The sequence below is a fragment of the Vibrio sp. V15_P4S5T153 genome, assembly GCF_963874485.1.
Classification (GTDB): domain Bacteria; phylum Pseudomonadota; class Gammaproteobacteria; order Enterobacterales; family Vibrionaceae; genus Vibrio; species Vibrio anguillarum.
The window spans coordinates 1,284,056-1,341,726 of sequence record NZ_CAWNHR010000011.1 but is presented as its reverse complement, the minus strand read 5'-3'; the positions used below and the strand labels follow the sequence as shown (position 1 = coordinate 1,341,726).

52 protein-coding genes and 2 tRNA genes (2 of these 54 running past the window's edge) are annotated in these 57,671 nt (G+C 44.6%); 38 read left to right on the top strand and 16 right to left on the bottom strand.

From position 1 onward, the window contains the following. Together AACT42_RS07945 and argS are read right to left on the bottom strand one after the other, a co-directional pair. Nucleotides 1–51 carry the 5' portion of an HIT family protein gene (locus AACT42_RS07945; protein ID WP_017042525.1) on the bottom strand. The gene continues 378 nt to the left of window position 1, outside the view, so only the first 51 of its 429 coding nucleotides appear in the window; its start codon is at nt 49–51; its stop codon lies off the left edge, out of view. An 83-nt stretch (nt 52–134) separates the two neighbouring features. Continuing rightward, nucleotides 135–1,871 carry an arginine--tRNA ligase gene (argS, locus tag AACT42_RS07940; protein WP_094123958.1) on the bottom strand — a complete coding sequence of 579 codons (1,737 nt, stop codon included), beginning with the start codon at nt 1,869–1,871 and terminating at the stop codon, nt 135–137. A gap of 205 nt (nt 1,872–2,076) precedes the next feature. Between argS and AACT42_RS07935 the strand changes: the two genes are divergently transcribed. Next, nucleotides 2,077–2,673: a VOC family protein gene (locus AACT42_RS07935; RefSeq protein ID WP_047687817.1), complete on the top strand. Its 597-nt coding sequence runs from the start codon at nt 2,077–2,079 to the stop codon at nt 2,671–2,673. A 26-nt stretch (nt 2,674–2,699) separates the two neighbouring features. Here the strand turns inward: AACT42_RS07935 and AACT42_RS07930 are convergent, their stop codons facing one another. Beyond that, a complete protein-coding gene (locus tag AACT42_RS07930; protein ID WP_094133622.1) occupies nt 2,700–5,477 on the bottom strand; it encodes an insulinase family protein in 2,778 nt (925 codons plus the stop codon). A gap of 214 nt (nt 5,478–5,691) precedes the next feature. Here AACT42_RS07930 and sixA point away from each other — a divergent pair, with 214 nt between their 5' ends. From sixA to AACT42_RS07815, 23 genes are all read left to right on the top strand, one after another. Continuing rightward, complete coding sequence (gene sixA, locus AACT42_RS07925; protein WP_094133621.1) at nt 5,692–6,156, top strand: phosphohistidine phosphatase SixA; 465 nt, start codon at nt 5,692–5,694, stop codon at nt 6,154–6,156. Nucleotides 6,157–6,337: 181 nt separating this feature from the next. Continuing rightward, nucleotides 6,338–8,431: a flagellar biosynthesis protein FlhA gene (flhA, locus tag AACT42_RS07920; protein ID WP_094133620.1), complete on the top strand. Its 2,094-nt coding sequence runs from the start codon at nt 6,338–6,340 to the stop codon at nt 8,429–8,431. Nucleotides 8,432–8,483: 52 nt separating this feature from the next. After that, nucleotides 8,484–9,971, top strand: coding sequence for a flagellar biosynthesis protein FlhF (gene flhF, locus AACT42_RS07915; RefSeq protein ID WP_094133619.1), 1,488 nt, complete (start codon nt 8,484–8,486; stop codon nt 9,969–9,971). 13 nt (nt 9,972–9,984) lie between these two features. Then, the gene (locus AACT42_RS07910) at nt 9,985–10,872 is read left to right on the top strand and encodes a MinD/ParA family protein (protein ID WP_010318888.1); all 888 of its coding nucleotides are present in this window, start codon (nt 9,985–9,987) and stop codon (nt 10,870–10,872) included. Next, nucleotides 10,865–11,599 (top strand): RNA polymerase sigma factor FliA, encoded by a 735-nt coding sequence (locus AACT42_RS07905; protein ID WP_010318887.1) that lies wholly within the window; start codon nt 10,865–10,867, stop codon nt 11,597–11,599. Before AACT42_RS07910 ends, AACT42_RS07905 begins: the two co-directional genes overlap by 8 nt. A gap of 44 nt (nt 11,600–11,643) precedes the next feature. Then, nucleotides 11,644–12,012 (top strand): chemotaxis response regulator CheY, encoded by a 369-nt coding sequence (gene cheY / locus AACT42_RS07900; protein ID WP_033197405.1) that lies wholly within the window; start codon nt 11,644–11,646, stop codon nt 12,010–12,012. A 57-nt stretch (nt 12,013–12,069) separates the two neighbouring features. Beyond that, a complete protein-coding gene (locus tag AACT42_RS07895; protein WP_017045236.1) occupies nt 12,070–12,786 on the top strand; it encodes a protein phosphatase CheZ in 717 nt (238 codons plus the stop codon). A gap of 9 nt (nt 12,787–12,795) precedes the next feature. Continuing rightward, nucleotides 12,796–15,090: a chemotaxis protein CheA gene (locus AACT42_RS07890; protein WP_094133618.1), complete on the top strand. Its 2,295-nt coding sequence runs from the start codon at nt 12,796–12,798 to the stop codon at nt 15,088–15,090. A 25-nt stretch (nt 15,091–15,115) separates the two neighbouring features. Beyond that, entirely contained in the window at nt 15,116–16,231 is a 1,116-nt protein-coding gene (locus tag AACT42_RS07885; RefSeq protein WP_013856369.1) for a protein-glutamate methylesterase/protein-glutamine glutaminase, read from the top strand. A gap of 10 nt (nt 16,232–16,241) precedes the next feature. Beyond that, nucleotides 16,242–17,018 (top strand): ParA family protein, encoded by a 777-nt coding sequence (locus AACT42_RS07880; RefSeq protein WP_026027244.1) that lies wholly within the window; start codon nt 16,242–16,244, stop codon nt 17,016–17,018. Next, nucleotides 17,008–17,997, top strand: coding sequence for a chemotaxis protein CheW (locus AACT42_RS07875; RefSeq protein WP_017048525.1), 990 nt, complete (start codon nt 17,008–17,010; stop codon nt 17,995–17,997). Before AACT42_RS07880 ends, AACT42_RS07875 begins: the two co-directional genes overlap by 11 nt. Nucleotides 17,998–18,037: 40 nt before the next feature. Further along, entirely contained in the window at nt 18,038–18,532 is a 495-nt protein-coding gene (locus AACT42_RS07870) for a chemotaxis protein CheW (RefSeq protein ID WP_013856372.1), read from the top strand. Then, on the top strand, nt 18,532–19,032 hold the full coding sequence (locus tag AACT42_RS07865; RefSeq protein ID WP_202598892.1) for a DUF2802 domain-containing protein: 501 nt from the start codon (nt 18,532–18,534) through the stop codon (nt 19,030–19,032). Before AACT42_RS07870 ends, AACT42_RS07865 begins: the two co-directional genes overlap by 1 nt. Before the next feature lie 211 nt (nt 19,033–19,243). Further along, nucleotides 19,244–19,867 (top strand): cytochrome c biogenesis heme-transporting ATPase CcmA, encoded by a 624-nt coding sequence (ccmA, locus tag AACT42_RS07860; RefSeq protein ID WP_094133617.1) that lies wholly within the window; start codon nt 19,244–19,246, stop codon nt 19,865–19,867. Further along, nucleotides 19,864–20,532 carry a heme exporter protein CcmB gene (gene ccmB, locus AACT42_RS07855; RefSeq protein ID WP_013856375.1) on the top strand — a complete coding sequence of 223 codons (669 nt, stop codon included), beginning with the start codon at nt 19,864–19,866 and terminating at the stop codon, nt 20,530–20,532. The genes ccmA and ccmB overlap by 4 nt, the downstream gene beginning before the upstream one ends. 111 nt (nt 20,533–20,643) lie before the next feature. Further along, the gene (locus tag AACT42_RS07850; RefSeq protein WP_019280903.1) at nt 20,644–21,396 is read left to right on the top strand and encodes a heme ABC transporter permease; all 753 of its coding nucleotides are present in this window, start codon (nt 20,644–20,646) and stop codon (nt 21,394–21,396) included. 2 nt (nt 21,397–21,398) lie between these two features. Further along, nucleotides 21,399–21,605, top strand: a complete 207-nt coding sequence (gene ccmD / locus AACT42_RS07845) for a heme exporter protein CcmD (RefSeq protein ID WP_013856377.1) — start codon at nt 21,399–21,401, stop codon at nt 21,603–21,605. After that, nucleotides 21,602–22,087 (top strand): cytochrome c maturation protein CcmE, encoded by a 486-nt coding sequence (ccmE, locus tag AACT42_RS07840; RefSeq protein ID WP_013856378.1) that lies wholly within the window; start codon nt 21,602–21,604, stop codon nt 22,085–22,087. The genes ccmD and ccmE overlap by 4 nt, the downstream gene beginning before the upstream one ends. Further along, nucleotides 22,084–24,039, top strand: coding sequence for a heme lyase CcmF/NrfE family subunit (locus AACT42_RS07835; protein WP_017045241.1), 1,956 nt, complete (start codon nt 22,084–22,086; stop codon nt 24,037–24,039). The genes ccmE and AACT42_RS07835 overlap by 4 nt, the downstream gene beginning before the upstream one ends. Further along, a complete protein-coding gene (locus AACT42_RS07830; RefSeq protein ID WP_013856380.1) occupies nt 24,040–24,591 on the top strand; it encodes a DsbE family thiol:disulfide interchange protein in 552 nt (183 codons plus the stop codon). Then, nucleotides 24,591–25,088, top strand: coding sequence for a cytochrome c-type biogenesis protein (locus AACT42_RS07825; RefSeq protein ID WP_094133616.1), 498 nt, complete (start codon nt 24,591–24,593; stop codon nt 25,086–25,088). The genes AACT42_RS07830 and AACT42_RS07825 overlap by 1 nt, the downstream gene beginning before the upstream one ends. Beyond that, the gene (gene ccmI, locus AACT42_RS07820; protein ID WP_094133615.1) at nt 25,088–26,305 is read left to right on the top strand and encodes a c-type cytochrome biogenesis protein CcmI; all 1,218 of its coding nucleotides are present in this window, start codon (nt 25,088–25,090) and stop codon (nt 26,303–26,305) included. The genes AACT42_RS07825 and ccmI overlap by 1 nt, the downstream gene beginning before the upstream one ends. Before the next feature lie 69 nt (nt 26,306–26,374). Next, nucleotides 26,375–27,139, top strand: a complete 765-nt coding sequence (locus AACT42_RS07815) for an MlaA family lipoprotein (RefSeq protein WP_013856383.1) — start codon at nt 26,375–26,377, stop codon at nt 27,137–27,139. 33 nt (nt 27,140–27,172) lie between these two features. On the opposite strand, the gene AACT42_RS07810 is transcribed toward AACT42_RS07815, so the two are convergent. The 3 genes from AACT42_RS07810 to sodB all read right to left on the bottom strand — a co-directional run bounded on the left by AACT42_RS07810 (nt 27,173) and on the right by sodB (nt 29,243). After that, nucleotides 27,173–27,799 carry an SDR family oxidoreductase gene (locus AACT42_RS07810; protein WP_370685854.1) on the bottom strand — a complete coding sequence of 209 codons (627 nt, stop codon included), beginning with the start codon at nt 27,797–27,799 and terminating at the stop codon, nt 27,173–27,175. 233 nt (nt 27,800–28,032) lie between these two features. Next, complete coding sequence (locus AACT42_RS07805) at nt 28,033–28,536, bottom strand: VC2046/SO_2500 family protein (RefSeq protein ID WP_176429108.1); 504 nt, start codon at nt 28,534–28,536, stop codon at nt 28,033–28,035. Between the two features lie 122 nt (nt 28,537–28,658). After that, entirely contained in the window at nt 28,659–29,243 is a 585-nt protein-coding gene (sodB, locus tag AACT42_RS07800) for a superoxide dismutase [Fe] (protein ID WP_094133613.1), read from the bottom strand. Between the two features lie 241 nt (nt 29,244–29,484). On the opposite strand from sodB, the gene AACT42_RS07795 reads away from it, so the two are divergent. Beyond that, complete coding sequence (locus tag AACT42_RS07795) at nt 29,485–29,817, top strand: Grx4 family monothiol glutaredoxin (RefSeq protein WP_094133612.1); 333 nt, start codon at nt 29,485–29,487, stop codon at nt 29,815–29,817. A gap of 84 nt (nt 29,818–29,901) precedes the next feature. Beyond that, entirely contained in the window at nt 29,902–31,854 is a 1,953-nt protein-coding gene (locus AACT42_RS07790; protein ID WP_094133611.1) for a DNA topoisomerase III, read from the top strand. A 74-nt stretch (nt 31,855–31,928) separates the two neighbouring features. Here the strand turns inward: AACT42_RS07790 and AACT42_RS07785 are convergent, their stop codons facing one another. Together AACT42_RS07785 and AACT42_RS07780 are read right to left on the bottom strand one after the other, a co-directional pair. Further along, on the bottom strand, nt 31,929–32,156 hold the full coding sequence (locus AACT42_RS07785) for a hypothetical protein (RefSeq protein WP_026028272.1): 228 nt from the start codon (nt 32,154–32,156) through the stop codon (nt 31,929–31,931). Nucleotides 32,157–32,381: 225 nt separating this feature from the next. Next, nucleotides 32,382–32,472: transfer RNA gene (locus AACT42_RS07780), tRNA-Ser, on the bottom strand. 585 nt (nt 32,473–33,057) lie between these two features. Here AACT42_RS07780 and AACT42_RS07775 point away from each other — a divergent pair. Next, entirely contained in the window at nt 33,058–33,948 is an 891-nt protein-coding gene (locus tag AACT42_RS07775) for a formate dehydrogenase accessory sulfurtransferase FdhD (protein ID WP_094133610.1), read from the top strand. Between the two features lie 10 nt (nt 33,949–33,958). Beyond that, nucleotides 33,959–36,268, top strand: a complete 2,310-nt coding sequence (locus tag AACT42_RS07770; protein ID WP_094167993.1) for an FdhF/YdeP family oxidoreductase — start codon at nt 33,959–33,961, stop codon at nt 36,266–36,268. Nucleotides 36,269–36,322: 54 nt separating this feature from the next. On the opposite strand, the gene AACT42_RS07765 is transcribed toward AACT42_RS07770, so the two are convergent. The 3 genes from AACT42_RS07765 to AACT42_RS07755 form a co-directional block, all read right to left on the bottom strand. Then, nucleotides 36,323–36,399, bottom strand: a tRNA-Pro gene (locus tag AACT42_RS07765). Between the two features lie 62 nt (nt 36,400–36,461). Then, nucleotides 36,462–38,267, bottom strand: coding sequence for a DUF3413 domain-containing protein (locus AACT42_RS07760; protein WP_017049110.1), 1,806 nt, complete (start codon nt 38,265–38,267; stop codon nt 36,462–36,464). 24 nt (nt 38,268–38,291) lie between these two features. Further along, a complete protein-coding gene (locus AACT42_RS07755; protein ID WP_013856392.1) occupies nt 38,292–38,516 on the bottom strand; it encodes a YejL family protein in 225 nt (74 codons plus the stop codon). Between the two features lie 84 nt (nt 38,517–38,600). On the opposite strand from AACT42_RS07755, the gene yejK reads away from it, so the two are divergent. Both yejK and AACT42_RS07745 read left to right on the top strand, forming a co-directional pair. Further along, complete coding sequence (gene yejK / locus AACT42_RS07750) at nt 38,601–39,602, top strand: nucleoid-associated protein YejK (protein WP_017042553.1); 1,002 nt, start codon at nt 38,601–38,603, stop codon at nt 39,600–39,602. Between the two features lie 173 nt (nt 39,603–39,775). Continuing rightward, nucleotides 39,776–40,972: an Hpt domain-containing protein gene (locus AACT42_RS07745; protein ID WP_094133166.1), complete on the top strand. Its 1,197-nt coding sequence runs from the start codon at nt 39,776–39,778 to the stop codon at nt 40,970–40,972. 110 nt (nt 40,973–41,082) lie between these two features. Here the strand turns inward: AACT42_RS07745 and nhaC are convergent, their stop codons facing one another. Beyond that, nucleotides 41,083–42,519, bottom strand: a complete 1,437-nt coding sequence (nhaC, locus tag AACT42_RS07740; protein WP_094133157.1) for a Na+/H+ antiporter NhaC — start codon at nt 42,517–42,519, stop codon at nt 41,083–41,085. Nucleotides 42,520–42,941: 422 nt separating this feature from the next. On the opposite strand from nhaC, the gene asd reads away from it, so the two are divergent. After that, nucleotides 42,942–44,072, top strand: coding sequence for an aspartate-semialdehyde dehydrogenase (asd, locus tag AACT42_RS07735; protein WP_026028273.1), 1,131 nt, complete (start codon nt 42,942–42,944; stop codon nt 44,070–44,072). 113 nt (nt 44,073–44,185) lie between these two features. Here the strand turns inward: asd and AACT42_RS07730 are convergent, their stop codons facing one another. Beyond that, entirely contained in the window at nt 44,186–44,824 is a 639-nt protein-coding gene (locus AACT42_RS07730; RefSeq protein WP_010318853.1) for a YchE family NAAT transporter, read from the bottom strand. A gap of 629 nt (nt 44,825–45,453) precedes the next feature. Between AACT42_RS07730 and adhE the strand changes: the two genes are divergently transcribed. Continuing rightward, nucleotides 45,454–48,126: a bifunctional acetaldehyde-CoA/alcohol dehydrogenase gene (gene adhE / locus AACT42_RS07725; RefSeq protein WP_094133158.1), complete on the top strand. Its 2,673-nt coding sequence runs from the start codon at nt 45,454–45,456 to the stop codon at nt 48,124–48,126. 129 nt (nt 48,127–48,255) lie between these two features. On the opposite strand, the gene AACT42_RS07720 is transcribed toward adhE, so the two are convergent. Further along, the gene (locus tag AACT42_RS07720) at nt 48,256–49,131 is read right to left on the bottom strand and encodes a DMT family transporter (RefSeq protein WP_064625727.1); all 876 of its coding nucleotides are present in this window, start codon (nt 49,129–49,131) and stop codon (nt 48,256–48,258) included. 122 nt (nt 49,132–49,253) lie between these two features. Beyond that, nucleotides 49,254–52,340 (bottom strand): ribonuclease E, encoded by a 3,087-nt coding sequence (gene rne, locus AACT42_RS07715; RefSeq protein WP_094133159.1) that lies wholly within the window; start codon nt 52,338–52,340, stop codon nt 49,254–49,256. 615 nt (nt 52,341–52,955) lie between these two features. Here rne and rluC point away from each other — a divergent pair. Next, on the top strand, nt 52,956–53,903 hold the full coding sequence (gene rluC / locus AACT42_RS07710; protein WP_094133167.1) for a 23S rRNA pseudouridine(955/2504/2580) synthase RluC: 948 nt from the start codon (nt 52,956–52,958) through the stop codon (nt 53,901–53,903). Between the two features lie 106 nt (nt 53,904–54,009). Here the strand turns inward: rluC and AACT42_RS07705 are convergent, their stop codons facing one another. Beyond that, on the bottom strand, nt 54,010–54,594 hold the full coding sequence (locus AACT42_RS07705; protein ID WP_094133160.1) for a Maf family protein: 585 nt from the start codon (nt 54,592–54,594) through the stop codon (nt 54,010–54,012). A 146-nt stretch (nt 54,595–54,740) separates the two neighbouring features. On the opposite strand from AACT42_RS07705, the gene yceD reads away from it, so the two are divergent. The 5 genes from yceD to fabD form a co-directional block, all read left to right on the top strand. Then, on the top strand, nt 54,741–55,265 hold the full coding sequence (gene yceD / locus AACT42_RS07700; RefSeq protein WP_010319120.1) for a 23S rRNA accumulation protein YceD: 525 nt from the start codon (nt 54,741–54,743) through the stop codon (nt 55,263–55,265). A 33-nt stretch (nt 55,266–55,298) separates the two neighbouring features. Next, nucleotides 55,299–55,469: a 50S ribosomal protein L32 gene (gene rpmF, locus AACT42_RS07695; protein ID WP_010319119.1), complete on the top strand. Its 171-nt coding sequence runs from the start codon at nt 55,299–55,301 to the stop codon at nt 55,467–55,469. A gap of 9 nt (nt 55,470–55,478) precedes the next feature. Further along, nucleotides 55,479–56,504 carry a phosphate acyltransferase PlsX gene (plsX, locus tag AACT42_RS07690; protein ID WP_094133161.1) on the top strand — a complete coding sequence of 342 codons (1,026 nt, stop codon included), beginning with the start codon at nt 55,479–55,481 and terminating at the stop codon, nt 56,502–56,504. A gap of 5 nt (nt 56,505–56,509) precedes the next feature. Further along, nucleotides 56,510–57,460, top strand: a complete 951-nt coding sequence (locus AACT42_RS07685; protein WP_010319117.1) for a beta-ketoacyl-ACP synthase III — start codon at nt 56,510–56,512, stop codon at nt 57,458–57,460. A gap of 63 nt (nt 57,461–57,523) precedes the next feature. Beyond that, nucleotides 57,524–57,671: the 5' end (the start) of an ACP S-malonyltransferase gene (fabD, locus tag AACT42_RS07680; RefSeq protein WP_094133162.1), read on the top strand. Its footprint extends 776 nt past the window's final position; the window shows 148 of its 924 coding nt (coding positions 1–148); its start codon is at nt 57,524–57,526; the stop codon falls past the right edge of the window.

Below are 57,671 nucleotides of genomic sequence, written 5' to 3'. Positions count from 1 at the left end.
ACCAATGACGGAAGTGTCTTTGGCCAGTTGCGGGTGGAGTTCAAAATTCATGTCAATCTCACTTGCACGGATGTTATCACCGATAAAAGAAAAGGCTGACCATGGTCAACCCTTTCATTCACTCATAGCTGTCGTTACATACGTTCTAATGTATCAATACCGAGTAGCGACAGACCTTGCTTGATGGTTTTTGCTGTCAACGCAGCCAGTTTTAGGCGGCTTTGTTTCACACTTTCATCTTCAGCGACTAAGATTGGGCATGCTTCATAGAAGCTAGAGAATTGGCCAGCTAATTCAAATAGGTAGCTACACATAATGTGAGGTTGGCCTTCGCGGGCAACAGCTTGTACCGCTTCTTCAAACTGCAGAAGTTTCGCAATCAAAGCTTTTTCTTTCTCTTGTGTGACTTTAATTTCACCCGTCAGGTTATCCATCGATACGCCTGCTTTAGCAAAAATTGACGCGACACGTGTGTAGGCATACTGCATGTAAGGTGCAGTGTTACCTTCAAATGCCAACATGTTGTCCCAGTCAAACACGTAATCGGTAGTGCGGTGCTTAGAAAGATCAGCGTATTTCACTGCAGCCATCGCGACAGTATTGGCAATGTTCGCTTTTTCTGCGGCGTCTAAATCAGGGTTTTTGGATTCAATTAATTTAGCGGCACGCTCTTGCGCTTCATCGAGAAGATCGGCCAAACGAACAGTACCGCCAGCACGAGTTTTGAACGGGCGGCCATCTTTGCCTAGCATCATACCAAAGGCGTGGTGTTCAAGAGTCACTTCTTCAGGTACATAGCCCGCTTTGCGGACAATCGTCCATGCTTGCATTAGGTGCTGATGTTGACGCGAGTCGATAAAGTACAACACACGGTCCGCACCCAAGGTTTCATAACGGTATTTTGCACACGCGATATCAGTTGTGGTGTATAAGAAGCCGCCATCACGTTTTTGGATGATAACGCCCATCGGCTCGCCATCTTTATTTTTGTATTCTTCAAGAAAAACGACTTGTGCGCCATCATCTTCCTGCGCCAAACCTTTTTCTTTTAAATCGGCTACGATGCCCGGCAACATGTCGTTGTACATGCTTTCGCCCATCACATCATCGCGCGTGAGCGAAACATTCAAACGATCATAGTTACGCTGGTTTTGGATCATGGTGATGTCCACCAATTTTTTCCACATTTGAGCGCAGAATTCGTCACCACTTTGTAGTTTGACCACATAATTTCGTGCTTTAGCGGCAAACACTTCATCTTCGTCGTAGAGTTTTTTTGACTCACGATAGAAAGCTTCAAGATCGGAAAGTTCCATTGAAACTTCGTTACCAGATTCTTGCTGCACACGTTCAAGGTTGGCTATCAACATACCAAATTGCGTGCCCCAGTCACCGATGTGGTTGGCGCGGATCACTTTATGGCCTAAAAATTCCAAGGTACGTACAACGGCGTCACCAATGATGGTTGAGCGTAAGTGGCCTACATGCATCTCTTTGGCAACGTTAGGCGCTGAGTAGTCTGCGACGATCGTCTTTTGCGCTTCTTTGGTTACACCAAGGTGCTCATCTGCTAGGGCGATATCCGCTTGTTTAGCAAGAAACGCTTCACTGAGGAAAATGTTGATGAAACCTGGGCCTGCAATTTCCGTTTTGCTCGCAATACCATCGAGGTCCAGAACATCCAATACTTTTTGAGCAAATTCTCGCGGGTTGGTACCCAGTTGCTTAGCTACGCCCATAATGCCATTGGCTTGATAGTCACCAAATTGCGCTTTGGCCGATTGGCGAACAGCAGCAGGACTGCCAGCTGGTGCGCCTGCGGCTTCAAGAGCCTGAGATACTTTGTCATTAATCAGTGCTTGGATATTCACACGCGTTTCCTTTAATTCTTGGAATTGCAAAGGTATGCATTTTATTCACCATTTAGTGCCAATACATATCTTAATTTTGTTCATCATTTGGCGCACATAATACCAATTTTATTGAGGCGCTTATAGGGACTAAATTAGGAAATTTTCTACTTTTCGAAGAGTTGTTGGTACTATTAGACGATAATCATCATTTTGGACCATTTAAATGCTTGAACCATTAAAGAATGCAGCGCTTCATCCTGAACAGCTTAAGCAGAATTTAGATAAATTTATGCATAAAATTCAAGAATTAACCAAAATTTTGCATATTGATTTATCCACAAATCAAGCTGACCACATTGCACTGCGCATTAATGATCGTAAATTAGCGTCATTAGCACATGCGGCATGGCTGGAGGAAGGACGAGAAATATCGAGTGCTCAGATAAATGGCCGTCCTATCATTGTGATTGAATTTGCGGTACCGCTATCGGCTAATGGTTGGTCAATAGAATGTTTGGAATTGCCTTACCCTGCCGAGGGGAAAATTTACCCAGAGCAGAGCTGGGAGCATGTGGAATTTGTGGTGCCATCTGAGGCACAAACCGCGCAAGCCTATTTGCAGGATATACTGTCGGTTTACCCACGATTAAAAGAATGCTGGACAACATTAGACACTCAAGGTGTTCAAGTTAAATTGTCCAGTCCAAAAGGGGAAGGAGAGCGATTACATAACCCGACGGTTGCATTTAAGTGGCAAGGCGTGTGTATTAAACTGCATCCCCACTCTTTAAAAGAGATCGTAAAATCAGAGCAAAGATAAATTGCTCTGATGGCGATGAAGTACTGTTACCCTAAGTTATAGCTTTTAGGCCGAAGCTGGAACGCTTCAATTGAGCCAATTTCTTGCCCTAAACTGAGTTTCTGAACCGTTTGATGTGCGTTTCCTTGGCTGTGCATGATCAGTCGATTGGCGGTCCTTGGTTTTAGCTCATTGACCACAAAGCGAATCATATCACTGCGGCTGAGTGATTTCAGTTCACTCAAAACCTGCTCTCTTTGAACAAAGCCCGCATCTTTATTGCCGATAGCAACCCAAAGTCTTTGCGCACGGCTGCGAAGGGTGGGGTCGGGGGTTGAAATTTGATTCCATAAACCACGTTTACTGCTGTGCCACTGGTATTCGTTGAGCTCCAGCAGCACCATGTAAAAAGCATTTAAAAATTCATCTACAGCGCTAATCAGCTCATAAGGCGCAGCATTCGGTGACTGGACGTAGAGTACGATGCCTGGGTGACGGTTTAATGGCATGTTGCCCGTTCCGACCATATAACCAAGTTGCTGCTTAGTACGAATTTCATGAAAAAATGTAGCGGACATCAAGTGATTAGCTAATGAATATAAGGCGATGCTGCGCGGTGCGGCATCATTGCACTGATAATAGACCACCACAGCAGAATCTTCTTGATCGCAGTGAACCTCTTTTTGAAAAGTCCCACTCTCTCCGAGCATGACGAGTGGTCTTAATGATTCCTCGTACTGTTGATCTTTGACTCGTAATGCATTTTTAAGCGTATCTGCCATCGCTTGTGCATCACTTCTTAACCAGTCGCCATAGACAAACATCTCAACATGAAGTTGCGCTAATATTTGTTCTACGAAATCACTGAGCTCATCGACTTCTATCTGTTTTAAGGCACCAAGTAGCGTTTCATAAGGAGGGTTGTTGGGTTGTAAAATACCCGTCATTGCATTGAAAAGCTGCGAAATTGGACGATCTTTAGTGGTGTTTTGCCAGTTACGAAGCAGTTGTTGCTTGATGGTGTTAAAGCGTTTTAGGCTAAAATCACGTTTAGCAAAGCGTGCGAGAATCATCTCCATTAACTGTGGTTGTTTTTCGCTAAAACCAGAAAGCATCAGGGTGACGCCGCCTTGATGAGCGTACATGTTGTAACTCATCCCAGCAATTTCTGCTTGATAAGTTTCCGTGGCCAGCGAGTCTAAAAACATTTCCACACAGAGACGTGTTTTAACAATATTTCGAGCAGTGGCTACCGAGATGGGGCTATCAATCGCGATGTAAATTACCCCTTTAGGCACTCTAAATTCATGGTCTTGTAGATGCCATAAACGAAAGCCTGGTAACTCTTCAATGATTTCCGGGTGTAAAGACGTTGAAGGCTCTAACGGTTTTGGGTCTAAGTAGTAACAGATAAAAGGATTGAGTGGCGGTAAGTTTGTTTCAATGTCGCAAGGGGTTGCGAATGCTGCAAGTTGTGACGCCGATAATGGAGTAATTGAATAAGGTGTAAAATACCATTTCGCTTTCTTATCGTAATACCCATCTTTAGCAATTAACGTGGCGCGTAGATTTGCAGGAGTCAAATAATGAAGTGCTTGCTTAAGTAGCGATTCGTTGTAGCCCGCCATCATATAATCGCCATAGATGGTGTCTTGCGGCTGATAGTGCTGCATATTAACCACTAAATGGCTGACCATGTCTAATGGCCTTGTCGTTTCTTGAAAGCGAAAAGCCGATTCAAGCACCGCTCTTTTCTCAAGGTAACGCCATTCGTTCAGGCCCTGCTCTGCGATTAATTTAATCTGAGTAAAGAGTGACTGGATGATGTTATCGACCTGTTTTACGCCTTCATGTGTCAGGCTAAAACTTATCGAAAACTCACGATAATTGCTGCCACTTGCGCCGCCTCCAGCCGATAAGGACGTGATCCAACCTTTCTCTTTTAATGCCAACATTAAACTGCCTTCACCTTCGTAACCGATGAGATGGGCGAAATAAGAGAGAGGTTTGACATGATAAAAGTCATCCATGCTTGGGGCTGGGAAGCTTAAAGTTAGTTTGCGGATCTCTTTTCGTGGCTCGATTTGAATCAAGACGCCGCGGTGCGCGTCTAAAACAAAAGGCACCTCGATTTTTTTCGGGCCGAGCTGTTTATTTGGGATGGAGGAAAATTCATCTCTTGCCCACTGCTCTAACTCATCAAGTGTCTGTGGGCCCGCTAGCGAGAGCGTCATCAAATCAGCCGAGTAATTTTCATGGTGAAAACGGACAATTTCTTCACGGATAGAGAGACCATTTCTATCACACAACGTTTCCAAATTACCCACTGAAAATTTAGCAAACGGGTGTTGCGGATTGATGGTTTCTTTTTGAACCTGGTAGAGCCTTCTCGAATCATCATTCTGTTTGAGTTTAAATTCAGAATCCACCGCTTGGCGTTCTTTATCCAGGGCTTCTTCATTAAACAAGGGGGCACAAAAGAATTGGCTGAATCGGTCCAAGGCTTTTTCAAAATGATTTGGGCTTACATCAAAGAAAAAACAGGTGTGCTCTGTACCAGTCCATGCGTTATTGCTGCCACCATGTTGATTAATAAAACTTTGAAACTCACCAATTTTCGGGTACTTTTCTGTGCCTAAAAACAGCATGTGTTCCAGATAGTGGGCAAGACCTTCTCTGTCTTCAGGGTCATCAAAATGCCCCACATTAATCGCTAAAGCAGCGGCTGACTTTTGTGCATCATCCGCTTGAATAAGTAATGTTCTCAGACCATTAGTTAACGTAATGTAGCGGTATTGGTTGGTGTCGTTAGGGCTTAAATGCACAGTGACTCTCCACAGAAAAGGCTTTTTTAATTATGGCGTTGAAACGGTTAGGTGCAAATTTCAAGCAATGATTTTATGAGCGAAGTGCCATTTTAGTCCTTCAGGAGACTTTTTAATAGACTGTTAACAGTGTCGAAGTCTTTGCTTGGTTGCCTGATATAATCGAGAATAAAGCCGCCTAGACGGCATAGATAATAACCACTAGGAATGAGTAATGAAGATTTTTATTATGCGTCACGGAGAAGCTGAACATTATGCAGCGAGTGATGCACAAAGGGCCTTAACCGAAAGAGGTCTTCGTGAGTCTGTTGCTGTGGCTCGTGCTTGTGAAAAGCAAGATCTTCGCCATGTAGATAAAGTATTGGTAAGCCCTTACTTACGGGCGCAGCAAACTTGGGCTGCGATAGCCTCTTATTTTAATGCCGATGATGTTGTGACCTGTGATGACATCACACCTTATGGGAAAGCGGAAGTGGTATTTGAGTATGTCTCTGTCTTGGCCGATGTAGAACAAATCGAATCAGTGCTGCTGGTGTCTCATTTACCGTTAGTTGGCTATCTCGCGGCTGAATTTGTTACCGATTTAGTCCCTCCAATGTTCCCCACATCCGGTCTGATTGGTATCGAATATGATAGAGAGTTGCGTAAAGGACAGCAGATCTGGAGTATTAATCCTTAAACCACCATTCAAAGTAAAAGAAGTTCACGTAATTTGAATAACTAGGCTACGTTAAGTGAAGGGTTATTGCCTTTACTAATGTAGCCATTATTTTGACTGTTTTACTGGACTAAAAATTGCATCGCCGAGTTAACGCATTGTCGCATTTATAGATATTTATCAACAGATTGCTTGCTAACCTATGAAATTTACTCTCCCATTTGCAGATAAATTGCCATCAATACCGCAGCGAAGTATGCCAGCAATCGGTGCGCCGGTTATGGTATTGGCCACGTTGGCTATGGTCGTTTTACCGATCCCAGCCTTCCTATTGGATCTGTTTTTCACTTTTAACATTGCCTTATCGATGGTGGTGTTACTCGTCACTGTCTATACCCGTAGACCGCTTGATTTTGCTGCTTTTCCTACGGTTTTACTTATTGCAACCTTACTTCGACTAGCCTTGAACGTCGCTTCAACCCGTGTGGTTTTATTGTATGGTCATGAAGGCCCCGGGGCGGCTGGTAACGTCATTGAAGCGTTTGGTAGTGTGGTGATCGGTGGTAACTACGCCGTTGGTTTAGTGGTGTTTTTGATCTTGATGATCATCAACTTCATGGTAGTAACCAAAGGTGCGGGACGTATTTCTGAGGTGAGTGCTCGCTTTACCCTAGATGCCTTGCCGGGTAAGCAAATGGCCATAGATGCGGACTTAAATGCGGGTTTAATCGATCAAGACCAAGCGCGGCTGAGACGCTTTGAAGTAACCAAAGAAGCGGATTTCTACGGTTCAATGGACGGTGCGTCAAAATTTGTTAAAGGGGATGCGATTGCTGGGATATTAATTTTGTTCATCAACATTATTGGCGGCTTATCGATTGGTATGGCGCAATATGGGTTGGGTTTTAAAGAAGCGATCCAAATCTACACACTGCTGACCATTGGTGACGGCTTAGTGGCTCAGATCCCCTCATTGCTGCTTTCGATTGGCGCTGCCATGATGGTTACCCGTCAAAATACCGATGAAGATATGGGAGAGCAAGTCGTCTTCCAACTGTTTGACAACCCTAAAGCATTGATGATTACCGCTTGTATTCTCGGCATCATGGGCATTGTACCGGGTATGCCTCACTTTGCTTTTTTACTGCTAGCCGCGTTAGCGGGTGGTTGCGCGTATTGGATGATACGCAAACAGAAAAAAACCGCCGATGAAAAGAAACTGCCTGCAAAAGTGGACAACGAAGCACCCGCTCAAAAAGAGCTCTCTTGGGATGATGTTCAACCCGTTGATGTGATTGGCTTAGAAGTGGGCTATCGATTGATACCGCTGGTGGACCGAGATCAAGGTGGAGAGCTGCTCGAACGCGTAAAAGGTGTTCGGAAAAAACTGTCGCAAGACTTTGGCTTTCTCATCCCCGCAGTGCATATTCGCGACAATTTAGAATTAACACCCAATAGTTATCGCATTACCTTAATGGGGGTTGCTGTTGGTGAAGCGGAGATCCGCCCAGATCAAGAACTGGCGATTAACCCTGGTCAAGTCTATGGTGTTATTGACGGTGAACGCACACTCGACCCTGCATTCGGCCTTGAAGCGGTTTGGATCCGTGAAGAACAACGTGAACACGCACAAGCTCTCGGTTACACAGTTGTGGACTCATCGACCGTACTCGCCACTCATTTGAGTCAGCTTCTCACTAATAACGCCTCGCAACTGATTGGTCATGAAGAGGTTCAAAACTTAATTGAAATGCTGGGTCGCTCAGCGCCAAGGCTAGTTGAAAACTTCGTTCCAGATCAACTGCCGTTGGGTACAGTCGTTAAGGTACTGCAAAACCTACTCAATGAAGCGATTCCAATCCGAGATATTCGAACCATAATACAAACCTTGGCGGAGTATTCTGGGCGGAGTCAAGAACCTGACATCCTAACGGCGGCCGTTCGAATCTCATTGAAGCGTTTAATCGTCCAAGAAATCAATGGTATAGAACCTGAACTACCAGTGATAACACTGATTCCTGAGCTGGAACAAATATTGCATCAAACCATGCAGGCGTCAGGAGGAGAATCGGCAGGTATTGAGCCAGGCTTAGCAGAGCGTTTACAAGCTGCACTGAGCCATGCAACGCAAGAACAAGAATTGAAAGGTGAGCCCGCCGTGTTACTCACGTCTGGTGTGCTTCGTTCCACTTTGGCGAAGTTTGTGAAAAACACGATACCTAATTTGCGTGTGCTCTCTTATCAAGAAATACCTGACGAGAAACAAATTCGGATTGTTCAAGCCGTTGGGAACTAACGAAACTGTTGTTACCTAATCGGGCTTTAGCCATTTAACACGGATATCTGCTTTGAAAATAAAACGATTTTTTGCCAAAGATATGCGAACAGCGCTGCTGCAAGTGAAAGAAGAGCTTGGTGCGGAAGCGGTGATCATGTCGAATAAAAAAGTCGCGGGTGGTGTGGAAATCGTTGCCGCTGTGGATGGTGAACAGCCCACCCAGCAAAACAGTGCCAAGCGCTATAATTCGCAGCCTAGACAACAAGGTTACACCCAAGTCACCCCGTCTTTGAACAAATCCTCTCGTGAGTTGGATGATGATCGAGTCAGCCTGCAAAACAGCGCAGACACTGGGCGTTCAATGACCAAACGTTTCGCAAATATGTTAAAGCAGTACAGCGCACCAAGTGGCTCAGATTCGGACTATCACGCCGAAAATGAAGATTCGCTCTCTGCATTATTGCAACGTCAATCAGGTTTATCTAACACCAACTCAGGACACGGTAGTGCAGAGTTACGAGCCGATTCGCCATTAGCGAAGTTAATTGCAGAGGATAGAAGAGCGTCCACCCGTCAAACGCCGAAGTTAGATCCATCGCGTTATGATCGTTACCCAACGCAAGAGGCGAGTGTTTCGAACCCAGAGCTGGAAAACATGCGTGAAGAGATGACCTCAATACGCCGCCTGTTAGAACATCAAGTTTCAGGATTAATGTGGCAAGAAGTTGAGCGTCGAGAGCCTTTGCGTGCCATGCTCATTAAAAGACTTGAGCGCATGGGGGTTTCACAAGAACTGGCTGACCAGCTCGCGTGCTATATCCCAGAAGATACTGCTCCAACTAAAGCTTGGAAGGCACTGCTTGGCTTAGTGGCGGATCAAGTCCCTGTTTCCAAACAAGATATTCTGAAACGTGGTGGTGTGGTTGCGCTATTAGGCCCAACAGGGGTTGGTAAAACCACCACCATCGCTAAACTAGCCGCTCGCGCCGCTATGGAGTATGGCGCTGATAACGTCGCTCTAGTCACCACAGATACCTACCGTATCGGTGCTCATGAACAGCTCTCTATTTATGGCCGAATCATGGGTTGTCCAGTAAGAGTTGCTAAAGATTCCAGTGAGTTAGCCGATGTAATATATCAGCTAAGAAATCGGCGTTTAATTTTAGTTGATACCGCGGGGATGGGGCAGCGTGATGTTCGGTTATCAGAGCAGCTCGATACCCTGATGCAAGAGAGTGGCGAAATCATCCACAGTTACCTTGTTCTGCCTGCAACGGCACAAAGAAAAGTATTACAAGAAACAATCGAGCACTTTAGAAGGATCCCTCTTTCAGGGTGCATTATGACTAAGCTTGATGAGTCACTGAGCTTAGGGGAATTTGTGAGTGTCGTGGTTCAAAACGCACTGCCCGTTGCTTACATCGCGAATGGCCAGCGTGTACCAGAAGATATTGTGATTGCCCAGCCGAAGTACATGGTTGCAAAGGCAAACGAATTGCTAGAGAAGTCGACAGAGAATGAACCTCACTATTGGAGCAGCGACTCCGAGAGATTCTAGGCGGCGGACAAATATGGCGAATAATATGATATATGACCAAGCGAGCGGTTTACGCCGCTTAACTCAACCGTCACTGACCAAAGTCATATCTGTGACTGGTGGTAAAGGTGGTGTGGGTAAATCTCACGTGACACTCGGCATGGCGATCTGCATGGCTCGTCAAGGCAAAAAAGTCATGGTGTTGGATGCAGACTTAGGTTTAGCTAACGTGGATGTTATGCTTGGCATACGCCCGAAGCGAAACTTAGGGCATGTACTGGCTGGCGAGTGTGAACTGAAAGATGCCATCGTCGAGGGACCTTTTGGGATACGAATAATTCCAGCGACCTCGGGCACACAGTCGATGACAGAGTTGTCACACGCCCAACATGTTGGTTTAATACGCGCCTTTGGCAGTTTAGAAGATGAGATGGATATTCTGCTCATCGATACAGCCGCAGGTATTTCTGATATGGTCGTGAGCTTCTGTCGCGCCGCACAAGATGTAGTGATCGTGGTATGTGACGAACCGACATCCATCACCGACGCTTACGCGCTGATCAAGCTCTTAAGTCGTGAACACCAAGTGCAACGTTTTAAAATTGTGGCCAATATGGTGAGAAGTTATCGTGAAGGACGGGAATTATTTGCTAAATTAACTTTAGTGACAGAAAGATTCCTAAATGTGAGCCTTGAACTTGTTGCTTGCATACCTTTGGATGATAAAGTGCGACAAGCAGTAAAAAAACAAAAAATAGTGGTCGATGCGTTTCCACGGTCACCTGCGGCACTGGCAATCAGCTCGTTGGCAAGTAAAGCGTTAACGTGGCCAATTCCAAGAACGCCGACAGGCCATCTGGAATTTTTTGTCGAGCGTTTGCTAAATAGAACAGAAAGTGTAGGGGAACCATTCGGTGAATAAAGCGCTTACTTATGACCAACACGGAAACCTAAAGAGCCAACAAGCATTTTTAGAAAAATACTCTGTATTGGTTAAGCGTATTGCACACCATTTAGCAGGTCGCCTGCCACCAAACGTATTAGTCGAAGATCTAATACAAGCCGGTATGATAGGCCTACTTGAAGCACAAAAAAATTATGATGGGAGTAAAGGTGCAAGCTTTGAAACCTACGCAGGAATTCGAATTCGTGGAGCTATGCTCGACGATATTCGGCGTGGTGATTGGGTTCCACGCTCGGTTCATAAACACAACCGAGAGATAACCCATGCAATTTCAGTTCTAGAAGGTGAGCTAAACCGAAACCCAACTGATACAGAAGTTGCGAAGTATTTAGGCATGTCGCTGGATCAGTACCATACTGTATTAACTGACATTAATTGCTCACGGATTGTCGGAATCGAAGATTTAGGTATTTCTGATGATGCAATTTCTCCTCTGGATGACGATGAAGACAACTCGCCATTTAAGGGAGTCGCCGATGAATCGTTTCGTAAAGCATTGGTTGAATCAATAAAATCACTTCCAGAACGTGAAGCTTTGGTACTTTCGCTCTATTATGATGAAGAGCTAAACTTAAAAGAAATTGGTGAAGTTCTAGGTGTTAGCGAATCCCGCGTTAGCCAGATACTAAGCCAATCTATGCAGCGACTAAGAACGAAGTTAAGTTCTTGGACGCAAAATGACTAATATCACTGATTTCGAGCTCAGTGGAGGCAATTTTGAATAAAAACATGAAGATCCTTATTGTTGACGACTTTTCAACAATGCGCCGTATTGTTAAGAATCTACTTCGTGATTTGGGCTTCAATAATACCCAAGAAGCAGATGATGGCCTGACAGCGTTGCCTATGCTAAAGAAAGGTGATTTTGAGTTTGTGGTTACAGACTGGAATATGCCGGGCATGCAAGGCATCGATTTGTTGAAAAATATTCGAGCAGACGCAGAACTTAAGCATCTGCCTGTTCTGATGATCACCGCAGAAGCAAAACGCGAACAAATCATCGAGGCTGCTCAAGCAGGTGTGAATGGTTATATCGTAAAACCTTTTACTGCTGCTACGCTTAAAGAAAAACTGGATAAAATTTTCGAGCGTTTATAAAGCGTGTGGTCACAGACAAAAGGTGCTCTATTCATTTATGCGCGAAAAGGCTAATCGATGATTTCATTAGAACAAGCAAAAGAACTCGTTCAGCTACTGGAAAATGGACAGCAAGATCAGGCGAATCAACTCTTTAAAGAGACCTACGACAAAGCAAGCAATCCAATGCTGCAAGAAATAGGCACTTTGACAAGGGAACTGCATGAATCGCTCAAACAGTTCAACCTTGATGAACGGATGGCTGAGATTGCAAATGACGAAATTCCAGATGCAAGGGATCGTCTTCAATACGTAATTGATAAAACGGAAGTGGCTGCGAATAAAACAATGGATGCAGTGGATCGATGTATGCCGATCGCTGACAGCCTTCACGAAGGTCTGTTAAAAGTGCGTCCACAATGGAATGAGTTGATGCATGGACGTATTGATCTCATTGAGTTTAAAGCACTTTGTCACCGTATTGATGATCTACTATCACAAGTTGAAGGCAACAGCAGCGAATTGCGAGGTCAGCTAACTGAGATATTGATGGCTCAAGACTTTCAAGATCTCACTGGCCAAATAATTCGGCGTGTTATTACGCTGGTTAATGAAGTTGAGAAACGCCTAGTTGAGATTCTCACTGCCTTTGGGGCTAACCAAATAGAACAAAAAACAGACAAGAAGAACCCATCTATCGAACCTGAAGGTCCTATTTTGAACCCTCATGAAAGAGCCGATGCGGTTTCATCTCAAGACGAAGTCGATGATTTATTATCGAGTCTTGGTTTTTAGGGGTAACGTATGAGCTACGAATTAGACGACGACATTCTTCAGGACTTTTTGGTTGAAGCAGGTGAAATTCTCGAATTGCTCTCAGAGCAATTGGTTGAACTTGAGAACAACCCCGAAGACAGGGAGTTATTAAATGCGATTTTCCGCGGTTTCCATACCGTTAAAGGTGGGGCCGGGTTTCTTGCCCTCACCGAGCTGGTTGAGACGTGCCACGGTGCCGAGAACGTATTTGATATCTTACGCAATGGCCAAAGAAGTGTAACATCGAGCTTGATGGATACGATGTTACGAGCTTTAGACACCGTTAACGCACAGTTTCGCGCTGTTCAAGATCAAGAACCCTTAGAGCCTGCAGATCCCGCTCTACTCGATGAACTTCATAAATTGTGTCGTCCTGCTTCTGAAGATGAAATTGACGAAGTGGAGCCTGTTATTGCTGAAGTTGAAGTCGAGGAAGAGGCCGCTATCGAAGCGCCTGAACCGGAAGTCATTCAACCAGTGGCCTCAAAGGCTGTCACGTCAAATTCTATCGATGAAATCACGCAAGATGAATTTGAAAAACTGTTAGACGAATTACATGGTAAGGGCACCGCGCCTAATGCTCATTCGGAAAATGCCGCACCGGCTGCCCCAGCGCCTAAAGCCCCAAGTGCATCAGTGGCTACTAGTGGCGATATTACGGATGATGAATTTGAAAAGCTGCTTGATGAACTGCACGGCGTAGGCAAAGCTCCAACCGTTGAACCCGCTCCTGAGGTTACAGCGAAAACAACTACTCCGCCTAAATCAACAGCGGCACCTAAAGCTTCTGCTGGTGGTGGCGATGATTTGATGACGGACGAGGAGTTTGAAAAGCTTCTTGACGAACTGCATGGTTCAGGAAAAGGACCATTGCCAGAAGAGTTGGAAATGGCAACCAGACCTGCTTCTGAAAATGTGAAGCCAGCAGAGCCTGTAAAACCAACAGAGACCGCAAAACCGAAAGCTGAAGCGGCGAAACCTACACCTGCTCCTCAGCCTAAAGTAACGGCTCCAGCCACCTCTTCCCCGGCGAAAGCTCCGGTTGCAGTGGCTGAGAAAAAAGAAGTATCAGCACCTGCTGTGGCTAAAAAAGCGCAAACTCAGCCGGAAACAACAGTCCGTGTTGATACATCAACGCTCGACATCATTATGAACATGATTGGCGAATTGGTGCTAGTGCGTAACCGCTTGCTGAGTTTAGGGCTTAATAGCAACGACGAAGAGATGGCAAAAGCGGTGGCTAACCTTGATGTAGTTACCGCGGATTTGCAAGGCGCTGTCATGAAAACGCGCATGCAACCGATTAAGAAAGTGTTCGGCCGCTTCCCTCGCGTGGTTCGAGACCTTGCACGTACCCTGAAAAAAGATATCGTGCTTGAAATGCGCGGCGAAGAAACAGACCTTGATAAAAACTTGGTCGAAGCGCTTGCAGACCCATTGATCCACTTAGTGCGTAACTCAGTTGACCACGGCATTGAAATGCCTGATGTGCGTAGCAAATCTGGAAAGCCAAGCACGGGTAAAATCATACTCTCAGCTTCGCAAGAAGGTGATCATATTGAGCTAGCTATCGTCGATGATGGCGGCGGTATGGACCCAGATAAGCTGCGTAGTATTGCGGTTAAACGAGGCATGATGGATGAAGATGCGGCGTCGCGTCTCTCCAATAAAGAGTGTTTTAACTTAATCTTTATGGCGGGATTCTCCAGTAAAGAGCAAATTTCAGACATTTCTGGTCGTGGTGTTGGGATGGATGTTGTAAAAACAGCCATCAATACACTCAATGGTTCAATTGACATCGATTCTGAGATGGGAAAAGGGACTAAGATTACGATCAAAGTGCCGCTAACACTCGCTATCTTACCGACATTGATGGTTGGGGTCGCAGGGCATCCATTTGCTCTACCGCTTGCGAGCGTGAATGAAATCTTCCATCTTGATCTTAGCCGGACGAACGTCGTTGATGGACAATTGACCATCATAGTACGTAAAAAATCGATACCACTCTTCTACTTACAGAATTGGCTAGCCCCTAAAGCAGGTAAAATAGAACTGCGTAAAGGTCATGGACATGTTGTTATTGTTCAGATTGGTAGCCAGCGAGTTGGTTTTGTGGTTGATACCTTAATTGGCCAAGAAGAAGTGGTAATCAAACCACTAGATAAGCTTCTTCAAAAAACACCGGGTATGGCTGGGGCAACGATTACCAGCGATGGACATATTGCACTAATACTAGATGTGCCAGATTTGCTTAAGCAGTATGCTGCTGCTTCCCGCATTTAAATGAGCACACAATATAAGGACACCCATGGCGATTAGAGTATTAGTCGTTGATGATTCGAGCTTTTTTAGACGGCGTGTGAGTGAAATTATTAACTCTGACACCCGTCTAGAAGTGATTGATGTTGCAACTAACGGTAAAGAAGCCGTAGAAAAAGCGAGAATCTTAAAGCCTGATGTCATCACAATGGATATTGAGATGCCAGTTATGGATGGCATTACTGCTGTCCGTGAAATTATGGCTGCGAACCCGATCCCGATCTTGATGTTCTCATCGCTGACTCATGATGGTGCCAAAGCAACGCTAGATGCTTTAGATGCTGGAGCGTTAGATTTCTTACCGAAAAAATTTGAAGATATTGCCCGTAACCGTGATGAGGCAGTCGCTTTATTACAACAACGGGTTATTCAAATCGCGTCGAAAAAAGGGATGCTGAGAAGACCTTTGGTTTCACGCCCAGCGCCGAGCACATCGTCGCCGTTTGCCAATAGAACAGCGGCTACAACGGCGAGTTCCCCTGCGCCGAAATCAATGGGCACATTGGCTCGCTTTAAAGCTACAGGTAAAAAATATCAGTTGACCGCTATCGGTACCTCTACAGGGGGCCCGGTTGCGTTACAAAAAATATTGACGAAGTTACCTGCGAATTATCCGCATCCGATCGTACTCATTCAACACATGCCTGCCACCTTCACTGCTGCATTTGCAAACCGGCTCAACTCACTGTGTAAAATTGAAGTGAAAGAAGCAGAAGATGGTGATGCATTGCGCCCAGGTGTTGCCTATTTGGCTCCGGGTGGTAAACAGATGATGATTGAGGGCCGTCCGGGTAGTGCTAAATTGCGCATTATCGATGGTGGCGAACGTATGAACTATAAGCCGTGTGTTGATATAACATTCGGTTCTGCGGCGAAGATCTATGCAGATAAAGTGCTATCAATGATATTGACTGGTATGGGAGCCGATGGTCGTGAAGGGGCTCGAATGTTACAAGCCGCAGGGGCAACCATTTGGGCTCAGGATGAAGAAAGTTGCGTGGTGTATGGCATGCCGCAAGCTGTCGCAAAAGCGGGGATCTCGTCTGAAGATTTACCGTTAGAGCGTATATCAGAACGAATGTTAGTTGAAGTTGGCCTCGCATAAAGGAAGTTCAATGATTGTATGGAGTATTGCAAACCAAAAAGGCGGTGTGGGTAAAACAACCACAACGATTACGCTTGCCGGTTTGCTAAGTCAGCAAGGCAAAAGAGTGCTGTTGGTCGATACTGACCCTCACGCCTCGCTTACTACATACTTAGGTTATGATTCTGATGGCGTGCCCGTCAGCCTGTTTGACCTATTTCAGCAACGTGAGTTAACAGAGCAAAGCGTTACCCCTCTTATCCTAAAAACCGATGTTGAAGGCATTGATCTCATCCCTGCCCATATGTCTCTAGCCACTTTAGATAGAGTCATGGGCAACCGCAGTGGAATGGGGCTGATTTTGAAACGTGCGCTTCTTGCATTGCGCCATAATTATGACTACGTATTGATCGACTGTCCTCCAATTTTAGGGGTAATGATGGTTAATGCATTGGCCGCCAGCGATCGTATCTTAATTCCAGTGCAGACTGAGTTTCTGGCTATGAAAGGGCTCGAAAGGATGATTCGCACCTTAGCCATCATGCAAAAATCTCGTAGTCGATCGTTTAAAGTGACTATCGTACCGACTATGTACGACAAGCGAACCCGGGCTTCTTTGCAAACGCTGAATCAACTTAAAAAAGATTACCCAGAGCAAGTTTGGAGCTCTGCTGTACCTATAGACACCAAGTTTCGTGATGCGAGTTTAAAGCGCTTGCCTGCTTCTCATTTTGCTGAAGGTAGCCGTGGTGTTTTTGCTTATAAACAGTTGCTGATTTATTTAGAGAGGCTAGCTATTGATGAGTAGTGGGCCATTTTTATCCAGTGAACAAGCACTCGATGACTACTTTACAGCGTTACTAGATGAAGAAGCGATTGAACTTGAGCTGAAAGCGGAAGAGCAAAAAGAATTGTCCCTTGCTGAACCTGAGTTAGCGCTTTCGACATCGGTGCAATCTGTACCGGAAAAAAGTTATTACCATGCTGAAGTGGTTGAGTTTGAGCTGCCGAATTTAGATGATGTGCAGCGCTTATTAAGCCAGCTAGAATCAAGTAATCCAGTGGCAGAGTTAGAGCTGGAAGAGATCATGGAGCAAAACACCGTTCAGATCGCTTTAAAAACTCAACCAGTGGCTGAAATTGTTGAAGAGATCCAAGAATGGGATATTCCCGCCGATACTTTGGAAACAGAACCTGAAGTTGAAATTCTGACTGCGGCAGACACTGTTGAAGAATTTGCTGTTGACGTGGAAGTGGTTGAGCAACCGACGGCTGAAGTCGAACTTGAAACGCAAGCGGGCTACTCTGGAATTGGTACATGGCAAAGCACTGCGAGAACACGAGATTTTCAAGTGCTCTATTTTGAAGTGAATGGCGTGACGTTTGCGGTGCCTCTTGATGAACTTGGGGGGATCCACCGTATGGCAACGCTCAATCATTTAATCGGTCGACCTGCTTGGTACCTTGGACTGCAAACGAATAAAGACAATCAGCTAGATGTTGTCGATACGGCAAAATGGGTAATGGCAGAAAAGCTCCATGATGATAGCTACAAAGAAGGTTATCAATACATCGTCATGCTTGGTGACAGTATGTGGGGGTTAGCAAGTACTCAGCTTATGGGTACAGAATTGCTAAGCTCAGAGAAGGTCCGCTGGCGAGAACAGGCAGGCAAAAGGCCGTGGCTTGCTGGAATGGTAAAAGAAAAAATGTGTGCTTTGATCCATGTTGAAGCATTGATAGCTATGCTTAATGCAGGGCTTGATGTAAAAGCACTAGAGAAATAATAATACATTGATGTCGGAATCGACTTAGAGAGGAAAAGGTATGTCTCAGACTAACGAAGTAGAAGTAAGAAAAGACAAGTCTAACGACGAAGTGCTTCAGTGGGTGACGTTCCAACTAGAAGAAGAAACATACGGAATTAATGTAATGCAGGTACGTGAAGTACTCCGCTATACAGAAATTGCACCGGTACCAGGTGCTCCTGATTATGTTCTTGGCATCATTAACCTACGTGGTAATGTTGTGACCGTCATTGATACACGATCTCGTTTTGGCTTAATGCAAGGTGAAATCACGGATAATACACGCATTATTGTGATTGAATCTGAGCGCCAAGTGATTGGTATTTTAGTCGATAGCGTTGCGGAAGTAGTTTACCTACGTTCTTCTGAAATCGATACTACACCAAGTGTTGGTACCGATGAGAGCGCTAAGTTTATCCAAGGCGTGAGCAACCGTGACGGTAAGCTATTGATCCTTGTTGACCTGAATAAACTGCTAACTGAAGACGAGTGGGACGAGATGGTCCACCTATAATGAGCGAAGCTATGTTGTTCAGTGCTCCTGTTATTCTTATAGGGAGCGCGGTTTTTGTTGTTGTATTTTTGTTGCTGGTGTTACTTCGTGTACGTCAGGGGCTTGCCCAACAGATTGATCACCAAAGACAACAAGCCCGATCGTTAGATAAGGAGTTGCAAAAGGCGAATAGACAGCTGTTGGAAATACGCTCAGTTGCTATTGGTCTTGGCCAAAAAGTGACGGATCAGCAGGATCTCATCCAGCATTTAAACGAGCGAATTACTGAATTGGAACATGTTGATACGGATGGGCGTTTATACAGCCGAGCGACAAAAATGGTCCAACTCGGTGCTGACATCAATGAGCTTATTAAAGAGTGTGAGCTACCTAAAGCTGAAGCTGAGTTGATGATGTCCTTGCAGAAGAAAATTGCAGGGCATGAAAGCATCCCGCCACTGAGTAGTCACCCGGAAGGTCGCGAGCCGGTGCAAAGTACGAGGCGACCTGCCAAAAAATAGTCGAAAGAGCAAAACTAGAGAGGGAAGCCAATGGCTTCCCTCTCTAGTTTTGGATGTGGCTAAATGTAGCCATAAAGTAGTAAATGAGACAGAAAATAATTAAAAATTAACAGTTTCTTACCTAGTTTCGTGACTGGTAATAGTCTTATTATGTTTTGTCTTAGGTGTGGTGTGCTAATATAGCGGCTCAAATTTCTCGATTTAGATGCACATGCTTGAAGTAAATAACCTGACCGCAATTCGTGATGAAAGAGTTCTGTTTGAAGCACTTAGCTTTGTGATTCATGCTGGCGAATTGGTGCAGATTGAAGGACGGAACGGCACAGGTAAAACGACCTTACTACGAATTATTGCCGGGTTAGGTGATAGAGAGGATGGTTCTATTTTGTGGAATGGCATGAATATTGAGTCTAATCGTGATGATTACCACCAAGATTTACTGTTTCTTGGTCATCAAACTGGGGTTAAGCGCGATTTGACGGCATTCGAGAATCTTCATTTTTATCAATCAGTGCATAATGCAGAATCGTCTTCTCAAGAGATATATCAAGCCTTGGCTAAAGTGGGTTTAGCTGGCCGGGAAGACGTGGCTGCAGGCCAGCTTTCTGCCGGACAACAGCGCCGAGTTGCGCTGGCTCGTTTGTGGCTCAGTCAACAAAAGTTGTGGATTTTAGATGAACCGTTAACTGCGATTGATAAGCAAGGTGTCAAAGTGTTGGAAGCCTTATTTCTAGCGCATGCGCAACAAGGTGGCATTGTTGTATTGACCACACACCAAGATATGTTTGCTCACTATCCGCAATTGCGAAAAATTAAATTAGGGCATGAGTCATGATCGTGACCATGGGGATGATCATCCGTCGTGAATTATTGATCGCCTTTCGACGTCAAGCCGATATTTTTAATCCACTGTGGTTTTTTATCATAGTGATCACCCTATTCCCGCTGAGTATCGGCCCAGAGCCTGCTTTGCTCGCCCGTATCGCCGCAGGTATTGTTTGGGTTGCGGCGTTACTGTCGGCGCTACTATCACTTGAGCGTCTGTTTCGCGATGATTTTCAAGACGGGTCGCTTGAACAAATGATGCTGATCCCAGTGCCATTACCCATAGTCGTTATTTCAAAAGTCGTGGCTCATTGGTTATTGACTGGACTGCCTTTAATTTTAATTAGCCCATTGTTAGCCGTATTATTGTCATTAGATTTTAATACGTGGCTTGCAGTTGTATTGACTTTGTTCATTGGTACGCCAACGTTGAGTTTTATCGGTGCTATTGGTGTTGCATTGACCGTAGGCTTGCAAAAAGGTGGCGTGTTGCTGAGCCTACTGGTCTTACCCTTGTATATCCCGATTTTAATCTTCGCTACATCAGCTATTGATGCAGCATCGCTTGGCATGCTCTACAACGGTCAATTGGCTGTTTTGGGGGCAATGTTTATGGGCGCGATAACATTAACTCCATTTGCTATTAGCGCAGCATTGAGAGTCAGCGTTAACTAAATTAAGTACGAACGATATTTTCAGCAATGCATTTGAGCGTTGCGTATCAACAACACAATAAACTGAGCAGACACATGCTCAGAAGCAATGAAGTAAGAGTGAGACAATACAATGTGGAAATGGCTCCATCCCTATGCAAAGCCTGAATCCGCCTATCGGCTATGTGGAAAGTTCCTGCCTTGGTTTGCAGGGCTCGCTATCTTATGCCTGGTAGTCGGTAATATCCTTGGTTTAGCTTATGCTCCGGCAGACTATCAACAAGGCGACAGCTTCAGAATCATTTACATTCATGTCCCTTCTGCCATTTGGTCAATGGGCATTTATATGTCGATGGCGATTGCGGCTTTCATTGGTCTAGTTTGGCAATTAAAACTGTCAGACATGGCCGCTGCTGCAATGGCGCCCATCGGTGCGGTATTTACGTTTATTGCGTTAATTACTGGAGCCATTTGGGGTAAACCGATGTGGGGAACTTGGTGGGTATGGGATGCTCGTCTGACGTCTGAGCTCATTTTACTGTTTCTCTATTTGGGAGTGATTGCGCTTTACCACGCTTTCGATGATCAAAAAACAGCCGCAAAAGCCGCAGGTCTGCTGGCCATCGTTGGTGTGATCAATCTACCTATCATTCATTTCTCCGTTGAGTGGTGGAATACCCTGCATCAAGGTGCCACGATTACTAAATTTGAAAAGCCTTCCATATCCAGTGACATGTTGTGGCCATTGCTGCTCAATATTTTTGGTTTTGCTTTCTTTTTTGCTGCGGTCACTATGGTCCGCTTACGCAATGAAATTATCAGTAAAGAGAGCCATCGCCCTTGGGTTATCGAATTGGCAACCCTTCAAACACAGAAAGGTAACTGATCATGCATTTTGACTCTTTGAGTGATTTCTTGGCGATGGGCGGTTACTCCGCCTATGTATGGAGTGCATTTGGCATTACCTTTTTATCCATGTTTATTTTACTGATGCTCAGCATCAAGCGTGGCAAAACCTTGTTGCAAGATGTGCAAGCAAAGGTTGAACGCCAAGCCAGAATTGATGCTGCAAAGCATATGGAGAACACCTTATGACCCCAAGACGTAAAAAAAGACTCACCATTATTTTGGCATTGATTATTGGGGCTGGTGCCACCATTGGTTTGATGTTGTATGCACTCAATCAAAATATGGACCTTTTCTATACGCCGACCGAGCTTGTACACGGTAAACCCGATGGGACAAAGCCAGAAGTTGGTCAACGACTACGCATTGGCGGCATGGTGGTGGTGGGCTCTGTGAAAAGAGATCCGGGTTCACTAAAAGTAAGATTTCAGCTCCACGATGTTGGTCCAAATGTGACGGTCGAATATGAAGGCATCTTACCCGACTTGTTTAGAGAAGGTCAGGGTATTGTTGCGCAAGGCGTATTGAAAGATGCCACCACAGTGGAAGCGTTTGAAGTGCTAGCCAAGCATGATGAAAACTATATGCCACCGGAAATTGCTGAAGCAATGAAGAAAACGCATGAGCCGTTAACCTATAGCTCGGAACAAAAACAAGGAAGTGCTCAATGATTGTTGAAATAGGACATTTTGCCCTTATTGTTTCACTTGGGCTTGCCATATTACTCAGCTTACTTCCACTTGTTGGTGCTTCTAAAAACAATACCATGCTGATGAATACTGCGCGACCATTAGCATGGGGAATGTTTTCATTGCTATTGGTCTCATTTAGCATTTTGCTATGGGCATTTTATGTCAATGACTTCACGGTACAATACGTGGCGAGTAATTCGAATAGTCAATTACCCTGGTATTACCGTCTAACAGCGGTGTGGGGGGCGCATGAAGGTTCATTATTGCTGTGGGTTTTAATTCAAGCGGGATGGACTGTGGCGGTGGCTACCTTTAGCCGTGGTATGCCTCAAGAATCTGTGGCGCGAGTCTTATCCGTTATGGGGCTGATCAGCGTTGGATTCTTGCTGTTTGTCATCGTGACTTCGAATCCATTTTTACGCACCTTACCCTATTTCCCAATTGATGGTCGTGACTTAAACCCGTTGCTACAAGATCCTGGGCTAATCATTCACCCACCCATGTTATACATGGGATATGTCGGTTTTTCAGTCGCATTCTCATTTGCAATAGCCTCTTTGATGACCGGGCGTTTGGATACTGCATGGGCCCGTTGGTCTCGTCCTTGGACAACTGCGGCGTGGTTATTTTTGACATTAGGCATCGCGCTAGGTTCGTGGTGGGCTTACTACGAACTTGGCTGGGGTGGCTGGTGGTTCTGGGATCCAGTAGAAAACGCGTCGTTTATGCCATGGCTTGCGGGAACGGCATTGATGCACTCACTGGCTGTGACAGAAAAACGTGGCACATTCAAAGCTTGGACAGTGTTACTGGCAATTTCAGCATTTTCGCTCAGTTTACTGGGCACATTCTTAGTGCGATCTGGTATTTTGGTTTCGGTACACGCATTTGCATCCGATCCCGCTCGTGGCCTGTTTATCCTTGGGTTTTTGGTGTTTGTCATCGGTGGCTCACTGCTATTGTTTGCCGTTAAAGGTGCGGCAGTGCGCGTCCGTGGCAATGCTGAATTGATCTCGCGTGAAAATGCGCTGCTCTCCAACAACATCTTATTAATCGCGGCATTGGTGGTGGTGTTGGTTGGCACCTTGTTACCTTTAATCCACAAGCAGATTGGCCTTGGTTCCGTATCAATAGGAGCGCCTTTCTTCAACATGCTGTTTGCATGGCTAATGGTGCCATTTGCATTTTTGCTGGGGATCGGTCCACTGATCCGTTGGAAGCGCGATAATTTTTCCAAGCTTTTGAAACCGATGTTGATTTGTGGCCTGATGGCGTTGATTCTTTCGGCGGTTATGGTGTACCTGCTAGCTGAACGCTTTAGCTTGATGGCATTTATCGGCTGGGTCATGGCGTTTTGGATCATCTTGCTACACGTTGTCGAGTTGCACCAACGTGCGACACATCGTCATAGCTTCATGATAGGGGTGACTAAACTACAACGTAGCCACTGGGCCATGATGTTAGGCCATGTTGGTCTTGCCGTTACTGTGATTGGTATTGCGATGGTGCAAAACTACAGTATCGAGCGTGATGTTCGTCTAGCACCTGGGGAATCTTTTGAAATCCAACAATATAACTTTTATTTCAAAGGGTTAAGAGATAAAGATGGCCCGAACTATGATGGTTATATTGCCGATTTTGAAATTACGCAGGATGGGCAATACGTGAATACACTCCATGCGGAAAAACGCTTTTATCGTACTGCCAAGTCAATGATGACTGAAGCGGCCATCGATCGTGGCATCACTCGCGATTTGTACATTGCAATGGGTGAGCGATTAGAAGATGGTCGTTCATGGGCGATCCGAATTTATTACAAACCATTTGTACGTTGGATCTGGGCTGGTGCTTTATTGATGTCATTAGGTGGTGCGTTAGCCATCAGTGACAAACGCTACCGCTTTAGAAAAAGCTCCCAACAGGAGGCGTAGATGAACAAGAAAATTCTATTTATTCCATTGGTGGCTTTTCTTGGTCTAGTTGCCGTGTTTGTTACTCAGTTGGTCAAAAATACCGAAGGTGATGATCCCACAAAATTGGAGTCGGTTCTGATTGGTAAGTCTGTGCCTGAATTTCGTTTGGAAGATTTAGCCGAACCCGGCAAGCTGTATGACCAAGCGATATTTAAAGGGGAGCCTTTGCTGCTGAACGTCTGGGCAACTTGGTGCCCGACCTGCTATGCCGAACATCAATATCTCAATCGGTTGGCGGGTGATGGTGTAAAAATTATAGGTTTAAATTATAAAGATCAACGAGATAAAGCGGTTCAATGGTTAAATGAGCTAGGTAATCCTTACTTGATCAGCCTGTTCGATGGTAATGGTATGCTAGGGTTAGATCTCGGCGTTTACGGTGCGCCGGAAACCTTTCTCATTGATGCCAACGGCGTTATTCGTTACCGCCATGTGGGGGATGTTAATCCAACCAATTGGCAAACAACTTTGCAACCTATGTATCAGAAACTTCTAGAGGAAGCGAAGTAATGAAGCGTTTTATATTATCGATCATTGCTAGCTTTGCTTTGGTATTTTCTGTGCAATCTGCAATTGAAGTGTACGAGTTTGATAATCCACAGCAAGAGCAGCAATTCAAAGAGTTGAGCAATACATTGCGTTGTCCAAAGTGTCAAAACAATACTATTGCCGACTCAAATGCAGCATTAGCACAGGACTTACGTAATAAAGTCTATGAAATGACCAAGCAAGGTAAGTCTGAACAAGACATTGTTGACTACATGATTGCACGTTACGGCAACTTTGTGACCTATAATCCACCGTTGACTTTGGCGACTTCTATCTTATGGCTAGGTCCTTTGAGTGTGGTGTTTCTGGGTTTTGGTTTTATTGTATTACGCAGCAAACGTCGTAAAGCATCAATCGCTCAAAGTGGTGAAGTTTGGGATGCCGAAAAGGAAGAGCGATTAAATCAGTTGCTCGCCGAAGACGCGGTTGATGATGAGAAGCATGGAGACAAACAATAATGACGTTTTTTTGGTTATCTACCCTCATTCTGACCTTCTTTGGTTGTGTCTTCATTGCACTGCCGATCCTCAAAAACAGAGCGAACAACGATGCAGCGCTGCGTGACGAATTGAACAAAGCGATCTTTAAAAACCGCCTTGCAGAGTTACACGAAGAGACGCAAGAAGGGTTGGTTGACAGCGAACAAGAGCTGATTGCTGATCTGAAACAGTCGCTATTGGATGATATTCCTGCGCAATCGGTGCAAGGAAATTCTTCACATGTGTCACCGATGGTTGTTTTGATCCCCTCGATTTTATTGGTCGTCATCTTAAGCTATGGCTTTTACCTAAAATTTGGCGCGGCTAGTCAAGTAGAGCAGTGGCAGCAAGTGAACGCTAACTTACCTGCACTCTCAAAAAAAATGATGTCACCAGAAGGTGCTGCCTTAAGTGATGATGAGATGAATGATCTCACACTGGCGCTGCGCACTCGTCTGCATTATCAGCCTCAAGATGCGACCGGGTGGTTGCTGCTTGGACGTATTGGACTTGCTAACAGAGATATAGAAACATCGATTGGCTCAATGAAGAAAGCGTATGCGTTAGATCCAAAAGATGCAGATGTGAAGTTGGGCTATGCGCAAGCATTAATGTTGTCACAAGATGAGCTTGACCAAAATCAAGCACGTGAAATTTTAATGGCATTAGTACAACAAGATTATGTTGATCTACGCGTGTTTTCACTACTTGCGTTTGATGCGTTTGAACGCCAGGATTACCCAGCGGCGATGAAGTATTGGCGATTAATGCAGCAGATGATTGGCCCTGAAGATAGCCGTTATGAGATGCTTTCGCGCAGTATTGAAAGAGCACAAAGCAAAATGCAGCCTAAAGCTATCGATGGGAAAATGGTTCCTGTCACCATCTCACTCGGTGATGGTGTGACTCTTGAACAAAATGCAGTACTCATAGTCTCTGTGCACAGTTCTGATGGTGCACCTATGCCTGTTGCCGCAGCGCGTTATCCACTGACTCAATTCCCTATTAAGGTTGTGTTAGATGATAGCAATAGCATGGTTCAGGGGCGGAAGTTATCCGACCTTGCACAGCTTATTGTTCGAGTACGCTTGGATACGGATGGCAATGTTTCAACCAAACAAGGTGATTGGTTTGGTGAAAGTGCTCCCATGAGCCTCGGTCAACCTGTTGAAGTTGTGATCAATAAGCAGTATTAATAGCACTTATATACAATTAACGTATTGATAGGCCGATGTCTCATCGGCCTTTATACATGGAAATAAATAATGATAAGCCGCCTATCCCGACTGATATGCCCTATGCTGTTCCTTTTCGTACTAGCAGGGTGTGCAAGCGCTCCGGATTCAACGTCAGCCGAATCAAATCAAACGCAGTCGGGCGATCCTTTTGAGGTTTTTAACCGATCAATGTGGACAATCAACTACGATTATATCGATCCATACTTGGTTCGCCCTGTTGCGATTGCCTACGTGGATTACATTCCACACCCCATTAGAAAAACGATCGCCAATGTTCTGTCAAACCTTGATGAACCTTCAAGCATTATCAACAACATATTGATGGGTAATGGTACGAAAGCCGTTGACCACTTTAACCGCTTTTGGATTAATAGCACCTTAGGCCTGTTTGGGATGATTGATATTGCGTCAGAAGCGGGCATCACCAAACACAATGAAAAAGCGTTTAGTGATGCGGTAGGCCATTATGGTGTTGGTAATGGTCCATATTTAATGATTCCTGGATACGGGCCCTACACGATTCGAGAAACCACAGATGTTGTGGATGGCTTGTATGTACCACTTTCTTATCTCAATGTCTGGGCTGGCCTAGGTAAATGGGCTCTGGAAGGATTGGAGACCCGAGCAAGGCTCGTTCCCCAAGAAGTGACGTTGGAAAACTCCCCAGATCCATATTCATTAACTCGCGATGTTTATTTACAACGCCAAGATTTTAAAGCAGAAATTGATACCCAAACGTACGATGAATCGGAAGAAGAGTATCTCGACGATTATCTGGAAGAAGGGTTTTAATCATACCCATGTAGGTCGGCCTTGTACTGCTAGCTAGGCCGACATCACACGTCCGCTAAAGTATTCGTTAGCGACGATGTATTCCGTATTGCGGATCAATTCATCTTGCAGCTCAGCCCAATGGGGCTTCTCATCTACATCACCTTTTGCGCTAGGCACTACGCCTCCGACCCTTATGTTGAAAGGGGTTAGTTCTTTTGCCCAACTCTGCGTGAAACCAGAAACCATAGAATTCGCATTTTCAATTCCCGCTAGGTCATACTCATCATTTTGAGAAATGACGTTCACAATCACACCTGGTTTGTTGTTAATACGCATTCGCTCAGCACTTGCTTGACCAAAAGTGAATAAAGTTGAGGCCATCATGGCGAGCTTCTGAAGAAAGACTTCAGCTCGTTGTTCACCTATCAAGGGGGGGAGGGATGCATTTGGCCAATTATTGACCAGCACATCCGGTGCCCCATGATAGGTTTGATCAATAAAATCGAACAGCCGATGGATCGTTTCTAAAGAGTAATCTGGTGTGTGGTAATAATGAACATCCTGAGAGATCGCTTTGCAACGAGCAAAGGTTTCCATTAATCCAAATTTGTCTTGGTCACACAAAATAATTTTTGCACCTAAATGTGCGAAATGAACGGCCAGCGTGCTACCAAGCATCGAACTTGCTGAAGTGATTAATATTATTGCACTTTTTATATCCATTGGGTGCCTCACCCTATTGTTTGTTTTATTGTTGTAGCGGGATTTAGTCTCAATAGGATGGTTGATTAACTGTGGGTAGGGTGTGAATAACATCAAATTACTCAGCCTAAGCGAGCGTGGTATGTGTTTTTTTTGGTCATACTCACATTCTGATCTAGAGAATGTCGTTTTGTGTTACATACAAGACATCAAACTTGGGTGCGGATCTGATCTCGCCGGTGGGCAACGGTGAGTTGAACCGACAGATCGGCAACTAAGAGCTCAACGTTTGAGGGGGAGGCAAGATGCCTTCGCTCATGTCCTGACAGATTAAGATATACCTCTTCGGGTAAATCATGCGTATCTTCAGGCAAATAGGCGAGTACTTCAGGAGTCAAGTAGTGGCTGAGTTTCGCACTGGCGAGCCCTCCGTGATGGAAAAGCTCGGCCTGTTTTGCTGAAACAACGTAAGAGCTTTGGTCGGAACGCAGTGCTTGAGGATCCGTAAGCTCAAATCGCTTACGTAACAATTCATCGCTAGTGGGTGGGTTTTCAATACGTTCAACAGGAGTGTTGTCGCGTACATCGTTAGAAAACATCGACAGTATGAGTGCAAAGTCCGCACGGCGTCCTTGCTGAACAGCATGGCTTAGCCCCGAGCCAAATTGAAGCTCGTTTATAATACTGGCTTTATCTAATGTATGTACTTGCATTTGCCTCTCCAACCGATGCACTTTTAGCGGCGAGAAAGCAGATAACTTTAGATAAAATAACAAAAAAGCCTGCGATAAAGCAGGCTTTTCATATGACTAAATACCAATCCAAGGGGAAAAGGTTATTTTGCTAGGTTTTCTGCAACGAATGCCCAGTTAACCAGTGCCCAGAAACCATTCATGTAGTCAGGGCGTAGGTTACGGTGATCGATGTAGTAAGCGTGTTCCCACAGATCAACCGTCAGTAGCGGAGTCACACCTTCGTGAGTCAGTGGTGTGGCTGCATTTGAAGTGTTGATGATCTCTAAAGAGCCATCCGCATTTTTCACCAACCAAGTCCAAGATGAACCAAAGTTATTGATCGCTGAGTCAGTGAATTTTGCTTTAAAAGCTTCAAAAGAACCAAATGCGGCGTTGATTGCGTCTGCAACGGCACCTGTTGGTTCGCCACCTGCATTTGGTGCAAGGCAGTGCCAATAGAAGGTGTGGTTCCAAATTTGAGCTGCGTTATTAAACACGCCACCAGTTGAAGTCTTGATGATCTCTTCGAGAGATTTACCTTCAAATTCAGTGCCAGGAATAAGGCCGTTAAGCTTCACAACGTAAGTGTTGTGGTGCTTACCGTGGTGGAAATCTAGTGTTTCGGCTGAAATGTGTGGTTCTAGAGCGTCTTTAGCGTAAGGCAAAGCTGGTAATTCGAATGACATTGCTCGATTCTCCGTTGTGTAGAAAGAGTGAAAGTCTCTTTCAGTAGCTTCCAGATATTATAATGATATTCGTCGATACGACTGACTTGAAGGTATTTTAGCAAGTTTTTACTTTATTAAAAGTCCTAATATTGAAAATTGTTGTATAGGCAGGATATCCATAAATAATATGTGCTTTTTATTCTCTATTAATGATTTAGAATGTCAGTAACAAACCGCACTATCCCATTAAGAGGAAGCAATGGAAACTATTGATAAAATTAAACAGCAACTTAAAGAAAATGCCATTCTGCTATACATGAAAGGCTCTCCTAAGCTACCAAGTTGCGGATTCTCTTCTCAAGCTGCGCAGGCTTTGATGGCTTGCGGTGAGAAATTTGCTTATGTGGATATTCTGCAAAACCCAGATATCCGCGCTGAGCTGCCTGTATACGCACAGTGGCCTACTTTTCCACAATTGTGGATTGAAGGTGAGTTGATTGGTGGTTGTGACATCATTATCGAAATGTTCCAAAAAGGCGAACTGCAACCTTTAGTGAAAGAAGCCGCTGCACGTGCAGGCAATGAAGAGTAATACTGTATAAAATAACAGTTTTTCTTGATTTATTAAGGTCACATTGGTTAATGTGGCCTTATTTTTTTGCGTTGATTTGAGTTTATGACCCGTTTATTCATTGCTGAAAAGCCCAGCTTAGGGCGCGCTATAGCCGATGCTCTGCCGAAACCACACAAGAAAGATCAAGGTTTCATTCGTTGTGCGAATGGTGACATCGTTACTTGGTGTATTGGGCATTTACTCGAGCAAGTTGAGCCGGATGTTTATGATGAACGCTATAAAAAGTGGAATTTACTCGACTTACCTATCATTCCTTCACAGTGGCAGCTTAGACCGCGCAAAACATCGAGCAAACAGTTGACTGTGATTCGTCAGCTTTTGAAAGAAGCATCGCAAATTATCCATGCAGGAGACCCGGATCGCGAAGGGCAACTATTAGTTGATGAAGTGATTGATTATTGCAAAGTAAGCCAAAGTAAAAAAGAGCAAGCATTGCGGCTACTGATCAGCGATTTAAACCTTCCAGCCGTGCAACGTGCACTGAAACAGATGCGCAGTAACCGCGAATTCATCCCTTTATCGGTTTCAGCGCTCGCGCGTTCAAGAGCCGATTGGTTGTATGGCATGAATATGTCACGGGCTTATACTTTGCTGGGGCAGAAAGCGGGCTATCAAGGTGTCTTGTCGGTTGGACGGGTACAAACTCCTATTCTAGGGCTTGTGGTACGTCGGGATGAGGAGATAGAAAACTTCATCCCGCGAGACTATTTTACATTACATGCGTTAATCCCTTATCAAACTGATCAAGTGGCGTTTGATATCCGTGCGCGCTGGAAACCCAGTGATGCTTGCCAGCCGTGGCAAGATGAAGAAGGGCGAGTCTTAAACCGCAAGTTGGTGGAAAATGTCGCACAGCGCATCGCAGGGCAACCCGCCACAGTGATTGAAGCCGAACAAAAGCAAACTAAGCAAGCCGCGCCGTTACCTTATTCCTTATCTGCACTGCAAATTGATGCAGCGAAGCGCTTTGCAATGAGCGCCCAACAAGTGTTAGATACTTGCCAATCTCTGTATGAGAAGCATAAATTAATCACCTATCCGCGCTCAGATTGTCGTTACTTACCACAAGAACATTACGCTCAAGCTTCGTCAGTAACCCAAGCTATCGCGTGCAACGCCAAAGAGTTGTTAACGGCGGTCAGTGGCGCAAACTTAGCTCTTAAATCCAAAGTATGGAACGATAAGAAAGTGGACGCACACCATGCCATTATTCCCACACCAAAGCAGGCATCCGTCAATGCCTTGTCGGGAAATGAGATGAAAATATACCAATTGATTGCGCGCCAATACTTGATGCAATTTTATCCCGCTGCCGTGTACGCGGAAGCCAAGCTGGTGTTTGATATTGCGGGTGGCTTTTTTGTTGCGTCAGGGCGACAACTGGTTGACACCGGTTGGAAGAGTTTGTTAGGCAAAGTCGATGAAGAAGAGAACGGAGTCGATGCCGTTCCACCACTGAGTAAAGGGACGGTGCTGACGTGTCGAGAAGGGGAGATTCACGATCGAAAAACCGAGCCTCCTCGTCATTTTACTGAAGCGACTTTGCTACAAGCGATGACGGGAATTGCTCGCTATGTTGAAGATAAAGAGCTGAAAAAAATCTTACGTGAAACCGATGGTTTAGGTACGGAAGCGACGCGAGCGGGGATCCTTGACACTTTATTCAAGCGGCAACTCTTAACACGTCAAGGTAAGCTGATTCTAAGCTCGCCAGCGGGAAGGGGTTTAATTCATGCGCTGCCAAATGAATCAACTTATCCTGATATGACCGCCCATTGGGAGCATCAATTGCAAGCGATGGCTGAACGTGGGCAAGCGTATCAACCCTTTATGCAAGTGCTGCAAGAGCGCATTATTCAGATCATGGAACAGGCGAAATCGGGCGCAGTGCCAGAGTCGCTTCGCTCATTGCCCAAAGTGGAGCGCCCTGCATTCAAACGAAAGACACGTAAATCCAGCAAAACCACGCGTTATCAACGTAATTCGGCTCAATAAAATGACATCAAAGAATCGGTCGCTAAGTAAGCAGAGGCCAGTGAATTAGGTAAGATGTTCACCGGCCTGACGAGCTAATTATCACATTTTCGATAAAAAAGGCTGGTATCCCAATCGGTTACATTGTCAGTCACTTTGCCGACAAGTGGCAGTAAACGCCACGCCTCGCGCTCTTGAAAAGGGTGGCTTGTTATCACGGCAAAACCAGCAATACAGCATCTTCCACCTTTAGAACGGATAAACTGGGCAATCGAGCTGACCGCTTCTTCACTGTAGGATTCAATCTTATAGAGATGGCTCATACACTTCTCCTCTCTAACCATGCCATTAATTACGACATAACCGTTGAATAATGGAAAGCATATTTGATGCCAGTTTATAAAAAATACACCTTTGGTATGTAATGAATGGAGAGGGTACTTATCTAATGAATGGCAACTGGTGCGTGGAATAAAAAATCAGTATGAGAAAATGATGTTAATCATATACGAAAAAGCCGCTGTAAAAACAGCGGCTTTTCTTAAAAGTGGCGGAGAGATAGGGATTTGAACCCTAGGATAGCTATTAACCATCGCCGGTTTTCAAGACCGGTGCTTTAAACCACTCAGCCATCTCTCCGTGTGGTGCGCATAATAGCGAGGCAATTTTACTTTGTAAAGTCTTGAGCTGATCGTTTGCTGGTTTTGTATACAATTGACGATGATTTTCCACTAATGGCTTGATTCTTAGCGCCTTGTTGGAGAAAAAATGTACATTAATGCGTACTTCGTTATGGCGCCTTTTTGATTTGGTTGCTGGCTTAACGGTGAATTCTTACGATGTTTATACAGAAAGTCGTATTGAAGCGGGATAATCGGTCATGTATTAGCAACGGTTTACCAAGAGCCTGATGCTCTCTTGTCGTATCAGGCTGCCGGAGTTTCATAAATGGAATGTTATTTCTTTTTTATGCTTTTATGCTCATATAATGCTCGAACCTCTGGGAATGACGGGTAACAAGCTAAAACTGGCAGGGAAATGGTACTAAATCTGAACCATAACCAAAAGATGGCTTTCTTGACCCTGCGCAAGGTGAGGAGTAATTTGCAGCTTCCTGTGTTTAAGGCACTACTCCCATTTCCAATCATTAAGTACAAAGTGTTTGCAGGAGTTTATCTTGCACTCACCTATGCTGATGATTGAAATCAGTCAATAAAAAGAACCATGCTAGAAGAAACGACAACCAATGACCCTCATGATGCTCAACCTGAGGGGACTGAACGCATTTATCGCCAACGTTTTGATTCCAAAATAGGGTTTCAAAATGAATACGATATTCTTGCTATTGAAGAGCCTTTACAAATCAGTTTGCAATGGAATGATACGGTTACTAACAAGCTGCATATCGAAGAGTGGAGCATGACAATGCGAACGCCCGGTGACGATGCTCATCTCATCGGTGGCTTACTTTACACGCAGCAAGTGATCGATTCATATGACCATATACTCAATATGGAATTGGTTGACGACGAATCACGCCATGGCCAGAATCACTGGTTGGTCACGCTCAATCATCCATGCACTGATGTGATTCAGCATCAGGCCCGTCGTTATATGAGCCAGTCGAGCTGTGGCATTTGCGGTATGACATCCATCCGAGCCTTGAGTTTGAGGCGAGAAATTCGTGTTGATGATAGCCCGAAATGGCTCTCTTCTGATGTTGTTATTGCGCTTCCTAATCTGCTTCTTGTTCATCAACCACTGTTTGCAAAAACGGGGGCGGTGCATGGTGCGGGTTACTTCGTGAATGGCGAGTTGATTGCCGTTGCCGAAGATGTGGGTCGCCATAACGCAGTGGATAAGTTGATTGGTCGAATTTTGAGTGAGCAACGTTGGCACCCGCAAGGGGTATTGATTCTTAGCGGCCGAGTGAGTTTTGAGTTAATGCAAAAAGCGGCCATTGCTGGCATTTCAGTGGTGGTGGCTGTTGGTGCGCCATCACGTTTAGCGCTCGATATGGCGCGTCAGTTTGATATGACACTGATTGGTTTTATCAAAAAAAATCAGTTCAATATATACCATGGTCATGCACGTTTGCAGTCAGTGAAAGAGTGAGAAGAAGAATATGAGTATTAAACAATATACCGGTTCGGCTGGTGGTTGGGGAGCGCTAAAAAGCACCGCGCATCATCTATTGAAAAGTCATAATGTTGCCAAAAATATTTCCAATCTTTTAAAAACCAACCAAGACCATGGTTTTGACTGTCCGGGCTGTGCTTGGGGTGAAAAACATGTCCCAGGGCGTTTTCGTTTTTGCGAAAATGGCGCTAAGGCCGTCAACTGGGAAGCCACTTCTCGACGCGTTGGGGCGGATTTCTTTAAGCAATATTCGGTCACTTGGCTCAATAAGCAGAGTGACTATTTTCTCGAATCTCAAGGGCGTTTAGCGGAACCAATGCGCTATAACGCTCAAACGGATCACTATGAGCCAATCAGCTGGGATGAGGCGTTTGCACTGGTTGCACAACACCTCAATCAACTCGCTAGTCCAAATCAGGCGGAATTTTATACATCAGGCCGCGCGAGTAATGAAGCTGCATTTCTATACCAGTTGTTTGCGCGCCGGTTTGGTACCAATAATTTTCCTGATTGCTCAAACATGTGCCATGAAGCGACGAGCGTCGCCTTGGTTCGCTCGATTGGCATTGGTAAGGGAACTGTGACTATTGAGGATTTTGAAGAATCCGATGCGATTCTTTTATTTGGACAAAACCCAGGAACGAATCACCCTCGTATGTTGGAAACACTGGCGTCAGCCTATAAGCGTGGCGCTCGGGTCGTTGCGTTTAATAATTTAAAAGAGCGAGGATTGGAGCGTTTTACTAACCCGCAAAATCCTTTTGAAATGTTAAGCAATGGTTCAACACCGACCACTAGCCATTATTTCACTCCTAAATTAGGCGGAGACATGGCGGCGGTTCGTGGCTTGGTGAAAATTCTTCTTGCTCGTCATCAGCAAGCACAGGCCTGCGGTGAATCGATATTCGATCTTGATTTCATTGCCCAGCACACCGAAGGGATGGAGTCTTATTTAGCCATGGTGCAGGCTACGTCGTGGTCAAGTATTATTGAACAATCTGGGCTCACGCAACAAGAGCTAGAGCTGGTGGCAGATATTTACCAAGGCGCTAAACGCGTGATCGTAACTTGGGCAATGGGGGTGACTCAGCATAAGCATTCAGTGGCAACCATACAAGAGTTGGTCAATCTACAATTACTGTTTGGCCAAATTGGTAAGGATGGTTCTGGGGTATGTCCTGTCCGTGGTCACTCAAATGTGCAAGGTGACCGCACGGTTGGAATTAATGAAAAACCGCCTGCATTTCTACTCGACAATATTGAAAAAGTACTGGGCTTTAGGCCACCAAAAGCGCATGGCCATAATGTAGTTAATGCAATTGAGGCGATGCTACGGGGTGAAAGTAGAGTCTTTATCGGTTTAGGAGGAAACCTCGTTGCTGCTGCGCCCGATACCGAGCGTGTCGCACAAGCAATGAAAAACTGTAATCTGACCGTAAACATTGCGACTAAACTGAATCGGAGCCATGTCAACCCGGGCAAGGATGCGTTGATCCTGCCTTGTTTAGGTCGGACAGATATTGATATTCAGGCTCAGGGGCCACAGAAAATTACCGTTGAAGACTCATTCTCCATGGTTCATGCCTCTTCTGGGCGAATTGATGTTACAGGAGAGATGATGCGCTCAGAGCCTGCCATTATCGCAGGAATGGCAAAAGCGACCTTAGGGGAGGGAAATCCAATCGATTGGCAATCCATGGCCGATAATTACGATAACATTCGAGATTTGATTGAAAAGATTATCCCAGGATTTGCCAATTTTAATCAGCGGCTCAAAGGGCCTGGCGGTTTTTATCTTGGTAATTCAGCGCGTGAATTTAATTGGAAAACGCCCACAGGAAAAGCGCAGATAAGCAGCAATGCACTTCCTGAATCTATCGTTCCGCTCAAAACTCAGCAGATGACCAAGAAACCGATTTTTGTGTTGCAGACGATGCGTTCGCACGATCAGTACAACACCACGGTTTACGGTTTGGATGATCGTTACCGAGGTGTATTTGGCGAACGTAATGTCATCTTCATGAATGAAAAAGATATTGAGCAGCTGCAATTAAAAGCGGGTGAACGAGTCGATATTGAGACACTGTGGGATGATGGTATTAAACGTGAAATTTTGGGCTTCAAAGTGGTCGCCTATGTAATTCCTCAAGGGAATGTAGCGGCCTATTTCCCTGAGGCAAATGCACTCATTCCATTGAGCAGCAAAGGCGACTTTAGTGATACCCCGACATCAAAATCTATTGCCGTTGTCATTCACCCAACCAAAGTTGCACCACTGTTAGTTCAAACAGACTAAAAAATCAGATACTAAAGCAAAAAAGAGAGCCGAAGCTCTCTTTTTTTAGGTGTATGGTCGGACTGAGAGGATTTGAACCTCCGACCCCCGACACCCCATGACGGTGCGCTACCAAGCTGCGCTACAGTCCGATTGGCGTAATCTAATCATTTATCCCTTTAGCGTCAAGAGATAATCTTGCTAACGACCTGATTTAATTATCTTTGGCGTAAAATCTCTGCAATTCAGTTAAGCCTTGCATCAGTACAGGTAACGCTGGGCTAGAGTCTTTCTGACGTTGATAGTTTTCATCAAACAGCTTGAAGTTGCCAAATTTATCAATGAGAGTCGTTTGGGTATCGGTAATCAAAGCTAATTCACGGGCATCACCGGCTAAAATCCACTTCCTTTTGTTTTCATCAAACAAGTTTCTACCACTGCTAAATTCAATAGGGTTGGATGAAGCACCTAACAGATCCTGTAAAAGCGTGACTGAAAAATCTAAGTGACTTGAACGGTGTGAGTATTCCCCTGCCATTTTTCCTGGCCAATGGATGATCATCGGCACTTGTAACTGGTATCGGCTGTAATTGCTGTTAGCTCCCCAGCTGTTAGTTTTTGTCTCGTTAAACTCCGCGCCATGATTTGAGGTGATCACAATCAGTGTATTGTCTTGCAATTGTAATTCGTCAATCTTAGTGAGCAGCAGGCCTATTTCTTGGTCGGCTGCATTGACCGAGTTATTGTAACCAGCACGCAGGCGATCGCTGGCACTACCTTTACTTGACCGAGGATCAAAGTCATTAAAGTTGTCAACGGTCGTCAATTCCAAATAGCTGAACCAGGGTTGTTCGGTTTGCTCGGATACCCATTTATGCCAGCGTTGTATAGTTTGGTTATCTGTGCTCGATTCTTGATCAAAAGGAGCTTTAGAGACCGTTAAAGTGCGGAAAATCGTCTCTTCGTATAAGGTGTCGTCAAAATTATCGCCACTAAAGAGGCCAAACTGATAATTCTGTTTTTTCAATACATCTATCAGTATCGGAGGGGTACCTTGTGAACGAATGGCGTTGGCATAACTGCTTGGCAACCCATAAAATAAGCCAAAGATCCCAAACATGTCATTACTCGAGCTGTAATGATTATTAAACTTCAAATTTTCTGTCGCAAATTGGTAAGTGTTGGGCATGATTTCAGCTGTCAGCACATCACTTCTTAAATTATTGACACTCACTAGCAAAATATTGAGATTATTTGCTCTGCGGCCAAATTGAAGAGGCTCAAGAGGATAACGAACAATGTTAAGGTTCTCTTCATTATCCTTCAAACGCTTTAAGTACACATCACGATCAAATAGACCGTGTTTTTCCATGAACGATTTTGCCGTCATTGGATAGGAGAGCGGGAAGTTTGATTTTTGGCTGGTCACTGATGTTTCTAAATACGCATCAGACCAAACGTAAATAAGGTGGCTGGTAATAAAACTAATGAAAAATACCGCCGCGATGGGCCGGCCAACGTGTTTATGCGATAGTTTTCGCTGCTTACGCCAAACCCACTCCGAAAGCCCAAGTTGTAAGAGGAAAATGAGCGGCATGACCACAAACAGATGCTGTAAGTCAGCGGTGATAGCGCTGGTCTCATCGCTAAAAAGCAGTTCCCATACAATCGGTGTTAAGTGCAGGTTGATTGCTTGATAAGCTTGGGTATCGATTAATAAGAGTGTGAGTCCTAACGTTGCAAAACAGACCGCCACGAAGCGAAATAGTTTGCGCGACGGAATGATGAATGTCAGAGGGAATAAAACCAGCAGATAGAGTGCAAAGACCAAAAATCCAAAATGGCCGACCCAAGACACAGCTAAATAAAACTGCCCCAACAAGGTTTCAGGCCATGGTGATTGTACGATATATCGAGTACCAATAAGCATTGCTGCAATGATATTGAAGAAAGCAAACCAATGCCCCCAACCAACCAACCGTGATACGCGTTCACCGTATGTATTTTCGCTATCTGCCATGTGATTTTCTATCTATGCATTCTATTAGTGAGTAGTAGTTTCTAAAGACGACATCAATGCCTGAGCAAATTTTTCCGCAATCGCCTTACGCTGTGAAGCGGCAACGTTTTGGTTTAAGACATTCGTTGCAATGTTTCCCGCAATCATGAGAGTAAGCTCAGGGGAAGCACTATGTTTAGCGAGGATGGCAGCAACTTCTGTCAGGATATTTTCAATTCTTTCGTCGCTGTATTTAGATGTAATAGGCATAAAGACTCTAATGATGATAGTAAAAGCGGCTTATGATAACCTACAATGCCTTACAACTGAAACCAGAACGATGATAATTTCACTATGAGTCTTCACCTTTCCAACGTGATTTTGCACCAATTAAGCAAAAACGAGCAAGATGAGTTGGTGGTTAAATACCGCTCTCAATCTTTAGATAATGATACGTCTGCCGAAAATTTAGTGGCTGAGTTGCATCGCGTGTTTAATTCGAAAGCGAGCAAAGGTTTTGGTTCGTTTAAGTCGGACAGTGATTTTCAAACTTGGTTGCAAGAACTTCGTCAAGGTGAGCGTGATTTTTACGATTTTTCACAAATCAGTGCTCAACGGCTGAAAGATGAATTATCAAAGTATCCGTTTGCTGATGAAGGGATCTTAGTGATGGCCGAATATCAGTCACTGGCTACTGATTACCTATTTATTGGGCTTTTACCTCTCAACCAAAGTTTGAAAGTAACAGAGGGGCTCGACATTAGCGCGACAGATTATCTTGATATCAACAAAATGGATATCGCGGCGCGTCTTGACCTCTCAAGTTTTGAAACGGACAAAAACTCAAACCGTTACCTTGCCTATATCAAAGGTCGCGTTGGTCGAAAAGTGTCGGATTTCTTTCTTGATTTTCTGCAAGCCGATGTCGGGTTAGATACCAAAGTGCAAAATCAAGTACTGATGCAAGCGGTACAGGATTTTTGCACGGATTCTAAGCTAGAAAAAGATGAAGCGATCGGTTACAAGAAGCAGGTTTACGATTACTGCAATGAGCAAATTAAAGCCGGTGAAGAGGTTCATATTCGTGAGTTGTCTGGTGAATTACCTGCTAGCCAAGACGGCACGGGTTTTTTCGAATATACGCAGGCACATGGCTATGAACTGGAAGAGAGCTTTCCTGGTGATCGTTCTACCGTGCGTAAACTGACCAAGTTTGTCGGTGCAGGGGGCGGTTTGAATGTGAGCTTTGATAGCTTGTTATTGGGGGAGCGTATTTTTTATGATCCTGAAAGCGACACGTTAACCATCAAAGGCACGCCACCGAATTTAAGAGAACAGTTAACGCGCCAGCGTTAATCGTTTACCACTAAGAGAGCTTGATATGGCTCTCTTTTTTGTCTTTTCTCCCGATGTACAACTCAGCACGGTCCAAACTTTAGGTTTATGCTTGTATTAATTACAAGTACAAATTGGTAATCACAGTGTTTGGGCAAAAGAAATCAAAACGATTCAGCGTGAGATCGTATGGAGTGATTCTGTTTGGTTGGTTAATCTCCGTTGGTCTTGTGTTTTGGCAAAGCCATTTAAGCTACCAAGCCATGCATGCGGTGAAAGAGTTACATTACAGTGTTGAAGAACTTAAAAGTTCACTCTATTTTAAAGAGCCTTATCGTTCGACGCGAGCGAATGATATCGCGCTGAATGTGCAGCTACTCTATTCACTTAGGTTACAGCTGGAAGTTGAGCACCGAGATTTTTCATGGCGACCAGATATTCAGCAATTGCTCCATGTGACTGATCGCTATATCACACTGACCAAATCGTATTTGTCGATTGAGCTTAACATTCAACCCTTGGTTGAACGCCTACAAGTGCTGCGCGATAATCCCACTAATTCAGAACAACTCAAGCAAATGTATGTGGTGTTAGGCGCTTATGTATTTGAAGCGATGTTCAGTGACACTGAGCAAAATCCGGGCATCTATCGAGCATTAGATAAACTCTATGTGGATGGGCAATCTTTACCAGCCATTCAGAAAAAAGAGTTAGAGCAGACATTAGCACAAGCGTCTGATTTACTGAATCAATACGCCCAAGGTGCACGTTTGGTCGACAATTTAATCAATCACTCTATTTACAATCAGCTTATCCATGTTGAAAACCAATACCATCGTCTTTTAAACATCTATGCTTATCTTGTCACGGGGTTAAGTGGTGGTGTTATGCTATTGCTGGGTTGGTTGATGTTTCGGTCATCAGTTTTAACTCGTTCTCATGTTAATAAAGTTCCCAGTGCTGCGAAAGAGGATGCGTCATCTGAGATAAATCCCAGTCGTGTTTTGTCCACAGAAGAACCACAGGTGGAAACATCGGATCTTTCTGATGATTTGGCCATCGATATTGAATCCATGCTCATAACTCTCAATGGCGATGTTGAGTCTGTCACTCTACTGTTGAGCGTATTTATACAAGATCATCAGCATGATGCCACTGAATTGAAAAGATTGGTGCATTCTGATTTGGAGGAGGCGCAGCGCCGAGCACACAGCCTGAAAGGCGTCGCGGGCAATCTTGGTTGCCGTTCACTCAAGCAGATAGCGTCAGAAATAGAGTTGCGACTTAGCCAGAAGCAACGACCTACGGAGAAGCAATTGGGGTTATTAACAACGCAATTAGCGGCCGCTATAGCCAGTGCGCAACACTACCTTGATCAAAGAAAACGATAAGCCAGTTCTATCGTGTCAGCTTTAAATGGTGATTCTGCTTGTAGTAAAAAAGAGCTCAGTTGAGCTCTTTTTTAATGGTTTTTTAGTTCAATGACTTTTGCAATACTCTGCTAGGCTGACTGTTGGTTGAGAACCGGTGCTTGTTCAGCACTGTCTGCTGGTGCAGTAGGTTCACATTTATCAACAAACCAACCCATGTAAGAGGTAAAAATGGTCACCAAAATACAGACAAAGCTTAGCCACATAAAGGGGGCATATGAGAGCGTTGCAACGCCTAGAATGCTCGCCATGTAGATGCCATTATCGCTCCATGGCACCATACCGGAGGTGAGTGTGCCACCAAATTCAGCGTTACGTGATAGGTTCTTACGCTGATAGCCTAAACGATCATAGTTCTTGGCACAGATTTTAGGGGTCAGGATGAGTGAAACATACATAGCTGAGCCAAAAACGTTGCCCATAAATGCAGTACCAATGGTACTGGTTGCCAGTGAACCTGCGCTTGTCACGCGGCGCTCAAACAGTTTTGCGATGGTTTCAAGCACACCCACTTTATCTAGCAATCCACCAAACCCGAGACCAAAGACAATCACGGCAACAGAACCAAGCATAGAGGACATGCCGCCTCGGTTTAAGATTGAGTCAATGAAGCCAACGCCAGATTCAATATTGTAAGGTGCCCATGCGGTATTGAAAGCTTGCAAGAAGTCTACGTCTTGGATCATCACAGCCCAAATGATGCCCAGCAAAGAACCAAAGCTAATTACAGGAAACGAAGGCATTCTCATCGCAAGCAAGCCAAGTACAATCAGCACTGGCACAAAAGAGTATGGGGTAATGTAAAACTGCTGTTCCATCGCCTCAATCACGCTTTGTACTTGAGACATGTCTACGTTACCCGCATAGTGGAAACCAAATAAGGTAAACATGATACCCGTGATCACGTAGCTGATAAGCGCTATCGGCAGCATACCTTTAATGTGCTCCATCACTTCAACGTTAGACATCGAAGACGCCAGAATAACGGAATCAGATAATGGCGACATTTTGTCACCAAAGTAACAACCTGAAAGTACTGCGCCAGCGGTGATTGGTGCTGGAACGCCAAGACCCTGACCAATCCCCATCATGGCAATCCCCGCGGTACCAGCTGCACCCCATGAGGTTCCAGTTGCTAAAGCAGTGAGAGAACAGATGATCATCGTTGCAAGAAGAAAAATAGAAGGATGGATTGCTTGAAGACCGTAGTAAATGATGGTCGGCACGATCCCGCCGGAGATCCAAGTACCAACTAATGCGCCAACAGCTAAAAGTATCAACACGGCACCTAAACCATTAGAAATACCATTCAGTGCTGCTTTTTCTAATTCTTTATATTGGTGACCTAAACGAACACCGAGCACAATAATGATGAACCAGCCAATGTATAAGGCCAGTTGGATAGGGAGTTCGAGTTGAGCTGTAAACGAAAACGCGAGTAACAAAAACAAGCCTAGAGCAATAATTACTTGAATTAAGCTAGGTAGGCGTTGAGGGGCTTGCGTCATAAAAGAGCCTCTTGTCAGATTTATGATCTAAGGACAGAACGGTGCCCTTATTGAGTTCGATCGCACTTTACAATAGTTAGCATAATATATCGACATCAAACACCTCGGATGTGATTTATGTCGTTCAAGTGGTTAATCTTCGATGTTAAATGTTGATAATAGTTAAATTTAATGGTTATAAATGTTTTGTAGTGTGGGCTTTTTGTGTAACAAGAACGTGATTATTTAGCGTTTCGTTGATTATTGAATGCTGAATCATAGTGCGGTTGAGTGATTTTTAGGCTTAAATGTGTTTTTTACAAAACTGGCTACGCAGAAAGAAAAAGTTACCACTTTTACTAAGAAAGTCTTGAGATTTTATGCTGAACCACTTATAGATGGAGCAATAAATTTTCATTTTAGATACATGGAGAGTGAGCGCGATGAGAGTAGGTTTAGTGGGTTGGCGTGGTATGGTCGGTTCTGTACTGATGCAGCGTATGGTTGAAGAAAATGACTTTGACTTGATCGAACCGGTTTTCTTTAGCACATCTCAAATTGGTATTCCTGCCCCAACGGTGCCTTCTAAGAAAGGCAATCATCATACAGGGTTACTGCAAGATGCTTACGATATTGATAGCCTCAAACAATTAGATGCCATCATCACCTGTCAAGGTGGTAGCTACACTGAAAAAGTGTACCCAGCTCTGCGTCAAGCGGGTTGGAAAGGTTACTGGATTGATGCTGCATCTACCTTACGGATGGATAAACAATCAATCATCACTTTAGATCCGGTCAACTTGACACAAATTCAGCACGGCATCCATTCAGGAACCAATACCTTTGTGGGCGGTAACTGCACAGTCAGTTTAATGCTTATGGCATTAGGCGGCCTTTATGAGAAAGGTTTGGTCGAGTGGATGAGCGCAATGACCTACCAAGCAGCTTCGGGTGCTGGCGCTCAAAATATGCGCGAGTTGATCTCGCAAATGGGAGTAATTAACGATGCAGTAAGCTCTGAATTGGCTAATCCATCGAGCTCAATTCTTGATATTGACAGAAAAGTGGCTGAAACCATGCGATCACCTTCTTTTCCTACCGAGCAGTTTGGTGCACCACTAGCGGGTTCATTAATCCCTTGGATTGACGTCAAACGCGACAATGGTCAAAGCAAAGAAGAGTGGAAAGCGGGCGTTGAAGCTAATAAAATTCTGGGACTTCAATCGTCACCGATTCCGATTGATGGAACCTGTGTTCGTATTGGCGCAATGCGCTGCCACTCACAAGCATTAACCATCAAGCTGAAGAAAAATGTTCCGCTTGATGAAATCGAAGAGATGATCGCTACGCACAATGATTGGGTGAAAGTTATTCCAAACGAGCGCGATATTACCGCACGTGAATTGAGCCCTGCCAAAGTCACTGGCACCTTGTCAGTTCCCGTAGGACGTTTGCGTAAAATGTCTATGGGTGATGATTTCTTAAATGCGTTTACGGTGGGTGACCAATTATTGTGGGGAGCTGCTGAGCCGCTTCGCCGTACTTTGCGGATCATTCTGGCTGAAAAACAGTAAAGATGGATCTCGGTTTAAAACTACCTGAGTAAAAATAAAAAAGGGGCGCTTTATGCAAAGCGCCCCTTTTTTTATGCTTTTTATCTGTAGTAACAGTGACGATGTTAACGCGGTTATGCAAGGCCAGGAAATAAATTTCTGAGCCCATTGGCAATAAACTCAATACCGAGTGCGCCTAGTATTAAACCCATGATCCGCGTAATCACGTTGATACCCGTTTGACCTAAGAAGCGGACAATATAGGGGGCTGAGCGAAACAGCAGCCAAGAGCTTAAACTAAATAACACCACAGTGATTATAATGCCCACGGTATCGAACATGCTTGGGTAGCGAGAGCCATACACTATGGTTGAACTGATGGCACCCGGTCCTGCCATTAAAGGCATGGCGAGTGGCACAACCCCAATTTGTTCACGGCTAATGTATTCAGATTTCTCTTGTTTGTTTTGTTTATCTTCACCCAATTTACCGCTCATCATCGAAAACGCGATGCTCAGCAGCAATAGGCCACCAGCTACTCGAAACGAATCTAAAGAGATACTAAACATATCCAGTAACATCTGCCCAGCAAGCAGTGCGGTAATCAAAATTATTGCCACAGCAATATTCGCTGTAGCCGCCGTTTTGTGTTTCTCTTCTTGCGTCATATGCCCAGTGAGAGAGACAAATATTGGCATAATCCCCACGGGGTTCACAGCGGCTACAAGGCCTAAGAAAAACTGCAGGAAAATGGCTAACTCAAAGGTTTGCATGGCATTTATCTCTAATGGATCATTTCGATGAAATATTACGTGGCTAATGTAAGCGAAAGCAAAGGATAGCACGAATGAAAAAAACTAAAGCGATTGGGGTTTTATTGCTGAGAAAAACTAATTCAATGAAGAAAACGTTTTACAATTGTTTTTCTAATGTATGTGAGTGGTGTTGTTTTTTGCTCAACTGTTAACATCTGCACATTTTTAATAAAATTAGTGCTCCTAGCTGGTGGTAAAAGTGAGAGTCGATATACTCTCAGTAGCACGTAAAATGAGGTGTGTTCATTCATCTATCGCTCAAAAATGAAACTTTTTTACAGATTGTTGTAGTTTTTATAGTTTTCGTTGTTTAAGTAAATGTTTTTTATTCATTTAATTATCTATATGTTTTTTGTTTGTTTTCAGTGTCTTGTAGGCGATTTTGTAGGGTGGTTACCCCTAATTGGGTAATTAGTTTTTGAGAACTGATCTGAGTCAATTTTTTTCACACTCTGAAATATTATACTCAGTCCTGAAAGCAATTTACTAAGTCTGTCATTGTTTAAGCTGTTGAGAAAAAACAAAAACACAAAGCTGCAAACTTAATAAAGAGTTTTTAACATTTTTCTATTTTTAGGAGATCCATTATGCCTGTAACTAATTTAGCTGAACTTGATGCTCTAGTAGCGCGCGTTAAAGCGGCTCAAGCAGAATTCTCTACTTACTCTCAAGAGCAAGTAGATAAAATTTTCCGCGCAGCATCATTAGCAGCTAACCAAGCTCGTATCCCTCTAGCGCAACAAGCGGTAGCGGAATCAGGCATGGGTATTGTTGAGGATAAAGTAATCAAGAACCACTTTGCGTCTGAGTTCATCTACAACAAATACAAAGACGAAAAAACGTGTGGCATTCTTGAAGAAGATAAAAACCTAGGCACGATGACTATCGCTGAGCCTGTAGGCATCATCTGCGGTATCGTTCCAACCACTAACCCTACTTCTACTGCAATCTTCAAATCTCTCATCTCTTTAAAGACTCGTAACGGTATCATCTTCTCGCCACACCCACGTGCGAAAAATTCAACTAACGATGCAGCTAAACTCGTGTTAGATGCAGCAGTTGCAGCTGGCGCGCCAAAAGATATCATCGGCTGGATTGATCAACCTTCAGTTGAGCTATCTAACGCGCTAATGAAGCACGAAGGTATTGCACTTATCCTTGCAACAGGTGGTCCTGGCATGGTGAAAGCGGCTTACTCGTCAGGTAAACCAGCAATCGGTGTAGGTGCAGGTAACGTTCCAGTTGTAATCGACGAAACGGCAGACATCAAACGTGCAGTTGCTTCTGTTCTTATGTCTAAAACATTCGATAACGGTGTGGTATGTGCTTCTGAGCAAGCGGTTATCGTTATGGACGAAGTGTATGACGAAGTAAAAGAACGTTTCGCGAGCCATAAAGCGCATGTTTTAAGTAAAGCAGACGCAGACAAAGTACGTAAGGTACTGCTTATCGATGGCGCACTAAACGCGAAAATCGTAGGCCAACCAGCAACAGCCATCGCTGAAATGGCGGGCGTTAAAGTTCCAGCAGATACTAAAATCCTTGTCGGTGAAGGTATTGGCGAAGTTTCTTATGACGATGAATTCGCACATGAAAAACTTTCTCCAACACTTGGCATGTTCCGCGCGACTTCTTTCGAGAACGCGGTAGAACAAGCAGTAAGAATGGTAGAAATCGGCGGTATCGGCCACACTTCTGGTCTATACACTAACCAAGACGTTAATGCAGACCGTATCCGTTACTTTGGTGACAAAATGAAGACGGCGCGTATTCTTGTAAACATCCCAACCACTCATGGTGGTATCGGTGACCTTTACAACTTTAACGTTGCACCATCTCTAACGCTAGGTTGTGGTTCTTGGGGTGGTAACTCAATTTCTGAGAACGTAGGTCCTAAGCACCTAATCAACAAGAAAACTGTTGCGAAGCGAGCTGAAAACATGTTGTGGCATAAACTACCTAAGTCAATTTACTTCCGTCGTGGTAGCCTTCCAATCGCTATGAGCGATCTTGAAGGCAAAAAACGCGCATTCCTAGTTACTGACCGTTTCCTATTCAACAACGGTTATGCAGACGACGTAGTGACTCTGCTAAAGTCAAACGGTATAGAAGTTCAAACATTCTTTGATGTAGAAGCTGATCCAACTCTATCTGTCGTAGAGAAAGGCGCTGAAGCAATGAAGAGTTTCCAACCAGACGTGATTCTAGCACTTGGTGGTGGTTCACCAATGGATGCGGCGAAGATCATGTGGGTTATGTATGAGCACCCAGAAACTCACTTTGAAGAGCTTGCAATGCGCTTTATGGATATCCGTAAACGTATCTACAAGTTCCCTAAAATGGGTCAAAAAGCAGAATTGGTTTGTATCACGACTACTTCAGGTACAGGTTCAGAAGTCACACCATTTGCCGTTGTAACAGACGACAAAACAGGTGCTAAATACCCACTAGCGGATTATGAGCTAACACCTAACATGGCTATCGTTGATGCGAACCTTGTGATGAATATGCCTAAGTCTCTAACGGCATTTGGTGGTTACGATGCTGTGACTCACGCTCTTGAAGCCTATGTATCTGTTCTTGCGAACGAATACTCTGATGGTCAAGCTCTACAAGCACTTAAGATGCTGAAAGAGTATTTACCATCAAGCTACAAAAATGGCGCAGCAGACCCAATTGCTCGTGAAAAAGTGCACAATGCAGCGACTATCGCAGGTATTGCTTTTGCTAACGCGTTCCTAGGTGTATGTCACTCTATGGCGCACAAGATCGGTGCTGAGTTCCATATCCCGCACGGTCTTGCTAACGCATTGCTTATCTCTAACGTTGTGCGCTACAACGCGAATGATAACCCAACCAAACAAACTGCGTTCTCTCAATACGACCGTCCACAAGCACGCCGTCGTTACGCTGAAGTGGCTGACCACTTGGGCTTGAGCCAAGCGGGCGACCGTACTGCTCAGAAGATTGAACGTCTACTGACTTGGTTGGAAGAGCTGAAGAAAGATCTCGACATCCCGCTATCTATCCAAGCGGCTGGCGTGAATGAAGCGGATTTCCTCGCAAAAGTTGACGTGCTATCAGTTGAAGCGTTTGATGACCAATGTACTGGTGCAAACCCACGCTACCCACTGATTTCTGAGCTAAAAGAAGTACTTCTTGCGGCTTACTATGGTACAGCGTTTGTTGAAGGTGAAACTTTCGAAGGCACTACCGTTATCAAGAAGAAAGATGACCAAAAACCAGCAAAGAAAAAGTAAGCTGAGTTATTGAGGGATTTTCGCTAGCACGAAACAATCTCTATCGGGAAAAGATAAAGCCTCACCATCTGGTGAGGCTTTTTTTGCTTTTTTGCTCGAGTAACTTAATCATCAAAGCGTGGATGGGATTTATCCCCACATGACTAAAATAGCGGCAATTGCGATTAGAACAAGCCCCAGCCCATCTTTAATTTTCACCGATTGTTTTAGCCAAAAAATAGAAATTAACATCGTAAAAAAGATCTCAATTTGGCCTAAAGTTTTTACATAAGGTACGGTTTGAAGAGACATTGCACTGAACCAACCAATAGAACCAAGACAGCTACTTGTGCTGGTTAATAGCGTTAGCTTAGGTCTTACCCATAATTGTTTTAATGAGTTGTTGTCGGTCACCATTAGGTAAATTAGCAGTAATAAAGTCTGCAGTGAAATGACCAACAATAATACCCAAGCAGCACTGTGTGGAAAGGGTAAGCCAAGTGCTAAGCTGGCTTCACGTACCCACAATGAAGTGAGTGCAAAGGCACTACCACAACTTAATCCCAGTAAAACAGTTGGCATTGAAAGCTGCTTAATATTGCCGTGCGTGCTCATCAAAAATACACCAATGCCACCAACGATGACGCCAATCCAGCCCAAGCCTGTCAAATGAGTCCCGAAAAAAATCATCCCTAAAATAGCGGCAACTAAGGCTTCGCTTTTGGCTAGCCCAGCACCTACGGCATAGTTATTTAATTTAAAAAGCTTAACCATGAGCGCTGTCGCGACGATTTGCATCAATGACGCGCCGATAATGAAAGCGATAAAGGTCAATGACAATGTAGGTAATTTCGCGGGTATGAAATGATACAAAGTGATGAGATAGAGAGCCGCGATAGGGCCAGCCCAAAGAAAGCGGGCAAGGGTAACACCAGTAGTACTGACCTCAGTTGCTAAGCGACTTTGGAATGCATTGCGCCAAGATTGCATGAATGCGGCCAGAAGGGTGAATAAGATCCAAGTCATGGAAGTCCATTTTGAGTGACAAGAAAGAGGCAATGCTATGAGATGCAGAGATATTGGGCAAGCGGAATATAAAAAGGGCTGCGAATGCAGCCCTTTAATGGTATTTAAACTCGGTTCAGAGATTAATACTGTGGTTTAGTCATTGCCGCACCAGCTTGACTTTGCGCTGACTGGCTGCCTGCTGCACGAGTTGCAATTCGTTCAGCATGGAAAGGTGCTGATACGATTTCAATCTCTTTGAGCAACAAAGAGCCTGAGGCTTTGGTCATCGGAGAGAATGCATGCGCTTTGATTGTTTTAGGTAATACGGCTTCAGGTGCCTTAGTTACTGCTTCAACCTTCAATGCAGGTACTTTCTCTGTCGTGGCTTTTTCTTCGACAACGAGCTCAATAGCGGTAGTCTTTTCAATAACAACTTCAGCGATCACTGGCTCTGAAATAACGGCTTCTATAGTGACCGATTCTGTGACTGAAACCGATTCTGTTACCACTGCCGATGGTACATGAGGTTCAATAGTGTCCTGCAAAGAGACTGTAACAGGTTCTTCAACGACGCTCTGGCTCTCTTCGTGGCGAATAATGACCTTACCCATTGCCATTTCAGGGAAAGCAAAACCACCTAACGTTATCTCAGTATTGTTATCCACGACATCTGCCACTTGTTGAACAGGTTCAACCGCTGCGACTTGCTCTGCTACCGGTGCTTGATACACTGGTTTAGAGAGGTCATAACGAGGCATCACTTTACCCATTGCCATCTCAGGAGAGGCAACCCCACCTTTGCGTAAACGGAATGGGTTAGGGCGACGATCACGACCACGGCGTCGACGCTGACCACTGGCTCGTAAATGACGAGGGGAGCGGCGATTGCGACGTTGATTTTGATCGTCATTCTCATTGTCGTCGTTTGGTGTAACAACCGATGGCTCAACAGATTGTGCTATTTCAGCTTTTACGGCTTCAATAACCTCTGCTGCCGGGGTTGTATTAATCAACATTTCAGCTTCTGGTTGTTCTTGAGCTATTGTCTGATCTTTTACACGAACTTGTTTGTTTAACTTACGGCGTTGGCGGCGCTCTTTTACTTTTGTCGTTTTCTCTTCCGTTTTATCTTCATTCGCTGTCAAGGTAACGGCTTGCGCTTCAGCCGCAAGTTGTAGCCCTTGTTCCGCTAACTTTTCAGATTTGCTGTCATCACGCTTGTTGCGGCGCTCTTGTTTTGGCTTGCGAGCTTGTGTCTTACGAGGCTCGTTGGTAGCAACAATTTCTTTGTCTTGTGTTTCTTCAACAAGAGCAGAGGTATTTACGGGTTTACGTTTGTTTCTGTCACGGTTTGCGTTGTCGCGATTAACATTTTCACCGCGTCCGTTACGACGACGTTGGTCATTTCGATCACGACGCTGGCGTGGTGCTTGGCTACGTTCGTTTTCTTGTTTTTGTTGCTCTTCCTCAGTTTTCACCTCTTCCGTGGTGGTTGAGAAGATGCTACCAAGAGCTTTAACGATGCGGCCAAATAGACCTGGTTTGCCTGGTTCAACAGCGATCTCTTTGACTGGAACCGCTACCTCTGCTTTAGGTGTTGGAGCTGGAATAGTCTGTGCTGGAGCAGCAAATCCTTTCAACGCTGGTTCTTCAATGCGTTTTGGTTTGAAATCGATATCTGAGCTTTCTTTACCTTCTGCTTCTTTCAGTGCTTCTAGTTTCATTGGCACTAAGTAAGAGAGTATTTCTTGCTCTTCCCCTTCACGGACACGGATCACTTCAAAATGAGGCGTTTCCATTTCAGAGTTAGGGACAATGGTGATCTCGACTTCTTGAATGCGTTCAATATGATTGATTGAGCGACGTTTTTCATTGAGTAGATAAGATGCAATAGGAACGGGAACCACCGCCATAACTTGAGCGGTATTATCTTTTAGTGCTTCTTCTTCAATGAGACGTAAAACAGAGAGCGCAAGAGATTCATTATCACGAACCACTCCGGTACCAGAGCAGCGTGGGCAGATATGGTGACTTGCTTCGGCAAGTGATGGGCTCAAGCGCTGACGCGACATTTCTAACAAGCCAAAACGTGAAATTCGGCCAATTTGTACGCGAGCACGATCTAGGCGTACGGCATCGCGTAAACGGTTTTCTACTTCACGTTGGTGACGAACAGGAGTCATATCGATGAAATCGATAACCACTAATCCGCCCAAATCGCGCAGACGTAATTGGCGAGCAATTTCATCGGCTGCTTCTAAGTTGGTGTTAAGCGCCGTCTCTTCAATATCGCCGCCTTTTGTTGCACGAGCAGAGTTGATATCAATTGAGGTCAATGCTTCGGTTGGGTCGATAACAATAGAGCCACCAGAAGGCAAACGCACTTCACGCTGGAAAGCTGATTCGATTTGGCTTTCAATTTGGTAATGGCTAAATAGGGGTACTTCACCGTCGTATTTTTTTACACGACTCACGAAATCAGGACGCACCAAACGAATGTGCTCAAGGGCACGTTCATAAATTGTGTTGCTATCAATTAGAATTTCACCAATGTCACGACGCAGATAATCACGAATTGCGCGTACAATGACGTTGCTCTCTTGGTGAATAAGTAGCGGTGCAGGACGCAAATCGGAAGCCTGTTTGATTGCGCTCCAGTGATTGAGCAAAACGTTTAAGTCCCACTCTAGCTCTTCCGCACTTTTGCCCACACCTGCAGTGCGAACGATAAGGCCCATGCCTTGAGGAAGCTCTAAACTGCTCAATGCGGTTTTTAATTCGGTACGCTCATCGCCTTCGATACGGCGTGAAATACCACCGGCACGAGGATTGTTTGGCATAAGAACTAGGTAGCTACCAGCAAGAGAAATGAAAGTGGTCAACGCAGCGCCTTTGCTGCCTCGTTCTTCCTTTTCAACTTGGACAATAACTTCTTGGCCTTCTTTAAGCGCTTCTTTGATGTTTGGACGGCCTTGGTAAGTGTAGCCATCAGGGAAGTATTCGCGGGCAATTTCTTTGAGAGGAAGGAAACCGTGACGTTCAGCGCCGTAATCAACAAATGCAGCTTCTAAACTCGGTTCAACACGGGTGATACGTCCTTTATAGATGTTCGCCTTTTTAGATTCATGCCCTGGACTTTCGATGTCTAGATCAAAAAGTCGTTGGCCATCAACCAGCGCGACACGCAACTCTTCTTTTTGAGTTGCGTTAATTAGCATTCTTTTCATTTAAAAATCTCGTTATCTTTCTTTAGTTTTGATTATTGGACTTGTTGCTGGGTTTCGTTTTCACGGTGCCAGATCCCATGACTAAAAGGTGCAGCCTCCCGGCTGGAGGGGATGCTCTAGGGCACTTCAGTTATCGCACGCACACGATTGCCTGCGATCCGCGTATTGGCGGAAAATACTCAACATGAAATGACGATGAGTAGAGCAACAAGATAGCTTCGCTCAATAGTGTCTTACGCCATGTGCAGCACATTGACGCTTAGCAGTCTACTCACTATTTTGCTCAAAAATGGACGGTAAAGAATAAAAAATCACCGAATCATTCATTGCAGCTGTGAACTATAGCAGTGACAGGTAAACACAGCAATCTGCTTTGTTATGAACAGGTCAAAAAAATGAGAATAGGTCTAAAAGTTAGATGGCTAATTTAATGTTTATCAAAGAGTTTTAGTTGTTAAAGTAAGAATTGTAATGGGTAATATTTAATTTTATCCACAGTCACATTTCAATTGGTGTAATTCTCGCCAATTTGCCATTAAACAGCAGATGAAAATATTCTTTTTTGGGGCGAAGAAAATGTGAATTTAAACAATTTACAGTGGTACAATGGCGCCCATGAGTGAAATTAGAACCCAAGTCCAGCTCATCGATATCGATGAAGATATGGCTGGTCAACGCATTGACAATTTTTTGCGTAACCAATTAAAAAACGTTCCCAAAAGTATGGTTTACCGAATCCTGCGCAAAGGAGAGGTTCGTGTAAATAAAAAACGCATCAAAGCAGAATATAAGTTATCGGCTGGTGATGTGGTGAGAATACCACCAGTGACTCTCGAACAGTCGGATCAAGAGAGCAACACACCCAATACCAAATTGAGTAAAGTCGCCGAGCTAGAACACTGCATTATTTTTGAGGATGAGCACTTACTTATTCTGAATAAACCTTCCGGTACGGCTGTTCATGGTGGGAGTGGTTTGAAATTTGGCGCAATTGAAGCGCTACGTGCATTGCGCCCAGAAGCTCGCTTTTTGGAATTGGTGCACCGTATCGATCGCGATACGTCGGGCATTTTATTAGTGGCTAAAAAACGTTCCGCGTTACGCCATCTCCAAGCCCAGTTTAGAGAAAAAACGATTCAAAAATATTACTTTGCTTTAGTTATGGGGCAATGGAAAAGCAGCTGTAAAGTCGTGAATGCGCCACTATTGAAAAATGAAGTGAACAGCATTGTGCGAGTCAATCCAAACGGTAAAGCATCGGAAACGCGCTTTAAGATCCTTGAACAGTTTGCACAAGCAACTTTGGTGCAAGCCAGTCCGATCACTGGCCGTACTCATCAGATCCGCGTTCATACTCAGTATACAGGGCACCCGATTGCGTGGGATGATCGTTATGGTGACCGCCGTTTTGACGCATATACCGCACAGTTTGGCATTGACCGATTATTCTTACACGCGGCCAATATTCGTTTTATTCACCCTTCGACAGAGGCGTTAATGGACATTAATGCACCACTCGGTACTCAACTAGAGCAAGCATTAGTCAAATTGAGAAACGCTTAAGGCCAGCTTTCATTCGCTAACGAGTAGCAACATAGTAGAAACATAAAGTAATGGTCGAAGTCATGGTATAAAAGTGAGCGCAGATCAAGGCGCTCACTGTTAATCATTATCCTAAAACGGTAATGCCTTGAGACTCAAGCATTGAGACTAGCTTAATTAATGGTAGCCCAACCAAACTATTAGGGTCATCACCTTCTAAACGTTCAAAAAGTGCAATGCCCAGGCCCTCACACATAAAGCTGCCTGCGCACTGTAGTGGCTGTTCTTTTGCCACGTAAGCCGTCACCATCTCGCTAGATAAAGAGCGAAAATGAACCGTGAAGGGTTCTACGGTGACCATGCATTGACCAGAGACTGAGTTGTAAACCGCAAGCCCAGTATAAAAAGTGATGGCTTTTCCACTTTGTCTGAGTAACTGCTTAATGGCTTGTTCTTGAGTATGAGGTTTGCCAATAATCTCACCGTCAATCACGCAAACTTGATCAGAACCGATGACTAAACTGGGTTGGTTTGGATGGCAAGATCTTGCTTTCGTTTCCGCTAAACGAGTCACCAGATCTTGTGCGGGCTCACCAGGCAACGGAGTTTCGTCGCAATTAGGCGAGCAGGTAACAAAAGGTAAATCCAGCTTTTTAAGTAATTGCTGCCGAAACGGCGAAGTAGATGCTAAAACTAGTTGGTAATTTTGCATTTTGATTTAGAATTGCTGCGAATTTTACCGCAGCATATATCAATCAGACATGCTGTACATAATTCTCTCAGTGGAAAGGGGAAAAAACGAACTTTTTTGCCTTTTTCTTTGACTAAAACCGATTTGGAAGATAATATTCGCGCCCTATGCAAAAGGTAAAAATACCGCGATCGATTGATCCGGCTAAAGCAGCTCAAAAACGACTTGATTGTGATGGTATCATCCAACTCAGTCTTTTTAAGCGTTTAGAAGAATCAGTCGCAGGCGTTAAACGCGACGCACAAGTCTCATTGTCATTTGGGCTTGATGAACAGCGACTAGTTGTTATCTCTGGTAAAGCTAACATCTCTGTCGATTTAGAGTGTCAACGCTGTAACAAGGTTTTCGCACATGAGTGCGAAGTCCAATTCAAGTATACTCCTTACTTGGGGAGTAAAACGGATGAAGACGCACCGGAAGAGTACGATTTGGTAGATCCGAATGAGTACGGTGAGATCGACCTTGTACAATTAGTTGAAGACGAGTTCATCATTAATCTGCCACAAGTAGCAATGCACGATAGAGCGGAATGTAGCGTTAATTCAGACAATTTAGTATTTGGTGAACTTCCAGAAGAACTAGCGGAAGAAAAGCCGAATCCATTTGATGTTTTAAAAAACTTAAAACGATAATTCGTTATAGGTTAAGACAAAGGAGTAGGGTCAATGGCCGTACAAAAGAGCAAAAAATCACGCGCACGTCGTGGCATGCGTCGTTCACATGATGCGCTAACTACATCTGCACTATCTGTAGATGCGACTTCAGGTGAAACTCACCTACGTCACAACATGACTGCTGACGGTTATTACCGTGGCAAAAAGGTTATCAGCAAGTAAGGTTGACCTTTGCAATATTTAACCGTTGCACTTGATGCAATGGGCGGGGATTTCGGTCCTCGCGTAACAGTGCCTGCCGCCGTGCAGGCACTGTCGCATTTCCCAGAGCTCAAAGTGATCCTCGTTGGTGATCAAGTTTTGATCACACATCAATTATCTCAATTAGGTTATGAACTTAATACTCGCTTGAGTATTTTGCACAGTGACCGCGTTATTTCTAACTCCGAAAAACCTTCTCTGGCCTTACGCAATAGTGCTGGAAGTTCAATGGGCATCGTAATTGACCTAGTTTCTGATGGCCGTGCTGATGCTTGTGTCAGTGGTGGTAATACAGGTGCGCTCATGGCGTTATCTCGTTTTCGTCTGAAATTGCTGCCCGGCATTGATCGTCCTGCATTAGTTTCAGCGTTGCCGACGGCTTCAGGTCAACGCACTTGGATGCTGGATTTGGGTGCGAACGTATCAAGTGATGCCGATTCTCTGTTTCAATTTGCTGTCATGGGGAGTGCGCTGGCCGAACAGCATTTAGGCCGCTCTGCAAAAGTTGCCATCCTTAATATTGGTGCGGAAGAGATTAAAGGGAATGATTTAGTGAAGCGTTGCGCTGAAATGCTGAATCAAACTCAGGCCGTCAACTATATCGGCTATATCGAAGGTAATCAGTTGTTGGATGATGTCGCTGATGTGATTGTTTGCGATGGTTTCGTCGGCAATGTTTGCCTGAAAGCATGTGAAGGCACAGCACAACTCTTTATTGATAAGTTAAAAAGCCAACTTTTGGGCTCATCCATAAAGGGTTGGATTGCACGAAAACTGTTTTCTTCATTATTTACTGAACTAAAAACATTGAACCCCGACCAGTATAACGGCGCAAGTTTGTTAGGATTGCGCGGCATTGTCATAAAAAGTCATGGAAGTGCTGATGTACTCGCCGTCGTGAATGCGATTTCCGAAGCGGTACACGAGGTCAAACGACAAGTCCCCAGCCGTATAAGCGATCGTTTGGAAGCGGTTTTACTCGAGAGGCATTATTAGTCTTCATGTATAGCAAAATTTTAGGTACTGGCAGCTACTTGCCATCTCAGGTGCGTACCAACGCAGATTTAGAGAAAATGGTAGAGACAAGCGATGAGTGGATTATTGCCCGTACGGGTATTCGTGAGCGCCGCATTTGCGCGGAGAATGAAACCGTTGCGGATATGGCTTTCTATGCAGCGCAAAATGCCATTCAAATGGCCGGCATTGATAAAAACGATATTGATCTGATTATTGTTGCAACAACCAGCAGTAGCCATGCATTTCCTTCGGCGGCATGTCAGGTGCAAGGTAAGCTTGGCATCAAAGGATGTCCCGCTTTTGATTTAGCGGCTGCCTGTTCGGGTTTTGTCTATGGATTATCGATTGCAGATCAACACATCAAATCGGGTATGTGTAAAAACATTCTTGTCATTGGTGCTGATGCCTTGTCTAAAACCTGCGATCCAACAGACCGCTCGACAATCATTTTATTTGGTGATGGCGCAGGCGCTGTCATTATTGGTGCAAGTGAAGAGCCAGGAATTTTGTCGACTCATATCTATTCTGATGGTGAGTTTGGCGAGCTCTTGAGTTTACCTGTTCCAGAGCGTGGTGGTGATGCTGATAAATGGCTTTATATGGCGGGTAATGAAGTCTTTAAAGTGGCAGTGACGCAACTCTCTAAGCTTGTTAAAGATACGCTTGCTGCCAATAACATGCACAAATCAGAATTAGATTGGTTAGTGCCTCATCAAGCTAACTATCGCATTATTTCCGCGACCGCGAAAAAACTATCGATGTCACTTGACCAAGTCGTAATAACGCTTGATCGCCATGGTAATACGTCTGCTGCTACCGTCCCAACTGCGCTCGATGAAGCCGTGCGAGATGGTCGAATTCAACGTGGTCAAACGTTATTGCTTGAAGCCTTCGGTGGTGGTTTTACTTGGGGCTCGGCACTCGTTAAGTTTTAAGCGGATAGATTTTTATTTTAAGGGGTTGGTTCAACCTCTTGTTTTTACTTAAGGAAACAAACAATGAGCAAGTTTGCTATCGTATTTCCAGGTCAAGGCTCGCAATCAGTTGGTATGCTTGCAGAACTTGGTCAGCAGTATGATGTCATTCAACAGACATTTGCCGAAGCTTCTGAAGTGCTGGGTTATGATTTATGGGCATTGGTACAAA

Bases quoted from the DNA above. Each gene is read 5' to 3' on its own strand.
- AACT42_RS07935 (WP_047687817.1), top strand. From the start codon at position 2,077: ATGCTTGAACCATTAAAGAATGCAGCGCTTCATCCTGAACAGCTTAAG.
- sixA (WP_094133621.1), top strand. From the start codon at position 5,692: ATGAAGATTTTTATTATGCGTCACGGAGAAGCTGAACATTATGCAGCG.
- flhA (WP_094133620.1), top strand. From the start codon at position 6,338: ATGAAATTTACTCTCCCATTTGCAGATAAATTGCCATCAATACCGCAG.
- AACT42_RS07910 (WP_010318888.1), top strand. From the start codon at position 9,985: ATGGCGAATAATATGATATATGACCAAGCGAGCGGTTTACGCCGCTTA.
- cheY (WP_033197405.1), top strand. From the start codon at position 11,644: ATGAAGATCCTTATTGTTGACGACTTTTCAACAATGCGCCGTATTGTT.
- AACT42_RS07895 (WP_017045236.1), top strand. From the start codon at position 12,070: ATGATTTCATTAGAACAAGCAAAAGAACTCGTTCAGCTACTGGAAAAT.
- AACT42_RS07890 (WP_094133618.1), top strand. From the start codon at position 12,796: ATGAGCTACGAATTAGACGACGACATTCTTCAGGACTTTTTGGTTGAA.
- AACT42_RS07885 (WP_013856369.1), top strand. From the start codon at position 15,116: ATGGCGATTAGAGTATTAGTCGTTGATGATTCGAGCTTTTTTAGACGG.
- AACT42_RS07880 (WP_026027244.1), top strand. From the start codon at position 16,242: ATGATTGTATGGAGTATTGCAAACCAAAAAGGCGGTGTGGGTAAAACA.
- AACT42_RS07870 (WP_013856372.1), top strand. From the start codon at position 18,038: ATGTCTCAGACTAACGAAGTAGAAGTAAGAAAAGACAAGTCTAACGAC.
- AACT42_RS07865 (WP_202598892.1), top strand. From the start codon at position 18,532: ATGAGCGAAGCTATGTTGTTCAGTGCTCCTGTTATTCTTATAGGGAGC.
- ccmA (WP_094133617.1), top strand. From the start codon at position 19,244: ATGCTTGAAGTAAATAACCTGACCGCAATTCGTGATGAAAGAGTTCTG.
- ccmB (WP_013856375.1), top strand. From the start codon at position 19,864: ATGATCGTGACCATGGGGATGATCATCCGTCGTGAATTATTGATCGCC.
- AACT42_RS07850 (WP_019280903.1), top strand. From the start codon at position 20,644: ATGTGGAAATGGCTCCATCCCTATGCAAAGCCTGAATCCGCCTATCGG.
- ccmD (WP_013856377.1), top strand. From the start codon at position 21,399: ATGCATTTTGACTCTTTGAGTGATTTCTTGGCGATGGGCGGTTACTCC.
- ccmE (WP_013856378.1), top strand. From the start codon at position 21,602: ATGACCCCAAGACGTAAAAAAAGACTCACCATTATTTTGGCATTGATT.
- AACT42_RS07835 (WP_017045241.1), top strand. From the start codon at position 22,084: ATGATTGTTGAAATAGGACATTTTGCCCTTATTGTTTCACTTGGGCTT.
- AACT42_RS07830 (WP_013856380.1), top strand. From the start codon at position 24,040: ATGAACAAGAAAATTCTATTTATTCCATTGGTGGCTTTTCTTGGTCTA.
- AACT42_RS07825 (WP_094133616.1), top strand. From the start codon at position 24,591: ATGAAGCGTTTTATATTATCGATCATTGCTAGCTTTGCTTTGGTATTT.
- ccmI (WP_094133615.1), top strand. From the start codon at position 25,088: ATGACGTTTTTTTGGTTATCTACCCTCATTCTGACCTTCTTTGGTTGT.
- AACT42_RS07815 (WP_013856383.1), top strand. From the start codon at position 26,375: ATGATAAGCCGCCTATCCCGACTGATATGCCCTATGCTGTTCCTTTTC.
- AACT42_RS07810 (WP_370685854.1), bottom strand. From the start codon at position 27,799: ATGCTTGGTAGCACGCTGGCCGTTCATTTCGCACATTTAGGTGCAAAA.
- AACT42_RS07805 (WP_176429108.1), bottom strand. From the start codon at position 28,536: ATGCAAGTACATACATTAGATAAAGCCAGTATTATAAACGAGCTTCAA.
- sodB (WP_094133613.1), bottom strand. From the start codon at position 29,243: ATGTCATTCGAATTACCAGCTTTGCCTTACGCTAAAGACGCTCTAGAA.
- AACT42_RS07795 (WP_094133612.1), top strand. From the start codon at position 29,485: ATGGAAACTATTGATAAAATTAAACAGCAACTTAAAGAAAATGCCATT.
- AACT42_RS07790 (WP_094133611.1), top strand. From the start codon at position 29,902: ATGACCCGTTTATTCATTGCTGAAAAGCCCAGCTTAGGGCGCGCTATA.
- AACT42_RS07785 (WP_026028272.1), bottom strand. From the start codon at position 32,156: ATGAGCCATCTCTATAAGATTGAATCCTACAGTGAAGAAGCGGTCAGC.
- AACT42_RS07775 (WP_094133610.1), top strand. From the start codon at position 33,058: ATGCTAGAAGAAACGACAACCAATGACCCTCATGATGCTCAACCTGAG.
- AACT42_RS07770 (WP_094167993.1), top strand. From the start codon at position 33,959: ATGAGTATTAAACAATATACCGGTTCGGCTGGTGGTTGGGGAGCGCTA.
- AACT42_RS07760 (WP_017049110.1), bottom strand. From the start codon at position 38,267: ATGGCAGATAGCGAAAATACATACGGTGAACGCGTATCACGGTTGGTT.
- AACT42_RS07755 (WP_013856392.1), bottom strand. From the start codon at position 38,516: ATGCCTATTACATCTAAATACAGCGACGAAAGAATTGAAAATATCCTG.
- yejK (WP_017042553.1), top strand. From the start codon at position 38,601: ATGAGTCTTCACCTTTCCAACGTGATTTTGCACCAATTAAGCAAAAAC.
- nhaC (WP_094133157.1), bottom strand. From the start codon at position 42,519: ATGACGCAAGCCCCTCAACGCCTACCTAGCTTAATTCAAGTAATTATT.
- asd (WP_026028273.1), top strand. From the start codon at position 42,942: ATGAGAGTAGGTTTAGTGGGTTGGCGTGGTATGGTCGGTTCTGTACTG.
- AACT42_RS07730 (WP_010318853.1), bottom strand. From the start codon at position 44,824: ATGCAAACCTTTGAGTTAGCCATTTTCCTGCAGTTTTTCTTAGGCCTT.
- adhE (WP_094133158.1), top strand. From the start codon at position 45,454: ATGCCTGTAACTAATTTAGCTGAACTTGATGCTCTAGTAGCGCGCGTT.
- AACT42_RS07720 (WP_064625727.1), bottom strand. From the start codon at position 49,131: ATGACTTGGATCTTATTCACCCTTCTGGCCGCATTCATGCAATCTTGG.
- rne (WP_094133159.1), bottom strand. From the start codon at position 52,340: ATGAAAAGAATGCTAATTAACGCAACTCAAAAAGAAGAGTTGCGTGTC.
- rluC (WP_094133167.1), top strand. From the start codon at position 52,956: ATGAGTGAAATTAGAACCCAAGTCCAGCTCATCGATATCGATGAAGAT.
- AACT42_RS07705 (WP_094133160.1), bottom strand. From the start codon at position 54,594: ATGCAAAATTACCAACTAGTTTTAGCATCTACTTCGCCGTTTCGGCAG.
- yceD (WP_010319120.1), top strand. From the start codon at position 54,741: ATGCAAAAGGTAAAAATACCGCGATCGATTGATCCGGCTAAAGCAGCT.
- rpmF (WP_010319119.1), top strand. From the start codon at position 55,299: ATGGCCGTACAAAAGAGCAAAAAATCACGCGCACGTCGTGGCATGCGT.
- AACT42_RS07685 (WP_010319117.1), top strand. From the start codon at position 56,510: ATGTATAGCAAAATTTTAGGTACTGGCAGCTACTTGCCATCTCAGGTG.